A 56441-nucleotide genomic window follows, 5' to 3' on the forward strand; every position below is an offset into this window, starting at 1 on the left:
GTCCGGGCCGGCCGGCGGGTGGCCCCCCCGCGTTTCGGGGGACCCCCCCGGGCCCCTGTCCGGCGGGATCCGCCCCGGCGGGGCCCCCGGGGGGGGGACCGGCCGTTCGCGTCGGTGGTGGGTCAGTCCAGGTCGCCGGCGTCCGGACGGCGGAACGGTCCGGACGCCGGCTCCGCCCGCCGGTTCCGCGGCGAGGGGTCGGCCGGGCGCCGCGGCTCGGGCAGGTCACCGGGGACGACGCGCGGTGCGGGCACGTCACCCGCGGTGTCGGACAGCCAGACGACGTCCTCGCGGGCGGCGGCCCAGCCGACCGCGGGGGTGGCCGGGTCCTCGACGGCGGGCTGCTCGCTGGTCGCCGTGCTCCAGGTGCGCGCGGCGGCGTCCATGGCGGCGGCCAGCTGCTCGAGGCCGGGGAGGTCGGCCAGCTCGGCGAGCCGGGCCCGCAGGTCGTCGTCGGCGCCGCGGGCGACGGGCCCGAGGTCGACCGAGCGGCGGTCCTCCTCGCCGCGGTCGGCCGAGCGGCGCTCACCGTGCCGTCCCTCGGTCGCCGGCTCCTCGAGCGGCTGCGCCGGGGGCAGGTCCGGGACCGCGCGCAGCCCACCGGTGCCGGCCGCGCCGTGGCGCGGGGCCCGGAAGCCGCCGGTGGCCGGGGCCGGGAAGCCGCCGGTGGCCGGGGCCGGGAAGCCGCCGGTGGCCGGTGCGCCGAACTCGCCGGTGGGCGGCGCGGTGAACTCGTCGGTGGCCGGCGCGGTGAACCCGCCGGTGGCCGGGGCGGCGAACCGGTCGGTCGACGGCGCCGAGTGGTCGACCTGGGGCGCCGCGAACCGGTCGGTGCTGGGACCGACCGCCTCGGCGGCGGCGTGGTCGGCGGTCTGGTCGTCGGCCGGCCAGCCGGTGTCGACGGTCCGGCTGACGCCCTCGGCCCGCGGGGGCACCGGCGGCAGGTCCAGCGCGGAGAGGTCGTGCGGGGCCGGCGGCTCCTCCAGGTCCCGCGCCGGCAGGGGCGCGGGACGGCCGAAGGCGTAGCCCTGCGCCATGGCGCAGCCGTGCTCGAGCAGCCAGCGGGCCTGCTCGCCGTCCTCGATGCCCTCGGCGATGACCTGCAGGCCCATGCCCTGCCCGAGCTGGAGCAGCCCCTGCACGAGCGCGGCGGTGGCCGGCTCGGTGACGACGTCGGCGACGAACGACCGGTCGATCTTCACCGTGTGGATGGGCAGCCGGTGCAGCGCGCTGATCGCGGAGTAGCCGGTGCCGAAGTCGTCGAGCGCGAGCGTGACGCCGGCCTCGGTGACCTCGTCGATGGCCTGCAGCGTCGCGTCGGCGGCGAACAGCGCCGTCGACTCGGTGATCTCCAGCTCCAGCCGGTCGGGAGCCAGCCCCGACTGGGTCAACGCGTCCTCGACCAGCTCGCTGAAGCCGGGCTCGGCCAGGTGCCGGGCGGAGATGTTCACGTGCACCCGCAGGTGCTCGTCCCAGCCCGCGGCGTCCCAGCAGGCCTGGTGCAGCACCCAGGCACCCAGCCGGGAGGTGAGCCGGTTGTCCTCGGCCGCGGCCAGGAAGGCGGCCGGCGGGAGCAGCCCGCGGGTGGGGTGCTGCCAGCGGATGAGGGCCTCGTAGCCGAGCAGCCGCTCGTCGGAGAGCGCGACGATCGGTTGGTAGAACAGCCGGAGCTCGCCGGCCTCGAGGGCGTGCCGCAGGTCGTTCTCCAGCTGCAGCTGGTCGACGTAGCCCTCGCCGAGCGCGTCGTCGTGGACCTCGATCCGGCCGCGGCCACCGCTGGCCTTGGCCCGGGCGAGCGCGCTGTGTGCCTGCCGGAGCAGGGCCTCGGGCGCGATGTCGCTGCCCAGGGTGATGCCGACGCTGGCGGACAGGGTGATCTCCCGGTCCTCGACGACGAACGGCTCGTCGAGCACCGCGAGCAGGCGGTCGGCCAGGGTGCGCAGGGCGTCGAGGTCCTCGACGTCCTCGGCGAGCACGAGGAACTCGTCGGCGCCGAAGCGGACCGCGGTGTCCTCCGCCCGGGTGCACCAGCGCAGCCGGTCGGCCACCTGGCAGAGCAGCTGGTCGCCGCCCTCGTGGCCCAGGGAGTCGTTGACCGCGGTGAACCGGTCGAGGTCCAGGTGCAGCAGCCCGACGGGGGTGCCGCGCCGGCGGGAGACGACCAGCGCGTGGGCCAGCCGGTCGGCCAGCGCGCGGCGGTTGGGCAGCCCGGTGAGCGGGTCGACCAGGGCGCGCTGCACCAGGTCGTCCTCGGCGCGGCGGCGGTCGGTGACGTCGACCATCGCGACGACGACGAACTGCACGGTGCCGTCGGGGTGGTGCACGGTCTCCTGGGTCTGCTCGACCCAGACCGTCTCGCCGTCGGCGCGCAGCAGCGGCCGCTCGCCCTCGACCTGCAGCTGCGGGTCCAGCAGCGGGGCGCCGGGGGCGGGCTCGGCGGCCCGGTCGGCGAGCGGGACGTCGTCCGGGTGGGCGAGCACGTCGAGGTGCGCACCGACCAGCTGGTCGTAGCTCCACCCGGTGAGCGTGCACAGCGCCGGGTTGACCACGAGCAGGGTGCCGTCGGGGTCGACGACGGCCTTGGCGATCGGCGCGGCGAGGAAGAGGGCGCGGACGAGCTGGCCGCGGTCGGCCAGCAGCAGGTCCGCGGCGCGCAGCCGCGCCCGGGTGGCGCCGGTCGGCCCGGCGGGGCCGGGTCCGGGCGCGCCGGGCCCGGGCGTCTGGGGTGCGGAGGTCGTCACCTGGACAGCCTGACCCATGGACAGCCACGAGCCGGGGAACTCGGCGTGTGATGCCGTGGTCGTGCCGTCACACAGGGTCACTCCTGTCCGTCGGTCCTCAGCCGGGCACGGACACCCGCCGGGCGAACGGACCGCCGGCGGCGGGGTCGGCGCGGGTCTGCCAGTTCCCCGGCCGGATCCCGGGGGTCGTCGGTACGCCGTCGGCGGGTGGGGCAACTACGGTTTCCCCACCCACCTGCGCCAGCCCGCGCCCGGGGGACGCAGATCGGAGAGTGGATCGTGGCTCGGCGGGACCTGATCGTGGTCGGTGCGTCGGCGGGCGGGGTGGAGGCGCTGCGCGGGCTGCTGGGCAGCCTCCCCGCCGGGCTGCCGGCGGCCGTCCTCGTCGTGCTGCACATGCCTGCCTCGTCGCCGAGCGCGTTGCCGGCCATCCTGGACCGGGCGTCCGCTTTGCCCGTCCGGCAGGCCCAGGACGGCGACGCACTCGAGCCGGGGACCGTGCTGGTGGCCGTGCCCGACCGCCACCTCATGGTGGTCGACGGCCACGTCGCGCTGTCCCGCGGCCCGCGCGAGAACGGCCACCGGCCCGCGGTCGACGTGCTGTTCCGTTCGGCGGCCCGGGCCCGGGGTGCCCGCACGGTGGGCGTCGTGCTGTCCGGTGCGCTGGACGACGGCACGGCGGGGACGATCGCGGTCCGCAGCCGCGGCGGGCTCGTCGTCGTCCAGGACCCCGACGACGCCGTGTACCCCAGCATGCCGCGGCACGCGCTGGAGGTCGGCGGTGCCGAGCACGCCGTACCGGTCGCCGCGATGGGCGAGCTGCTCGCCCACCTGCTCGAGGAGCCGGTCGACCCCGCGGTCGGTCCACCGGCGACCGCGCTGATGGAGACGGAGACGGCGATGGCGGACTTCGACGCGACGGCGCTCAACGCCGACGACCGCCCCGGCACGCCGTCCGGCTTCGGCTGCCCGTCCTGCCACGGCGCGCTGTTCTCCCTGTCGGAGGGGGGCCTGGAGCGGTACCGGTGCCGGGTGGGGCACGCCTGGTCGCCGGAGTCGCTGCTGGCCGAGCAGGCGCAAGCACTGGAGAGCGCGCTCTGGACGGCGTTGCGCGGGCTGGAGGAGCGGGCGGCGCTGAGCCGCCGGATGGGGGAGCGCGCTGACCGGAACGGGCACGCGCTGACCGCGCGCACCTTCTTCGCCCGGCACGACGAGTCCCACCGGGCAGCGCTGGTGATCCGCCACCTGCTGCAGGACGGCGACGCCGAGCACGGCCCGGTGAGCAGCCCGGTCGGTGACCGGCTCGGGGACCCGGTTACCGACCGCGACGAGGAACGGGACGGTGAGCTCGGATGAGCAAGGACGACGGGCACCCCGTGGACCCCGGCAGCGCTCTCGACCCGGACCTCGACGGCACCGAGCTCGACGGGGCGGAGGCGGCCGGCCGGGACCCGGACTTCGAGGACCTGCTGGTCTTCCTCCGGGAACGGCGCGCGTTCGACTTCACCGGCTACAAGCGGCCCAGCCTGGTGCGCCGGGTACGGCGGCGGATGACCGACATCGGCATCACGTCGGTCGCCGCCTACCAGGACTTCCTCGAGGTGCACCCCGAGGAGTTCACCCCGCTGTTCAACACCATCCTCATCAACGTCACGAGCTTCTTCCGCGACCGCGCATCCTGGGACCACCTCCGGGAGCGGCTGCTCCCGGAGCTGCTGGCGACCAGCGGACCGGTCATCCGCATCTGGAGCGCCGGGTGCGCGTCCGGGCAGGAGGCGTACAGCCTGGCGATCCTGCTGGCCGACGCGCTGGGCACCGAGCAGTTCCGGGCACGGGTGAAGATCTACGCGACCGACGTCGACGAGGAGGCCCTCGCGCAGGCGCGGGCGGCAGTGTTCACCGAGCGCGAGATGACCGGGCTGACCGCCGAGCAGGTCGAGGCGTACTTCACCCCCGAGGGCTCCCGCTGGGCGTTCCGCAAGGACCTGCGCCGCACGGTCATCTTCGGCCGCAACGACCTGGTGCAGGACGCCCCGATCTCGCACGTCGACCTGCTGCTGTGCCGCAACACGCTGATGTACTTCACCGCCGAGACGCAGGACCGGATCCTCGGCCGGCTGCACTTCGCGCTGAACCCGGACGGGCTGCTCTTCCTGGGCAAGGCGGAGATGTTGCTGTCGCACGGGCAGCTGTTCACCCCCGTCGACCTGACCCGGAGGTTCTTCCGCAAGCGGTCGGCCGGGCGGCCGACCGACCGCCGGCAGGGGCCGGAGCTCGCGCGCGACCTTGCGGAGGGCTCCGGCGGCGACCTGGCCCGGCTCCGCCGCGAGGCCATGCTGTCGGCCCCGGCCGCGCAGCTCGCGCTGGACGCCGACGGCCGGCTGGCCATGGTCAACCACCAGGCGGCGCGCACGTTCGGGGTCGACCAGCGCGACGTCGGTCGGCCGTTCCAGGACCTGGAGCTCTCCTACCGCCCGGTCGAGCTGCGCGGCACGATCAGCGAGGCCCAGGCGGCCCGCCGGCCGCTGTGGGTCCGCGGGGTGGAGCGGCGCCGGCCGGCGCAGGAGTCCGCGGTGTTCGACGTCCAGGTCGTCCCGCTCTACCGCGAGGACGGCGCCCTGCTGGGCACCACGATCATCTTCGAGGACGTCACCCGGTACCAGTCGCTGCAGGGCGAGCTGGAGTTCGCCAACCGGCAGCTGGAGACCGCCTACGAGGAGCTCCAGTCGACCAACGAGGAGCTGGAGACCACCAACGAGGAGCTCCAGTCGACCGTCGAGGAGCTGGAGACCACCAACGAGGAGCTCCAGTCCACCAACGAGGAGCTGGAGACGATGAACGAGGAGCTCCAGTCGATCAACGACGAGCTCCACTCCACCAACGAGGAGCAGCGCGGCAGCAGCGAGCGGCTGTCGGCGCTCAACACCTTCATGACCAGCGTGCTCGGCAGCCTGCAGAACGGGGTCGTCGTCGTCGACCGCGAGCTGCGGGTGCAGGTGTGGAACTCCGCAGCCGAGGAGCTGTGGGGCCTGCGCAACGACGAGGTGCGCGGTCAGTACCTGCTGAACCTCGACATCGGGCTGCCGGTCTCCCAGCTGCACCCGCTGCTGCGCCGCCAGGTGTCCGGCGACGGGCCGCCGTTCGAGGCCCTCGACCTCGAGGCGGTCAACCGGCGGGGCCGGCCGGTGAACGTGCGCGTCACCGTCAGCGCCTTCAGCGGCCCCGACGCCGACGGCACTGAGGACGTCGGCGGCGCGGTGGTCGTGATGGACGCCGCCAGGAGCTGACCTGCGGGCGCCCCGGACCGGTCAGCCGCGCAGCGCGCCGAGCACCGAGTCCCGGTCTCCGGCGACGATCAGCTGGGCGAGGTCGCGCACCTTGACGTTGAGCCGGGAGCTGAGCGCGACCAGTCGGCGGAAGGCCTCCTCCGCGTCGACGTCCAGCTGCAGCATCACCATGCCCTTGGCCTGGTCGATCACCGCGCGGGAGTCCAGCGCCCGGTGCAGGTGCCCGGTGAGCTCGTGCAGCGACTCCCGCTCGGCGACCATCTGCAGCACCCCCGCGACGGCGGCGACCACCAGCTCGGCGATCCGCCGGTCCGACGGGCCGAAGGCATGCCGCCGGTCGGCGTACAGGCTGACCAGCGCGGTGCTGTTCCCGTCGGTCCGCGCAGGCAGCACCAGCGTGCTGCGCACCTCGCCCCGGTCGGCGAGCTTGGCCAGCACCGGCCAGCGCTCGTCGGCGCCGATGTCCGGGCTGAGCACGACCTGACCGGTGTCGTGGGCGTCGAACGCCGGGCCCTCCTCCGCCCGCAGCTGCAGCCCGTCGAACGCCTGCGCCTGGGCGGAGTCGCTGCCGACGCCGTCCGGGCTGCCCGGTGGACCGACCGTGACGCTGACCCAGGAGGCCGCGGGCACCGCGCCGCCGACCAGGGTGGCCATCCGACCGAGCAGCTGGTGCCGGTCCACCGTCGCCACCGGCAGCGCGGACAGCTGGGCCAGCGCCTCGGCCAGCTTTTCCGAGTGCGCAGGCAGCAGTCCGGGCTCGCCGCCGGTCGCCCGGCGCGGCACCAGGACCCACTGGACCCTGGCGGTGGCCGGGTCGTGGTCGACGGTCTCGGGGAAGCCGAACAGCTCCGCCTCGGCCGGCGCCCCACCGCGCGGCCGGAGGGTCACGGCGCCGCGGTGCTCCGGGCGTTCACCGCTGGCCAGAGCCCGAAGCTGGTGGCGGAAGTCGGCGGTGTCCGCGGGGGCGAGGTACACCGCCAGGGGCTTGCCGGTCAGCCGGTGCAGACCCACCCTGAGCGTGGCTGCGAGCGCCGGGTTGGCGTCGACGAGCTTGCCGTTGCCGTCGGTGAGGCACAGCCCCACGGGCAGCAGTGCGGACAGGCGGCTGCGCCAGCGGTGCTCCGCCTCGAACCGCGCCAGCAGCCGCTCCGCGTCCTGCTGCTGCGAGCGCAGGGTCTCCTCGACGACCTGCAGCTCCTCCCGGGTGACCTCGACGTCGGCCAGCTGGGCGATCAGCTCGTCGACGCGCAGATCGTCACGGGGGGCGGCCGGCGGCTCAGTCACGGTCGTCGACGGGTTCGGCCGCCGCCTCCGCGCGGTCCTCCTCCGCCTCCCGGCGGTCCTGCTCCGCGGCCTCGCGGTGCCGGTCCGCCCGCCGCTGGTGGTCGGCCGGGTCACCCAGGCCGCGCGCCGCGGCGTCGTCGTGCGCCTGGGCCGCCCGGTCGTGGGCCGCGGCGGCGCGCTCGTGCCCCGCGACGGCCCGCTCGTGCGCGTCGCGTGCCTTGGCCACCGCCTGGCGGGCGTGCTCCTGCGAGGCGGCGACGTCCACGGCGCGCGGGGCATCACCCGCCGCCAGGCGCTGGATCCGCTCCGACAGCTCCGCCGTCCGGTGCGCGACCTCGTCGGCGCGGTCGGCCGCCCGGTGACCGGCGTCCTGGTGGTCGGCGCCCATGTCCCCCCCTGCCCGGCCGCCTGCGGGGCCGCCGGGGTGGTCAGTCTCCCACGGTCACGCCCGGGGAGAAGGCCACGTACCCAGCGAAGTCCCGTCCCACCCGTTCGACCGCCGAGGGCTTGAGGTCGGGGTAGCTCCAGGCGCCGTCCCTCGTCGTGCCGGACGGGGTCACCACGTCCCAGTACTGGGCCGCGCCCTTCCACGGGCAGGTGTAGGGCGTGGGGCTCTCGGTGAGCGCGCCCGGCACGATCGCGGACGGCGGGAAGTACCAGTTGCCCTCGATCCGGACCAGCTCGGACTCCGGTGCCTCGGCGATGACGGTGCCGTCGACGGTCGCGCGCATGTCGTTCCCTCCGGTGGTCGGCCGCCGGGTGCGGCCGCTGTAGCGGGCAACACCGTCGGGTGCCCGGAGCATCCCGACGGGAACACCGGACGCCGGGGGAGCGCTGGAGGCGGCGTGGACAAGAAGATCGGCTTTCTGAACTTCGGGCACTGGCAGCCCATCCCGGGGTCGCTGGTGCGCACCGGCGCGGACGCGCTGCTGCAGACGGTCGAGCTGGCGGAGGCCGCCGAGGAGCTGGGCGTCGACGGCGCCTACGTGCGGGTGCACCACTTCGCCCGCCAGCTGGCCTCGCCGTTCCCGCTGCTGTCGGCGATCGCGGCGCGCACCCGGCGGATCGAGATCGGCACCGGCGTCATCGACATGCGGTACGAGAACCCGCTGTACATGGCGGAGGAGGCGGCCGCCGCCGACCTGATCAGCGCCGGCCGGCTGCAGCTCGGCGTGAGCCGGGGGTCACCGGAGACGGCGCTGCGCGGCTCGGAGAGCTTCGGCTACGTGCCGGCCGAGGGCAGCGACGACGCCGAGCTGGCCCGGCAGAAGACCGACCTCTTCCTCGCCGCGATCGACGGCGCGGCCGTCGTCGACGCCGACCCGCGGATGGTCGGCGGCAACGCGCGGCTCGCCGTCCAGCCGCAGTCGCCAGGGCTGCGCGACCGCATCTGGTGGGGGTCGGGCACCCGGGCCACCGCCGAGTGGACCGCGCACCAGGGGATGAACCTGATGAGCTCCACCCTGCTCTCCGAGGACACCGGGGTGCCGTTCGACGAGCTTCAGGCCGAGCAGATCGCGCGGTTCCGCGCCGCCTGGGCGGACGCCGGCTGGCCGCGCGAGCCGCGGGTCTCGGTGAGCCGCTCGGTCATGCCGATCACCAGCGACGTCGACCGGCAGTACTTCGGCGACGAGCGCCGCAGCACCGACCAGGTCGGCGTCCTGGAGGGCGTGCGGGCCCGGTTCGGCAGGAGCTACGCCGGCGAGCCCGACGAGCTGGCCGAGGCCCTGGCCAAGGACGTCGCCGTGCGTGAGGCGGACACCCTGCTGCTGACCATCCCGAACATGCTGGGCGTGGAGTACAACGCCCGGCTGCTGCAGACGCTGACCGAGCACGTCCTGCCGGCGATCGGCTGGGTGCACCCTGACCGGCGCTGACCTGTGCCCGCGGGTCGGCCGCCCGGCTGGCGGCTGACCCGCGCGTCCTCCATGATCCCGGCGTGGATCTTGGTCGTCGGGCGAAGCCGGAGCGTTCGGACGGCGAGCGCTGGGCGGACGCCGAGGCGACGCTCGACCGCTACCCGCTCGCGGACGCCGACGACTGGCGCGTCAGCGCGCGGAAGGCCGACCGCTGGCTCGCCGTGGCGCTGCCGTTCGCGGCCGGAGCCGTCGCGGTGTGGGCGGCGGGCGTGCGCGCCGACGGCGATCCCACGACCGGCTGGAAGGCCGCGGCGGTCGTGCTGACCGTCGCGGGTTTCGTGGTCCAGTTCGCCGGCATCCGGGCCTCGTGGCTGTACAGCCGCCGGGAGAAGCCGCTCGCGGTGCTGGCCCGGCGCCAGCGGCGCGAGCTGCGCGACCAGGTCCGGGGTCGGGTACCGCTCCGGTCGGAGCACCTCCGGCTCGTCCGCTGGCAGGCCGAGCAGCAGGCGCTGGCGACGGCGACGCTGGTGCAGAGCCTCGGCTGCCTCGTCTGGCTGCTCGCCCAGGGCGCCATCGACGACGACGTCTGGCTGCGGGTGCTGCGCGGCGCATGCGTCCTGGTGATGCTGGGGGCCGGCGGGTGCACCCTGCTGGTGACGCGCCGGGCCCGGCGGTTCCTCTCGGGCCTCCCGCAGCCCGCCACCGCGTGACTCAGTCGGCCGGGCCGGTGGCCAGGGTGACGGTGGCGGAGTGCGCGGCGCCGGTGGTGTCGGTCCAGGAGACGGTCACCCGGTCGCCGGGGTCGTGGGCGGCGAGCGCCGTCGACAGGTCCTCGGCGTTCGTGATCACCGTTCCACCGACCGCGGTGACCACGTCGCCGGCGGTCAGGCCCGCACCGTCGGCCGGGCCACCGGGGACCACTCCCGCGATGGTGGCGCCGTCCCGCACGGAGACCCCGAGGAACGCCGGCTGGCCCTGGTGCACCGTGCCGTCGTCGACGCCGTCCTCGATCTGCCCGGCGACGTCGAGGGCCGTCGCGATCGGGATCGCGTAGGACTGCACCGGGCCGCCGCTGGACGCCGCGGTGTCCATGCCGACGACCTCGCCCTCGGCGTCGAACAGCGGGCCGCCGGAGTCGCCGGCCTGCACGTCCGCGTTCGTCTCGATCAGCCCGGTGAGCTGCTCGGCGTCCGAGCCGCCCTCGCCGGTGGCGGTGATCGACCGGTCGAGCGCGGTGACCGTGCCGTCGGCCGCGCTGGTGGAGTCCGGGTCGCCGCCGGCGTTGCCGACCGCGGTGACCGCATCGCCGACCGCCACCCCGTCGTCGTCGACGTCGACCGTGTCCAGCCCGGAGGCGCCGGTGAGCTGGAGGACGGCGACGTCGGCGGTGGGCGCGGTGCCGACGACGGCCGCCTCGTAGCTGCGGCCGGTGCTCAGCACGGTCACGGTGATGCTGGTGGCGCCCTCGACGACGTGGTTGTTGGTCAGGACCTCGCCGTCGGAGGTGAGCACCATGCCGGTACCGGCCGACTGCGCGTCCTGGTACCCGAGGGTGGCGGTAATGTCGACGACGCCGACCACCTGGTCGGCGGTGGCGGTGCCGGCCGGGGTGCTGCTGGTCGTACCGCTGCCGCCCTGACCGGGCCAGCCGGAGCCGAGGCCCCCGCGGCCGAGCACCACCGGCTCGGAGTACGCGGCCGGCTGCTGGGCGAGGGTGCCGGCCGACGTCCCGCCGGTGTGCACGCCGACGACGACGCCGGTGGCCAGCCCCAGCGCGCCCAGGGCGCCCGCGGCGAGGCCCAGCTTCGTGCGGCGGTGCGGGACGGCGGTGGCGGGCGGGGTCTCGTTCTCGGTCACGTCCCCAGGAGACGCCGCCCTGCCCAGGGCTCCCTGTGCGCCGGTGGTGAGTTCCCTGCACGCGCTGGGAGGAGCATGGGAGCAGCGCCGGTCACCAGGTCAGCGGCGGTGTCGGCGGGACGCCGGCGAGCACCTCCTCGGCGCGCATCCGGATCGCGGTGTCCCGGGCGGAGTTGGTCAGCACGTAGAAGCGCCCCGTGCGGACGGCGTCGACGACGAGCCCGGCCACCTCCGCCGGCTCGCGGGGCGGCGCGGACCGGGCGTGCAGGTCGCCGCGGGCGGCCTGCGTGGCGGCGCCGGTGTCCTCGGCCGCGCCGGCCCACGCGGGGCGGTTGCGGGAGGAGGAGTCGAAGTTGCTGCGCACCGCGCTGGGGCACAGCACCGAGACCCCCACCGGGGCGCCCGCCTCGCGGAGCTGGAAGTGCAGCGACTCCGACAGCGCGACGACCGCGTGCTTGGACGCCCCGTAGGCGCCCAGCGAGCCGGCGAACAGCCCGAACACCGAGCTGACGTTCACCACGTGACCGGCGCCCTGCTCCAGCAGCACCGGCACGAACGAGCGGACGCCGTGCACCACGCCCCACAGGTTCACCCCGAACACCCACTGCAGGTCGCCCAGCGGCACCTCCCACAGCGGCTCCTGCGAGCCGCCGACCCCGGCGTTGTTGACCACCAGGTGCACCGCGCCGAACGCCTGCAGCGCGGCATCGCGGAGCGCCTCGACGGAGGCGGCGTCGGCCACGTCGGTGACCACCGGCAGCACCTCCGCGCCCTGCTCGCGCAGCCCGGCGGCCGCGGCGGCGAGCGCCGGCTCCTCGACGTCGGCCAGCACCACCCGCATGCCCTCGGCGGCGCACCGCTGCGCCAGCCCCAGCCCGATGCCGCTGGCCGCGCCGGTGACGACCGCCACCCGGCCGGGCGCGACGACTCCCTCGCTCATCTCCTGGTCCCCTTCCCGTCCAGCAGCCGCCGGTCGACGTCGGCCACGCTCGTGCACCCGGTGAGCGCCATCGCCCGGTCCAGCTCGGCGCGCAGCAGCTCCAGCACCTTCTCCACGCCGGCCTGCCCGCCGGCGGCCAGCCCGTACAGGTACGGGCGGCCGATGAGCACCGCGGTCGCGCCCAGCGCGAGGGCCTTGAGGACGTCGGTTCCGCGGCGCACGCCGCCGTCCAGCAGCACCGGCACCCTTCCCCCGGCGGCCGCGACCACCTCCGGCAGCGCCTCGACCGTCGCGCGGACTCCGTCCAGCTGGCGCCCGCCGTGGTTGGACACCACCAGGCCGTCGATGCCCTCGGCGAGCAGCCGGTCGCACTGCTCACCGTCGAGCACGCCCTTGACCAGCAGCGGACCGGGCCAGAGCGCGCGCACCCGGGCGAGGTCGGCCCAGGTGACCGGGCTGGGAGACGCGCGGATCTGCTCCACGGTGGCCCGCACCGGCAGCCGCCGGCCGGCGCCGGGCAGGCCGCCGCGGGCCTGGTCCAGCGCCCACCGCGGGTGGGTGGCGGTGCCGACCGCCAGCCGGGCGCCGACGCGCAGCGGCAGGCTGAACCCGTTGCGCCGGTCGCGCTCGCGGCCGCCGAACACCGGGGTGTCGACGGTGAGCACCAGCGCGCGGTAGCCGGCGTCGGCGACCCGCTGCACCATCGGCGCCGTCCGCGAGCGGTCCTCGGGCAGGTAGAGCTGGTACCAGGCCCGGCCGCCGGCGGCGGCCGCGACGTCCTCGAGCGCGTAGCTGGTGACGGTGCTCTGCACGTGCACGGTGCCGACCGCTGCGGCGGCCGCGGCGACGGCGAGCTCCGCGTGCCGGTGCGCGACCCGGCCGCCGCCGGTCGGCGCCAGCAGCACCGGCAGGGACACCGGCTGGCCGAGCACCTCGGTGGCGGTGCTGCGGGTGGTCACGTCGACCAGCGGTCGCGGCCGCAGCAGCAGCTCCTGAAAGGCCGCCTCGTTGCGCCGCAACGTCAGCTCGTCGTCCGCGCCGCCGTCGATGGTGTCGAACACGGCGGCGGGCAGCCGGCGGCGGGCGACGGCCCGCACCTCGGCGAGGTTCACCGCCCGGCTCAGTCGCACCGCGCCATGCAACCGCGCAGGTCCGGTGGCTGTCCCGGGTCGCCGGGCGGGCTGCGGCTACGTCAGATGTCACGGGACGCCGGCGGGGGTGCGGCCGCATGCTGCGGGGATGGCCCTCGCGGAGCTGGTGCGCTCGCTGCCCGACGGCGTCGTGGTCACCGAGCCGGAACTGACCGGGAAGTACCGGCACGACTGGACCCGACGGCCGGACGCGGGCACCCCGCTGGCGGTGGTCCGCGCGGAGACGGCGGCGCACGTGCAGACGGCGCTGCGCTGGGCGTCGGCGCACCGGGTGCCGGTGGTGCCGCGCGGCGCGGGCACCTCGCTGGCCGGCGGCGCGACGGCGGTCGAGGGCGGCCTGGTGGTGACCACCGAGCGGATGACCGCGGTCGAGGTCGACCCGGTGACCCGGGTCGCGGTGGCCGAGCCGGGCGCGCTCAACAGCGCGGTCAAGGACGCCGCCGCCGCGGCCGGGCTCTGGTACCCGCCCGACCCCGGCTCGTTCCGCATCTCCTCGATCGGCGGCAACGTCGCGACCAACGCCGGTGGCATCTGCTGCGTCAAGTACGGCGTGACCGCCGACTACGTGCTGGGGCTGGACGTGGTGCTGCCCGACGGCCGGCTGGTCACCCTCGGCGGCCGCACGCTCAAGGACGTCGCCGGCCTGCCGCTGCTGGCGCTGTTCGTCGGCAGCGAGGGGACGCTCGGCATCGTCACCCGCGCGGTGCTGCGGCTGGTGGCGCCGCAGCCGCCCGCCGCGACCGTGGTGGCCACCTTCGACAGCCCCGCGGACGCCGGCCGGGCGGTGGTGGCGATCGCCGCGCGGGTGCGCCCGTCGATGGTCGAGCTGATGGACGCCGGGGCGGTCGGCGCGGTCGAGGACGTGGCCCCGATGGGCCTGGACCGGACCGCCGGGGCGCTGCTGATCGTGCAGTCCGACGCTCCCGGTGCCGCGCGCACCGAGGAGATGGCGGTGGTCGCGGAGTGCTGCGAGGCGGCCGGCGCCCGCGACGTGTTCGCCACCGACGACCCGGCCGAGGGCGAGCTGTTCCTGGAGGCGCGGCGGGCGTGCGGACCGGCGATCGACGCCCGCGGCGCACTGCTCGCCGAGGACGTCTGCGTGCCGGTCGACCGGCTGCCGGAGGTGCTCGCGCAGGTGCAGGCGGTGGCGGCCGAGTTCGACGTGGAGATCCCGACCTTCGCGCACGCCGGCGACGGCAACGTGCACCCGGCGATCGTCTACCCGCCCGGCGACGAGGCCGCCCGGGTGCGGGCCCACCAGGCGTTCGACGCGCTGCTCCGGGTGGCGCTCGCCGCCGGCGGCACGATCACCGGTGAGCACGGGGTCGGCCGGGCCAAGCGGCACGTGCTGCCCGAGCAGCTCGGCCCGGACGTGATGGACCTCGGCCGCCGGGTGCGGCAGGCGGTCGACCCGCTGGGGATCATGAACCCCGGCGTGCTGTGGTGACCCTCATCCGGCGGTGGCCCGCTCCAGCCGGCTCGCCGCAGCGCGGAGCACGCCGGGCACGAGCCGGCGGTGTACGGCGGACGCCGGGCGCCAGACGGCGCGACCGGGCGGCCGGTCGAACCGCAGGCAGGTCGTCCAGGTCACCTGGCCGCGGGCGGTCTGCACCAGCATGTCGGCGCTGAGGGCCCACGACGCGGTCTCCAGCCGGATCCAGTCGTCGCCGTGCCCGCCGATGCGCCACCCGGCGACCGTGGCCGGCGATCGACCGCGGGCGAGGCGGAAGCCGAGCACACCGCGCCAGATCAGCTGCTCGGCGGGGCTCGGCACGTCGCCGAACATCGCCCGGGCCCACTGCTCGGGCGTCGCGGCGGCGGCGGTGGCCAGGGTGAACCGGTCGGCGTAGTCGATCCGGTCCAGGGAGCTCAGCGCGCGGACCGGGCCGGGGACCTCCCGGGTCACCCGGTCGGTGGGGAGCAAGGCGAGGGCCATGGGACGTGCCTCCTGGTGTGTACGGTGCCGTACGTGAGCACCGTAGCCGATGTGTACGGCGCCGTACATGAACTGGGGAGCCCGATGTGGGTGTGACCCGGACCCCGCGCGAGCGGTGGGTCGAGGAGGGCCTGCGGGCGCTGGCCGCGGGAGGTCCGGACGCCGTCCGGATCGAGGTGCTGGCCGCGGCGCTCGGCGTGACCAAGGGCGGCTTCTACGGTGCCTTCGCCAACCGCGACGCCCTGCTCGAGGCGGTGCTCGACACCTGGGAGCGGGAGAGCACCGACGAGGTGCTCGCCCAGGTGGAGCGCGCGGGCGGGGATGCCCGCAGCCGGATCTGGCGGGCCGGGACGCTGACCTTCTCCAGCGACCGGCTGCTCCCGATCGACCTCGCGGTGCGCGACTGGGCCCGGCGCGACGAGGCGGTGGCCGCGCGCCTGCGGCGGGTGGACGGCCGGCGGATGGCGTTGCTCCGCGAGCTGATCGGGTCCCTCTGCAGCGACCCCGACGAGGTCGAGGCGCGCAGCCTGCTCGCGTTCTGCCTGGCGATCGGAGAGCACTTCCTCGCTGTCGACGCGGGTGACCGGCCCCGGGCGCAGGTGCTCGCCCGCGCCGGCGACCTGCTGTTCGGCGGACCCGCCGGCCCCGGTTCGTAGACGGCGACGCAGCGCGCCCCGTGAGGCGTCCGGGCGTGGGACCGTGGCCCCACCCAGACGATGGAGGACGGCATGAGCGTCGGACGACTGGCGGCACGGCTCCTGATCGGCGGCCTGTTCATCGGGCACGGGACCCAGAAGCTCTTCGGGTGGTTCGGCGGTCCCGGTCGCGCCGGGACCGAGGGGATGATGGAGTCCCTGCAGATGCGACCGGCGAAGGTGCACGCCGTCCTCGCCGGGACGACGGAGACCGCCGGCGGGGCGCTGCTCGCGGCCGGGCTCGCGACGCCGCTGGCCTCGGCCGCGCTCACCGGCGTGATGACGACGGCGATCCAGAAGGTGCACCGGCCGAACGGGCCGTGGGTGGCCAACGGCGGCTGGGAGTACAACGCCGTCCTCATCGGTGCGGTGACCGCGCTGACCGAGACCGGGCCCGGGGACCTGTCGCTGGACCGGGCGCTCGGCATCGAGCGGAGCGGTCCGGCCTGGGCGCTGGGCGCGCTGGCCACCGGCATCGGCACCGCGCTGCTGACCATCGAGCTGGGCCGCCGCGGTGCGCCGGCCACCCCGGCGGTGGCCGACCCGGGCGCGGCCGAGGCGGTCGACGCGGCCCACGGCGACACCGCCGGCGACCCGACGACGTCCGGCGCCTGACCTCGCTCGGAGCGCGCCCGGCAGGGATCGAACCTGCGACCAAGTGCTTAGAAGGCACCTGCTCTATCCGCTGAGCTACGGGCGCTCGGTCCGGCGCCGGGAGCCCGTAGCCGCACCGCGCGTGGGCCGTCCGGCCCGGCGCAGGCACATCGTGCCATCCGCCACAGCCCCAGGACAGCGATCTCCGGTGGCGGGTGGGTCGGCCGGGTGACGGCGCCGCCGATGACGGGGCCGATCGGCCCGGGTCCCAGGCCACGTGCCAGTGGGTGCGCACCCCCGTGCCCGGCGTGCGGAGGCGGCCGGCGACGCGCGCAGCGGTGGTGGAGCACGTGGACGGCGGAGGCGCTCCCCGCCGTCCACATCCGGGTGGTCGGTCCACAGATCGCCCGGTGGTCCGCGGCGCGGGGCTCCGGACGGCGACGGTGTGGTCAGCCGGCACCGCGCCGGTCGCGCCGCCCCCGGCGCCTGCCTCACCTCGAGGAGCACCGTGAACGAGACCACCGTCACCGTCATCGGCAACGTCGCCGACGCGCCCCGGCTGAACCGGGTCGGCGACACCGTCGTGACCAACTTCCGGATGGCGTCCACCGCCCGGCGGTTCGACCCGCAGGCCAACCAGTTCGTCGACGGCTCGACCTACTGGGTGGACGTCGCATGCTGGGGCGAGCTCGGCGGCAACGTCTCCCGCAGCATCAGCAAGGGTGACCCGGTCATCGTGCGCGGTGTGCTGGCCACCGAGCAGTGGGAGTCGGAGAACGGCCGCCGGTACACCGACCGCATCAAGGCGATCGCGGTCGGGCTGAACCTGGCCCGCGGTCACGCGACGTTCGTCAAGCAGACCCGCGCGGCGTCACCGGGGGCCGCACCGGGAGCCGTCGACGGCCCGGTCGACCCGTTCGCCGACCGCCCGACGGACTACGACGGGGGTGCCGTGACGTTGGAAGATGTGCACGCCGATGCACGCACCGATGCGGGCGACCTGGAGTCGTCGCTGACGTGAGCCTCCCGGGCTGGGAGGATCGGCGCCGAGAACGCAGGGGGCGGGGCCGGACGACGGTGCTCACCGGCCGTCCCGCCCCGTCCCCGCTCGCTGACGGAAGGCTCGACACCCCAAGTGGCCCAGTACATCTACTCGATGGTCCGTGCGCGCAAGGCGCACGGCGACAAGGTGATCCTCGACGACGTCACCCTGGCGTTCCTGCCCGGCGCCAAGATCGGCGTCGTCGGCCCGAACGGCGCCGGCAAGTCGACGGTCCTGAAGATCATGGCCGGGCTGGAGACCGCCTCCAACGGCGACACCGTGCTCGCCCCCGGCGCGACCGTCGGCATCCTGCAGCAGGAGCCGCCGCTGAACGAGGACCTCGACGTGCGCGGCAACGTCGAGGAGGCGGTCAAGGAGCTCCGCGCGGCGCTGACCCGCTTCGAGGAGGTCAGCGCGGCGATGGGTGAGCCCGACGCCGACTTCGACGCCCTCCTCGCCGAGCAGGGCGAGCTCATGGAGGTCATCGAGAACAACGACGGCTGGGAGCTCGACAACCGCATCGAGCAGGCCATGGACGCGCTGCGCTGCCCGCCCGGCGACGCCGACGTGAAGGTGCTCTCCGGTGGTGAGCGCCGCCGCGTCGCGCTGTGCAAGCTGCTGCTCGAGGCGCCCGACCTGCTGCTGCTCGACGAGCCCACCAACCACCTGGACGCCGAGAGCGTCGCGTGGCTGGAGCAGCACCTCGAGAAGTACGCCGGCACCGTCATCGCCGTCACCCACGACCGGTACTTCCTGGACAACGTGGCGCAGTGGATCCTCGAGCTCGACCGCGGCCGGGCCTACCCCTACGAGGGCAACTACTCCACCTACCTGGAGACCAAGGCCGCCCGCCTCAAGGTCGAGGGCGCCAAGGACGCCAAGCGCGCCAAGCGCCTGGCCGACGAGCTGGAGTGGGTGCGCTCCGGCGCCAAGGCCCGCCAGGCCAAGAGCAAGGCCCGTCTCGCCCGGTACGAGGAGATGGCCGCCGAGGCCGACAAGTTCCGGAAGCTGGACTTCGAGGAGATCCAGATCCCGCCGGGCCCGCGGCTGGGCAGCGTGGTCATCGAGACCAACAAGCTCACCAAGGGCTTCGGTGACCGGCTGCTGATCGACGAGCTGTCGTTCACGCTGCCGCGCAACGGCATCGTCGGCGTCGTCGGCCCCAACGGAGTCGGCAAGACCACGCTGTTCAAGATGCTGGTCGACCAGGACGAGCCGGACGACGGCGAGATCAAGGTCGGCGAGACCGTCAAGATCAGCTACGTCGAGCAGAGCCGCAGCGGCATCGACCCGAACAAGTCGCTGTGGGAGGTCGTCTCCGACGGCCTCGACCACATCCAGGTCGGCAACGTCGAGATGCCCTCGCGGGCCTACGTCTCGGCGTTCGGGTTCAAGGGCCCGGACCAGCAGAAGAAGGCCGGCGTCCTGTCCGGCGGTGAGCGCAACCGGCTGAACCTGGCGCTCACCCTGAAGCAGGGCGGCAACCTCCTGCTGCTCGACGAGCCCACCAACGACCTGGACACCGAGACGCTCACCAGCCTGGAGAGCGCGCTGCTGGAGTTCCCCGGCTGCGCCGTGGTGGTCAGCCACGACCGGTGGTTCCTCGACCGCGTCGCGACCCACATCCTCGCGTACGAGGGCGACTCGAAGTGGTTCTGGTTCGAGGGCAACTTCGCCGACTACGAGAAGAACAAGGTCGAGCGGCTCGGCCTGGAGGCGGCCCGTCCGCACCGCGCCACGTACCGCAAGCTCACCCGCGACTGAGCAAAGACCCCTCCGCCCCCCACCGCTCGCACGCTCGCGGCGGGACCCTGCGAAGGGGCCGACCGACGGCCGGTCGGAGCTGCTGCTCCGGCCGGCCGGCGGCGTCTCAGGCCCGGAAGCCGCGCACGAACCGCTGCTGCACCGGCGTCTCCACCGCGCGCGGCCGGTACCGGGCCCGCACCCACGCGACCGCGTCGTCCGGCGGCACGCCGTCCATGACGGCGAGACAGGCCAGCGCCGTCCCGGTGCGCCCGATCCCGCCCCGGCACGCGACCTCCACCCGCTGCGCCCCGGCGCGGTCCCACGCCTCCCGCAGCGCCGACCGGAAGCCCGCCACGTCGCGCGGCACCCAGAAGTCGGCGGTGAACACCCAGCGGCGCTCCCACGGCACCCGCGGCGGACGCCGGCCCAGCAGGTAGACGCCGAACTCCGGCAGCTGCCCCGGCGGGACCCGGCCGCGCAGGCCCCGACCGCGCACCGTCCGCCCCGACGGGAGGGTCACCAGCCCCGGCGTCCCCGGCTCCCAGGTCTCGCCCACACCCCGACCGTAGGGGCGGCCCGGGCCGTGCGGCAGGGTGACGGTCGTGAGGCACACCGTCGCCGTCCCGATGCGCTGGTCCGACATGGACGCCTACCAGCACGTCAACAACGTCGCCTTCCTCGGTTACTTCGAGATGGCCCGCGTCGACCTGTTCTTCGACCACCCGACGCACGACGAGAAGACCGGGCTCCGCCGCGGCATCGTCGTCGCCTCGCACGAGATCGCCTACAAGCGGTCGGTGGTCTACGACGCCGAGCCGCTGCGGGTGGAGGTGTGGGTGTCCGACGTGCGCGCCGCGTCGTTCCGCTGCCACTACGAGCTGTTCGACCACGGCACGCTCGCCGTCACCGGCAGCACGCTGCTCGTGCCCGTCGACTTCGCGCTCAACCGCCCGCGCCGGCTCACCCCCGAGGAGAAGGACTTCCTCGCCCAGCACCACGACGACTGACGCCCCGCTCTCTCGCGATCAACCGGCCCGGTTCCTCGCGAGAATCCGGTCCGCTTTCGGCGCCGAAAGAGGGATGGCGGGGGGGGCGGCAAAGCGCGGGGGGGGGGCGAGGGGCGGGGCCGCCACGGGGGGCGCCCCGCCAAACCCCGCCACCCCCGCCGCTGACCCCCGGCTCCACCGGCTGCCGGTGGGGGCCCATATGTGGGCGCGGGTGCGCCCCCACCCCCCGGCGGGGGTGGTCAGCTGGGGAGGGCGACGATCCGGGGCACCGGCCGGTCGGCGCCCACCGGGGCACCGCGGCGGGCGGCCTCGGCGTCGTCCACCGGCCGGACGGCGGCGCCCTCGGCGACCTCACCACCGGTGAACACCGCCGCGTTGATCCCGCCCCGCGGCGCCAGCGGCTTGACCAGGGGGAACCCGGTGAGCCGCTCGAGGTGGGTACACGGCGGGCAGCGCTTGGTGCCGAACAGCAGCACCTCGCCGACCAGGAAGAACCGGCCGACGAGCGCGGGCAGGTCGATGCCGGTGGTGACGACGTTGCGCCGGGTCTGCCCGGGCGAGAGGTCCACGCCGGCCAGCCGCGCCACCTCGGCGACGGCATCGGCGTCGATGAGCGTCACCTGCTTCTCCTGCACCGGGTACGCAGCCCACGTGCCACCGCCGAGGGCGTACCGGTCGCCCTCCAGCCCGACACCGGGCAGCGCCCGCACCGCCGGGCGCCGCACCATCGGCGCCGCCGCCCGCGGCGCCGTCCAGATCTCCCGCACCCGACCGGTCACGCCCGCATCCTCCGGCTCCGCGCCGGCGGCTCGTCGTCGGCCCCCCGCGCGTCCAGCGCCTCCGCCGTCGTGTGCGCCAGCTGCAGTACCTGCACCAGGAGCGCCGCGGCCAGGTCGGTCAGCCCGCGCACCCCGCGCGCGCTGCCGCCCCGGGCCGCCTGCGCCTCGCGCACCCGGTCGGCCCGCTCGGCGACCAGCGGGATGAACCGCAGCGTCATCGCGACCAGCAGCCCGATCCGCGCCGGTCGCACGCCGAGCACCCGCAGCGGCGCGCACAGCCACTCGACCACGGTCACCAGCTCGGTCACCCGGGACGTCGCGGTCACCACCGCCGCGGCCAGCACCAGCGCCAGCAGCCGCAGCACCACCAGCACCGCGCCGGCCAGGTCGCCCACCACCCAGGTGACCACGAACAGCGCCAGCAGCCACCAGCGCACGGTGCGCACCTGCCGGGCCAGCAGCGCTGCGGGCAGCCGGGCGCCGACGAGCCCGAGCAGCACCACCGCGACCAGGGCGGCCCCGGCGACGGGCACCCGCGGCACCGCGAACAGCAGCACGCTGAGCGCCACCAGGGCCAGCAGCTTCGCGCCGGCGGGGGAGCGGTGCACCCGGCTGGCGCCCGGCACGTACAGCGCGAGCGTGCTCACCCCGCAGTCCCCGCGGAGCCGTGGAGCGCCGGCGGAGCGGCTTCGTGGGGTGGACTCACCGGTCGGCCATCAGCGCGCGGTAGGCGGCGATCGCGGGGGCGGGGGAGTCGTCGGCGACCACCCGGCCGCCGTCCACGACCAGCACCCGGTCGAACCCGTCGAGCAGGTCCAGCTGGTGGGTGACGACGACGACCGACTGGTCCAGCTCCTCGATCACCCGGGCCACCCGGCGGGCGTTGACCAGGTCCAGCAGCGTCGTCGGCTCGTCGAACACGATCCGGGCCGGCCGCATCACCAGCACCCCGGCGATCGCCAGCAGCTGCTTCTGCCCGCCGGACAGCAGGTGCGCCGGGTGGTCGGCGTGCCCGGCCAGCCCGTACCGCGCGAGCACCTCCGCGACCCGCTCGGCGCGCTCCGCCGCCGGCACGCCCAGGTTCTCCAGGCCGTAGGCGACGTCCTCGGCGACGGTGGGGTGCACGATCTGCGCGTCGGGGTCCTGGAACACGAACCCGACCCGCCGGCGGACGGCGCGCAGCTGGCTGCGGGTGTCCAGCCCGTCGACGAGCACCCGGCCCGCCGTCGGCACCACCAGGCCGTTGAGCAGCCGGGCGAAGGTGCTCTTGCCCGACCCGTTCGCGCCGACCACCCCGATCCGGCGCTCGGTGAGGTGCAGGTCCAGCCCGGCCAGCACGGTCCGCTCGCCGTAGGCGTGGCCCACCCCGGTCAGCTCGATGCCGCGCGCCGGGTCGGCGACGGCGGCCGGCTCCCGGGCGGCGCGCCGCGCCCTCACGAGGAGACCGGGGCCCGCCGCGGCCGCTCGATCACCGGGTAGGCGCGGCGCACCTGCACCGCGCACAGCGACGCGACGACGACCTTCACCGCGTCGCCGGGCAGGAAGGCGAACGAGCCGGTGAACGACTGCGCGAGCGTCACGTCGCCGGCGTACACGGCGACGAACGGGACACCGACGGCGTAGACGACGAGCACCCCGCCGAGCAGGTTGGCCAGCACCGCCCAGCCCAGGGTGAACCGCCGCCAGGCCAGCTCGGTGACCAGCCCGGTGACGAACGCGCCCAGCGGCCACGCGTATAGGTAGCCGGCCGACGGGCCGGCGAAGACGCTCAGGCCCCCGCTGCCGCTGGCCAGCAGCGGCAGCCCCACGGCGACGAGCACCAGGAACAGCAGCTGGGAGAGGAAGCCGCGCTTCGCGCCCAGCACCGACCCGGCGAGCATCACGCCCAGCGTCTGCGCGGTCACCGGCACCGGGCCGACGTTGATCGCGGGCACCAGGCCGAGCACCGCGGTGATCGCGGCGAACAGGGCGACGTAGCTCAGGTCCCGGGTCCTCACGTGCCGCGAAGCTACCGGAGCGCGATCGGCCGGTACCCGGCGGACGGCCGTCGACGACCGGTGGCGGAGGGTGTCGGCGCGCTCACCAGGGGATATGCGGGTCGGTTTGCCGGGCCCTGCGGGGACGTGTTGTCTGGAGGTCCTGAGCCCTACGGCGAAGGCGGAACGAGGCATGGCAAGCGGGTGGTGGGCGTCGCTGTGGCGGGGGCGGCCCGAGCCGCAGGACCCCGCTCCGGGGGCGGTGCGCGCACTCCCCCCGGAGCGCGTTGAGGACTCCCCGCCCGCGCTGCCCGAGCCGCCGCCCGCCGTCGGCCAGGACACCCCGGAGCCCGGGCCCCCGAGCCCGGCCGGGGCCCAGCCCGAACCGGTGCGCAGCACCCCGCTGCGCCCCTTCCCGGAAACGACAGGAGCACTCACCGTGGCACAGCTCGACAACGTCATCGCCGACCTGCTCGCGATCGAGGGCGCCAACGGCGCCGCCATCGTCGACATCGACAGCGGGATGGCCCTGGCCGTCGGCGGCACCCCGGGCTTCGACCTGAACGTCGCCGCTGCGGGCAACTCCAACGTGATCCGCGCCAAGCTGCGCACGATCAGCGACCTGGAGCTCAAGGACGAGATCGAGGACATCCTGATCACGCTCGAGAGCCAGTACCACCTGATCAACGTGCTCAAGGGCCAAGGCAACGCCGGCCTGTTCATCTACCTCGTGCTCAACCGCACGACCGCCAACCTCGCGCTGGCCCGGCACAAGCTCCGGTCGGTCGCCGGCAACGTGTCCGTCTGACCGACGACCCCGCGGCGGTGCCCGCACCGGACGACGTCCGGCGCGGGCACCGCCTCAGGCGGCGTTCGCCGCCTCGAGGATCCGTTCCCGGACGCCGCCGGCGTCCAGCGTGCCGGTGTCGATCCAGTCGGTGACCCGGCCGCCGGCCACCACGCCCACCCGGTCGCAGCACTCGGCGAGCTCGTCGGGGTCGACCGACACGACGACCACCGACGTGCCCCGCGCGGTCGCGTCGTCCAGCATCCGGCGCACCTGCTGCCGGGCGCGGACGTCGAGGCCCCGGGTGGGCTCGTGCAGGACGACGACGTCGCGCGCCGAGGACTCCAACCAGCGGGCCAGCGCCAGCTTGTGCTGGTCGCCCCCGGACAGCGCGCCGACCGCGGTGCGGATGCTCAGCGTCTTGACGTCCATCTGGTGCACCGTGCGGATCACCCCGCGCAGCGTGGCGATCTCCTTGCGCAGGTCGGTCAGCGCGCCCCACCGCTCCTGGCTGAGCGTCCGGACGATCGTCTCCCCGGGGTCCACGCCGTAGGCGTCCTCGTCCGGGCGGTACGCCGGCAGCCGCAGACCGTCGTCGGTGTCGCCGGCCAGCAGCCGGGGCTCGCCGTGCAGCAGCAGCTCGTCGCTGACCGCCGGCAGGTCGCCCGCCAGCGCGGCGGCGATCTCCTGGACGCCGGACGAGCGGTGCCCGGTCAGCCCGACCACCTCGCCGCGGTGCACCAGCAGGTCGACGCCCGCGACGGAGCCGGGCACCCGCAGGTTGCTCACCTGCAGCGCGACCTCCTCGGCCGGCGCGGGCCGCGGGGCGGGGACGACGGCGTCGGCGTCCGCGGCGACCGTGTCGCCCTCGGGGGCCGCCGGGCGCGGGGCCGCGCGGGGCGCGGGCGCGGGCACCGGCTCGCCGACGGTCTCGACCGCCAGCCGGACCGGGTCGAGCGCGGCCGCAGGGCGGTCCAGGGCGATCCGGCCGTCGCGCAGCACCAGCACCCGGTCCACGACCTCGAGCATCTCGGGCAGCCGGTGGCTGATGTAGAGCAGGCCGCGCCCCTCGCGGCTGAGCCGGCCGGCCACCGAGTGCAGCCCGGCGACCTCCCCGGGCAGCAGCGCCGCGGAGACCTCGTCGAGCACCACCAGGTCGGTGTCCTCGGCCAGCACCCGGGCGATCTCGACCAGCCCGTGCACGAAGTGCGGCAGCTCGCCCACCCGGGTGTCCGGGTCGACGTCGGGGGCGATCTCCGCCAGCAGGGCGCGGGCCGGGTCGCGCAGCTCCGCGTGCGGGGCGCCGGCCTGCGGCGTGCCGCGGAACACCGCCTGCGCGACGGTCAGCTCGGGGGAGATGCGGACCAGCTGCTCGACCACGCCGACCCCGAGGTGGCGGGCGTCCGCGGCCGACAGCGGCGCGTACGGGTGGCCCTTGAGCGTCATCGTGCCGCCGTCCGCCGCGGTGATGCCGGCGAGGACGTCCCCGAGCGTCGACTTCCCCGCGCCGTTGGTGCCGGCGAGCCCGACGATCTCGCCGGCCCCGACGGTGAAGGTCACGCCCCGGAGGACGCGACGGGCGCCGAACGACTTCGTCAGGCCGTCGACCTGCAGCACCGTCATGGCGCGGTTGACCTCCTCGGAGAAGTGCTCCGACCCGGGTCGGCGGACGAGCACCTCAGCGCTGGACACGACGCTGGGTCACCGGTCGGATGCTACCCGCGGTCGGCATGGTCACCCCCCGGCCGGGCGTGCCGCTCACGGGACCAGCCACACCGCGGCGTCGACGGGCAGCGTGCCGCCGTCCACCGGGCTGCTGGCCAGCAGCACCTGGCCCTCGGGCACCGGGACCGGCTCCGCGGACAGGTTGACCAGGCAGACCAGCCCGCCGGGCCGGCGGAACGCCAGGCAGCCCTCCGGCGCCGGGACCCACTCCAGCTCCTCGCCCCGGAACGCGGGGGAGGACGAGCGCAGGCCCAGCGCGGCCCGGTACAGCGACAGCATCGAGCCGGGGTCGGCGTCCTGGGCGGCCGCGGTGAGCGGACCCCAGCCGGCCGGCATCGGCAACCAGGTGTGCGCTGCCGTGGAGAAGCCGTACGGAGGCTCGTCACCGGACCAGGGCAGCGGCACCCGGCACCCGTCGCGGCCGCGCTCGGTGTGCCCGGACCGCTCCCAGATCGGGTCCTGCAGCGCCTCGTCGGGCAGGTCGACGTCGGGCATGCCGAGCTCGTCGCCGTTGTAGACGTAGGCGACGCCGGGGAGCGCCAGCTGCAGCAGCGCGGCGGCCCGCGCGCGGCGGGTGCCCTGCTCGCCGCCGCCGTAGCGGGTGACGTGCCGCGGCCGGTCGTGGTTGGACAGCACCCAGCAGGCAGGCGCCGGGGTGGGGGCCACGGTGGCCAGCGAGTGCTCGACCGCCGAGCGCAGCTCCGCGGCGTCCCAGTCGGCCGTCAGCAGCTTGAAGTTGAAGGCCAGGTGCAGCTCGTCGGGGCGGATGTAGGAGGCCAGCCGCTCGTCGTCGAACACCCACACCTCGCCGACCGCCATCCGGTCGGGGTACTCGTCCAGCACCGCGCGCACCCGGCGGTGCAGCGCGTGCACGTGGTCCTGGTCGAAGCGCAGGTCACCGGGGCCGTCGTCGGCGAACAGGCCGGTGTCCTCCGCGGGGACCATGTCCGGCAGGCCCGGCGGCTTGGCCATCCCGTGGGCGACGTCGATGCGGAAGCCGTCGACGCCCCGGTCCAGCCAGAAGCGCAACGTCTCCTCGAGGTCGGCGACCACCTCGGGGTGGGTGTAGTCGAGGTCGGGCTGCTCGGGGGCGAACAGGTGCAGGTACCACTGGCCGTCGGGCACCCGGCTCCAGGCCGGGCCGCCGAACACCGAGGGCCAGTTGTTCGGCGGCTCGTCGCCGTGCGGGCCCAGCCCGTCGCGGAAGAAGTACCGGGCGCGGGCCGGCGAACCGGGCGGGGCGGCCAGCGCCTCCTGGAACCACTCGTGCTCGTGCGAGCTGTGGTTGGGCACCAGGTCGACGGTCACCCGGATGCCCAGCTCGTGCGCGTCGGCGAGCAGCGCGTCGAAGCCGGCCAGGTCGCCGAACGCCGGCTCGACGTCCCGGGGGTCGGCGACGTCGTAGCCGTGGTCGGCCATCGGCGACGGGTAGAACGGCGTGATCCACAGCGCGTCGATCCCCAGCGCCCGCAGGTACGGCAGCCGGTCGCGGATGCCGGCGAGATCGCCGACACCGTCGCCGCTGCCGTCGGCGAAGCTGCGGATGTAGACCTGGTAGAAGACGGCGTCGCGCCACCAGTCGGGCGCGGGGACGGGCAGGTTCTCGCTCAGCGGGTGCTCCTCGGGCGGTGGAACCGGAGAACTCCATGACTGCCCCGGACCGGCCCGGCTCATGCAGGACTCAGGGGGCGAGCATGCCGCCGGAGTCGGCCGGCCACCGGTTCTGCATGCTGCGGGCGGCCATCTCCAGGTACCCCCACAGCGTGGCGTCCTGCTCAGGGGTCAGCTCGAGGGAGTCGACGGCCTCGCGCATGTGCCGCAGCCACGCGTCGCGGGCCGCCTCGTCGATGGCGAACGGGGCGTGCCGCATCCGCAGCCGCGGGTGACCGCGGTTCTCCGAGTAGGTGCGCGGGCCGCCCCAGTACTGCTCGAGGAACATCCGCAGCCGGGTCTCCGCCCCCTCCCAGTCGTCGGCGGGGTACATCGGCCGCAGCACCGGGTCCTCGCGCACGCCGGCGTAGAACCGCGCGACGAGGGTCCGGAAGGTGGCCTCGCCACCCACCTCGGCGTAGAAGGTGTCCGCCGCCGTCTCGCTCATGCCCCTGATCGTCCCTCAGCCTCGGCCGGTGCGGGCACGGGCCCGGGGTCGGCTGCGTCACGGCCGGCCGGCGTCAGGCCGCTGCGGGCCAGCACCACCAGCGGCCGGGCGGCGACCAGCAGGCCCAGCGCGCCGGCGCCGGCCACCACCGTGCTGGGCGACCAGACCTGCGCGGCGACCCCGGCGAGCAGCGCGCCCAGGCCCTGCACGCCCCACAGGCCGGCGATCGCCACGCCGATCGCCCGGCCGCGCAGCTCCGCCGGCACCGACTGCACGTAGGCCACGTTGAGCGGGATCGTGCACGCCGCACCCAGCCCACCGGCGAACAGCACCGCCACGGTCAGCGGCAGGCCCGCGGCGCCGTCGCCGAGCAGCCGCGCGACGACGCCCGCGGCCAGCACCCCGCCCAGCGACAGCAGCACCAGCGGCGTGACCAGCCGGTCGCGCAGCCGCGGGGGGACGAACCGGGCGAGCACCAGCCCGCCGAGCGTCGTCCCGGCGGGGTAGGCGGCCAGCAGCACACCGGTGCCGGTCGGCCCGCCGCCGAGCTCGTCGACCCAGGCCGCGGAGATGCCCTCGGGAGCGGTGCTGAACATCGCCGCCGTCCACACCAGGCCGGTGATCGCCAGCAGCCGGGACGAGCCGGCGACGAACCGCAGCCCGCTGACGGTGTCCTGCCACAGCGAGGGACGCACCTCGCGCACGGCCGGCGCGGGGCGCCGGCGCAGGCCGCGGGCCAGCCAGAGCGCGGAGACCACGAAGGTGGCGGCGTCCAGCAGCAGCGCGCCGGACGGCGACAGCCACACCAGCAGCGCCCCGCCGAGCAGGAACCCGACCAGCTGGGAGAGCTGCTGGGTGATGCCGGTGAGCGAGGTGGCCACCGCGTAGCGCTCGCCGTCGAGCACGTCGGCCATCAGCGCCGAGCGGGCCGACTCGAACGGTGGTGCGGCCACCGACACCAGCAGCAGCAGCGCCAGCAGCACCCACAGCGGCAGCCCGGGCACGGCCATGAGGGCGACCAGCACGGCCCGGACGAGGTCGCTGCCGATGAGCACCCGGTGCCGGGGCAGCCGGTCGGCCAGCGCGGAGAGCACCGGCCCGCCGACCAGCCAGGGCAGGTAGCTGATCGTGAACGTGATCGCCGACAGCAGCGCCGAGTCGGTGCGCTGGTAGACCGAGACGGTCAGCGCGACGCGGGCGAGCTCGTCGCCGACGGTGGACAGCAGGTACGACCCGAACAGCGGCCGGAACTCGCGGACGGCGAAGACCTGGCCGAAGGTCGCGGGTCGCTGCGCGGCGGGGCGGCTCAGCGGGCACCTGCGCCGAGGTCGGCGCCCAGCAGCGGCTGGGGCGTGCGGATGTCCTCGGCGACCAGCCGCTCCTGCAGCCGCTGCCGCAGCTCGCGGGCCACCCGCCACTGGTCGGCGTTGGTGGCGCGCACCTGCACGCGCAGCACCACCCCGGCCGCGGTGATCTGCTCGACGCCCAGCGACTCCGGCTCACCGAGCAGCGTGGGCGCCCACGCGGGGTCGGCGGCCATCGCGTCGGCGGTCTCCTGCAGCACGGTGCGGGCCCGCTCGAGGTCGGTGTCGGAGGCGACCGGCAGGTCGACGACCACCTGGGCGAAGCCCTGGCTCTTGTTGCCGACCCGCAGCACCTCGCCGTTGCGGACGTACCAGACGACGCCGTGCGCGTCCCGCAGCCGGGTGATGCGCAGCCCCACGGCCTCGACCGTCCCGCTGGCCGGCCCGAGGTCGACGACGTCCCCGACGCCGTACTGGTCCTCGAGGATGATCCCGATCCCGGCGATGAAGTCCTTGACCAGGTTCTGCGCGCCGAAGCCGAGGGCCACGCCGATCACCCCGGCGCTGGCGAGGATCGGCGCCAGGTTGATGCCCAGCTCCCCGAGGACCAGGACCACGGCGATCCCGGTCACGGCGAACGACGCGATGCTGCGCAGCACCGACCCGATCGCCTCGGCCCGCTGGGTGCGCCGGGCGGTGATCTGCTCGGCGGCCACCGGGTCCGCGCGCCGCTGCCGCCGGCGCCAGGGGCGCAGCACCGTCGGGACGGCGCCGGTGGCGGTGCGGTCGGTGAGCTTGCGGATTCCCCGGTGCAGCAGCAGCCGGACGGTGACCGCCAGCGCCACGATCAGCAGCACCCGCGCCGGGGTGCGGATGAGCGCGTCGGCGTTCGTCGACAGCCACTCGACGCCGGTGACGTCCCACACCCGGGCGCACAGCGACCCGGCGTCCTGCTGGACGCAGCTCGGCTCGGTGGACGACGCGGCCAGCTGCGTCAGGGCCCCGCTCATCGGGTGGCGCCTCCTGTCGTCGGCCCGGCGGTCGCCGGCAGCGTCAGTGGAGCGTGCCGCAGCCGTTCCGGTTCGTGTCGGTTTCGGGGCAGTGACGTGGCTCTCAGTGCTTGGACTGTAGCCCTGTGTACCGGGCCAGGAAGGCCAGCTGGTCCGCGGCGAGCCCCACGGTCCGGCTGACCGCCCGGGCGCCGTGGCCGACCGACAGCTCCCGGCGCAGCACGACCGGCGCCTCGGCGCTGGTGGCGTGCTGCAGCGCGGCGGCGAGCTTGCGGGCGTGCAGCGGGTCGACCCGGGTGTCGGACTCGAAGGTCGTGAACAGCACCGCGGGGTACGCGGTGCCCTCGACCACCCGGTGGTAGGGCGAGTAGCCCAGCAGCCAGCCCAGCTCGACCGGGTCGGCGGCGGTGCCGTACTCGTCGTTCCAGGTCCGGCCCAGCCCGAACAGCTCGTAGCGGACCATGTCCAGCAGCGGCGCGCTGCACACGACCGCGGCCACCAGGTCGGGGTGCTGGGTGGTCATCGCACCGACCAGCAGCCCGCCGTTGGAGCCGCCCATCACCGCCAGCTGCGCGGGCGTCGTCCAGCCCTCGGCGACCAGGTGCCCGGCCGCGGCGGCGAAGTCGTCGAACACGTTCTGCTTGCGCTCGCGCATGCCGGCCCGGTGCCACTCCTCGCCGTGCTCCGACCCGCCGCGCAGGTTGGCCACCACCCACACCCCGCCGGCGGCGACCCAGGCCAGCGCCTGCGCCGAGTAGGCCGGGGTGAGGGAGACGTTGAAGCCGCCGTAGCCGTAGAGCACGGTCGGGCGCGGGGTGCCGGGGGTGCCGCCGGCGGACAGGACGAACAGGTGCACCGGGGTGCCGTCGGCGGAGGTCGCGTGCGTCTCGACCACCCGCACGTCGGGCACCTCCCCGGCGACCGGGGCCTGCTCGTAGGACTCCAGGCCGGCCGGGTCGGCGGCGTCCCAGCGCAGCACCGAGGGCGGCGTGGCGTAGTCGGTGTACCCGACCCACGCGGTGGTTCCGCCCTCGGGCGGGGCGCTCACGCCCGAGACCGACCCGGGCCGCAGCGCGGTCACGTCGGCGAGCCGCCCGGAGCCGTCCGCGGCCCAGACCGACAACCGGTCGGTGGCGTCGACGGCGTGCACGGCCAGCACCCGCAGGTCGCCCTCGGGACCGTCGACGAGCGCCACGTCGGACAGCACGCCGTCGGGGGACTCGGCGATCACCCCCCGCCACGCCGCCGGCGCCCAGGTGGCCGGGTCGGCGGGGTCGGCGACGGCCAGCCGGCTGCGCGGCGCGTCGCGGTCGGTGTGCAGCCACAGCCGGCCGTCCCGGGCCACCCAAGCGGTCAGCTGGGCGTCGACGCCCACCTGCAGCGGCCGCAGCTCGCCGTCCCCGGCCAGGTCGGCCAGCCACACGTCGTCGCGCGGCGCGGTGCCCACGGCGGCGGAGACGACCAGCCAGCGGCCGTCGGCGCTGGTGCGGGCACCGAAGTAGGTGGCCGGGTCGCTGCCCTCGCCGTGCACCAGCACGTCGGTGGCCGGGTCCGCGCCGACCCGATGGCGCCACACCCGGCGGTGGAACTGCTCCTCGCCGGCCGGCACCAGGTCCGGCGCGAGCCGGCGCACGTAGAACAGCTCCTCACCGCCGGGCAGCCAGGCGACGGGGGAGTAGCGGCAGCGGTCGACCGGCCCGTCCAGCACCTCGCCGGTGGCGACGTCCAGCACGTACAGCCGCGACTCCTCGTCGCCCCCGGTGGACAGCTGGTAGGCCAGCCGGTCGCCCTCCCAGGACGGTGACCAGGCGTCGAGCGTGGTGGTGCCCGCGGGGTCGAGCGCCGTCGGGTCGACGAGCACCCGCACGGTGCCGTCGGGCTCGGTGACGCGCAGGACCGCGTGCTCCTGCCCCGGGTCGCGGCGGGTGGAGAACGCCCGGCCGGCCCGCCACACCGGGATGCCGACGGCGCCGGCGTGCACCAGCTGCTCCATCCGGGCGGCGAACGCCGCGCGCTCCGGCAGCCCGGCCAGCAGGTCGGCGGCCAGCGCGTCCTGGGCCTGCGCCCATGCCACGGTGCGGGGGTCGTCGGCGTCCTCGAGCCAGCGGTAGGGATCGGCGACCGGGGAACCGTGCAGGTCCTCCACCAGGTCCAGACGGGGGGCGTCGGGGTAGCGCACCCGGCGACGGTAGCGGGGGCCGCCGACGTTCCTGGTTGCCGAGGTCGGGGTGGATGTGGGCAGGATGGACCCGTCCTCGGTCTCCCGAAGCCGTCGGGAGCGCCCGGGGGACACGGAGGTGTCCCGTGCAGCTCACCGCTCCGGGGTCGACCGCGCCGGGCCAGCCGGGCCCGCGCACCGACCCGTCCGCCGGTCCGCGCGCGCCCGTCCCGGCGTCCGTCACGACCGCCGCCACCCTGCTGCTCAACGCCACCTACGAGCCCTTGTGCGTGGTCTCCAGCCGTCGCGCGATCGTGCTCGTGCTGGCCGACAAGGCCGAGCTGGTCGACGTCACCGACGCGCTCGTGCACGCCGAGCGGCTCAGCCTCGCCGTCCCGATCGTGGTGCGCCTGACCCGCTACGTGCGGGTGCCGTACCCGGTGTCGGTGCCGCTGTCGCGCCGGGCGGTGTTCACCCGCGACGCGCAGACCTGCGTGTACTGCGGGGCGTCGGCGACCAGCATCGACCACGTGGTGCCGCGCAGCCGCGGCGGCACCCACACCTGGGACAACGTGGTGGCGGCCTGCCGGCGGTGCAACCACACCAAGGCGGACCGCTCGCTGGCCGAGATGGGCTGGACGCTCCCGCACCCGCCGCGCGCCCCCAGCGGCGCCGCCTGGCGGCTGCTCGGGCACCGGACCGTCGACCCGCGCTGGCGCAGCTGGCTGGGGATGCCCGACGCGCTGACGGCCTGAGCCCTCAGCGGCGCCAGAACAGGTGGTGCACCACCGCGCTGGGGCTGGGGACGACGTCGTGGTGGAACCGGTCGTCCAGCTCGTCCGGCGACTGCCACAGCCGGGTGCCGGCGCCCAGCTGCACCGGAGCGACCGCCACGTGCAGCGTGTCGACCAGGTCGGCGTCGAGGAACTCCCGGACGACGGTGGCCCCGCCGCCGAGCCGGACGTCGCGGCCCTGCGCGGCTGCCCGCGCCTGCGCCAGCACGTCCGCGGGCTGGCCGCCGACGAAGTGGAACGTGGTGTCCGACAGCGTGAACGACGGCCGCGGGTGGTGGGTCAGCACGAACACCGGGGTGTGGAACGGCGGCTCGTTCCCCCACCAGCCCTGCCAGTCGGTGTCGGTCCACGGACCCCGCTGCGGGCCGAACTTGTTGCGGCCCATGATCTCCGCGCCGATGCCGTGGGCGAAGTCGCGGGTGAGGTAGTCGTCGAGGCCGCGGCTGCCACCCCCGCCCGAGCGGTTCGGGAAGCTCGCCGTCGCGAGCGCCCAGGCCATCAGCTCACGGGGGTCGGCGTGCCCGAACGGGCGCTCCAGGCTCTGGCCCTCCCCGGCGCCGAAGCCGTCGCTCGAGACGGTGAAGTTCTGGACTCGCAGCAGCTGGGTCACGCGGTTCCTCCTGGTCGGTCGGTCACCGGGTCAGACCGCCCGGGGCCGCGGAACTCATCGCCGTTCAGGTCACCCGGCTGCGCTCGGTCGGGTAGGCCTCGTGCGACCGCTCGGTGAGCACGGTGCGCAGCCGGTCCATCGCGTCCCAGACGTCGACGAACCGGGTGTACAGCGGCGCGGGCCCCAGCCGCAGCCGGTCCGGCGTCCGGTAGTCGGGGACGACGCCGCGGTCGATGAGCGCCTGGGTCAGCTGCCAGGCGGCCGGGTGCGCCAGGCTGACGTGCGAGCCGCGCCGGGCAGGGTCCCGCGGCGAGGCGACCGTGACGCCGTGCGCGGCGAGCCACTCGTCGGCCAGGGCCACGACCAGCTCGGTCAGCGCCCGGCCCTTGGTGGCCAGCCGCTCGATGCCCGCCTCCGCGGTCAGCCGCGCGCCGACCTCGACCGCCGCCATCGCGAGCACCGGCGGGGTGCCCACGGCGAACCGGTCGACGCCGTCCGCCGGGTCGTACGCCGGGCCCATCGCGAACTGGTCGCGCTGGCCGAACCAGCCCCAGATCGGCTGGCGCAGCTGCTCCTGCAGCTCCTGCCGGACGTAGAGGAACGCCGGCGCCCCGGGGCCGCCGTTGAGGTACTTGTACGTGCAGCCGACGGCGAGGTCGGCGCCGGTCGCGGTGAGGTCGGCGGGCACCGCGCCGGCGCCGTGGCTGAGGTCCCAGACCACGAGCGCGCCGGCCTCGCGGGCCAGCCGGGTCACCGCCGCGACGTCGACCAGCGCGCCGGACCGGTAGGCGACCTGCGACAGGACGACGGCCGCCACCCGCTCGTCGAGCGCCGCGGCGAGCACGTCGAGGTCGAGCCCCTCGTCGACGTGCGCCTCCACCTCGCGCACCGTCATGCCGCGCGCCTGCGCGACCCCGGCGACGACGAAGCGGTCGGTGGGGAAGTCGTCGGCGCAGCAGACCAGCACGTCGCGGCCGGGCCGGGCGTCCGCGGCGGCGACCACCAGCTTGTACAGGTCGACGCTGGTGGAGTCGGCCACCAGCACCTCGCCCGGCCGCGCACCGAGGGCACCCGCCGCGAGCACGTCGCCGATCCGCCGGGACTGCTCGATCCACGAGCTCCACGAGCCCACCAGCCCGCGCCCCCACTCCTGCTCGACCACCCGGGCCACCGCGGCCGGGGTCTCGACCGGCAGCCGGCCCAGCGAGTTGCCGTCGAGGTACAGCAACCGGTCGGGGCCGTCGTCGGCGGTGCCGGTGAAGCGGGCCCGGAACCCGGCGAGCGGGTCGGCGTCGTCGGCGGCGACGGCAGCGGCGCGGGAGGTGTCCACGCAGGCATCCTGCCTGGTGGTCCGGACGCTTCCGGGGCGGCGGGTCCACCGCTAGCGTCCGGCGTCGTGACCGGCACCCAGCTGCACGAACTGACCGCGCTCGAGCAGGCGGCCGCCGTCCGCGCGGGCGAGGTCAGCGCCACCGAGCTCGTCGAGCACGCGCTGGCCCGCGTCGCGGCGCTCGACGCCGGCCTCGGCGCCTTCCTGACCGTGACACCCGAGCCGGCGCTGGCCGCGGCCGCGCGGGCGGACCGGGCGGTCGCCGAGGGGACCGACCTGCCGCCGCTGCACGGCGTGCCGACCGCGGTCAAGGACCTCAACAACACCGCCGGGGTGCGGACGACGTTCGGCTCGGCGGTGCTCACCGACCTGGTGCCCGACGTCGACGACGCGGTGGTCGCCAAGCTGGCTGCGGCCGGCACGATCAGCATCGGCAAGACGAACACCCCGGAGTTCGGCTTCCCCTGCTACACCGACAACGACCTGGTCGGCCCCGCCCGCTGCCCCTGGGACCCGAGCCGGCTGGCCGGGGGCTCCAGCGGGGGAGCGGCGGTCGCCGTCGCCGCCGGGATGGTGCCGTTCGCGCAGGGCTCGGACGGCGGCGGCTCGATCCGCATCCCCGCCGGCATCAACGGGCTGTTCGGCATCAAGCCCAGCCGCGGCCGGGTGAGCAACGGTCCCTACGCCTCCGAGGTCACCGCGCTGGGCGTGCAGGGGCCGCTGGCGCGCACGGTGCGCGACGCCGCCGCGATGCTCGACGCGATGGCCGGCCCGGTGGTCGGCGACCCGTTCTGGGCGCCGCCGCTGCCGGCCGGCGAGACCTTCCTGGCCGCCGCCGACCGCCCGGTCGGCCGGCTGCGGATCGGCCGCTACCTGGACTCCGGCATGCCCGGCGCGGACGTCGACCCGGAGGTGCGCGCCGCGTTCGCCGACGCCACCGACCTGCTCGCCGGGCTCGGGCACGAGATCGAGGACCTGCCCACCCCGCCCCTCACCGAGGGCGTCTTCGAGGCGTTCGAGGTGGTGTGGGCGCTGTCGGCGACCACGCTGCCGGTCCCCGAGGCGGCCGTGCCCCGGCTGCGGCCGCTCACCCGGTTCCTCCGTGAGCGGGGCCTGGCGCTGTCGGCCCGCGACGCGATGCAGGCGATGTTCACGCTGCGGCTGTTCGCCCGCCGCTTCCTCGCGGCCACCAGCGGATACGACGTGCTGCTCGCCCCGATCTGCACCCTCCCCCCGCGGCCGGTGGGCTGGTTCGGCGAGGGCCCGGACGGCGACGGCGCCACGGACTTCGAGCGGCAGAAGCGCTACGCCGCGTTCCCCGCCGTCTACAACGTCACCGGGCAGCCGGCCGTGAGCGTGCCGCTGTGGTGGACCGCCGACGGGCTGCCGATCGGCACGATGCTGGTGGGCCGCCCGGCCGACGAGGTCACCCTCGTCGCGCTCGCCGCGCAGCTGGAGGACGCGCGACCCTGGGCGCACCGGCGTCCGCCCGTCTGGTGACCCCGGCTCGTCGGGCCGGTGATCGTCCGCCCCGGTAGATTGCGGCCATGCCGACCGAGGCCCTCCCGTGGTACGAGACCGTGCTGATCTACGCCGGGATCCCGCTGCTGCTGTTCCTGCTGCTGGCCGCCTGGACGCTGCTGCCGCACCGCAACCGTGACAAGACGGTGTACCGGCCCGGCCAGCCGTGGCAGCACGAGGCGATCTGGTACGAGCCGCACCCCGACGCCGCCGGCGTGCACGGTGCCGGCTCCCCGGCCGTCGCCGGCGGCCACGGTGAGCTCGAGGAGCACCCGGGCGCCGTCGCGGCAGCGCTGGCCCTGGGGGAGCGGCCGCACGAGGCCGAGCCCGCCGGCCCGCGCCGCACCGCCGCGGGCGGGGCGCGGGGCACCTGGTGACGACGTCGCTGGTGACGACGCGCGACCGCCGACCCACGACCGGAGGACCCCGAGCATGAGCACCGCGTACAGCCAGGAGCAGACCCGGGCGCACGACGAGCCCAGCGCCACCCAGGACACCGCGGGCAGCGTCGTCGACGAGCAGAACCCCGGCCCGTTCAGCTACGCGGACCTCGCCCGGCTGGACGAGGCGCTGACCATGTCGTCCAAGGAGACGGGGCTGTGGTTCACCCTCTACCTCGGCGACCTGGGCAGCGACACCCGCGCCACCGCGGAGGGCCTGCACGCCCGCTCCGGTGCCGACACCACCCACGCCGTCCTGGTGGCGCTCTCGCCCGGGCAGCGGGTGCTGGAGATCGTCACCGGCTCCGCCGCCGCCCGCCGGCTGCCCGACCGGGCCTGCGCGCTGGCGGTCCTGTCGATGACCACCCGGCTCGCCCACGGCGACCTCGCCGGCGCGATCGTGCACGGGCTGCGCCAGCTGTCCGACAGCGCCGGCCACCCCGCCCGCCACTGACGAAGGGCCAGCGGCCCAGGACCCGTCGGGTCCTGGGCCGCTGGCGTTCACGGCATCAGGCGCCGGCCGCGGCGTCCCGCTCGCGGGCGCGCAGCGCCCGGGCCACCCCGTCGCGGCCCTCGCTCACCAGCCGCCGCAGCGGCGCCGGCTGGTCGCCCCGGGCCAGCCACGCGTCTGCGGCCTCGACCGTGCCGGTGCCGATGGCCTTCGGGAACAGGTACTCGACGGCGTTCTTCGCGATCTCGCCGGGCCGCCGCTCCCAGATCGCGTCGATGTCGGCGAAGTACCGCTCGACGTAGGGGGCGGTCAGCTCGGCCTGGGCCGGGTGCCAGAACCCGGCCACCATCGCCTCGTGCACGGCGTTCGGGATCGACTCGTCGGTGAACGCCCGCTCCCAGGTCTCCGCCTTGGACGCAGCGGTCGGCCGCAGCGCCCGGGCGGTGGCCGCCCGGCGCTCGCCGGTGGCGGTGGCGTCGCGCTCGGCCTCCGCGTCGATCTCCGCGTCGCCGGCCGCTCCGACGGCGACCAGCCCGTGCAGGAACGCCCAGCGGGCGTCGGCGTCCACGGCGAGCCCCTCGACCTGCAGCGAGCCGTCGAGCAGCCCGCGCAGCGCCGCGACGTGCTCGTCGCTGCGGGCGGCCGCGGCCAGCGTGCGGGACCACTGCAGCTGCGCATCGCTGCCGGGCTCGGCGGTCTGCAGCGCCGCGAGCGCCTTGTCGGCCAGCAGCGCCCAGCCGGTGGGCGCCCACGCCGGGTCGGCGAAGGACGCCAGCGCGGTCTGCACCCGCAGCAGCAGCGACTGCACGACGCTGATCTCGGTCTCCGCGTCGATGCCGGCCAGCACCAGCTGCACCCACTCGCGGGCCGCCAGCTCACCGTCGCGGGTCATGTCCCAGGCCGCCGACCAGCACAGCGCCCGGGGGAGCGAGTCGGGCAGCTCGCCGATCCGCTCCCGCAGGGTGGCCAGCGACCGCTCGTCCAGCCGCAGCTTGGCGTACGTGAGGTCGTCGTCGTTGACCAGCACGAGGTCCGCGGCCGGGTGGCCGACCAGCTCGGCGACCTCGGTGCGGGCGCCGTCGACGTCCAGCTCGACCCGGTGGGTGCGGGTGAGCCCGTCGGGCCCGGCGGTGTAGAGGCCGACGGCCAGCCGGTGCCGGCGCAGCACCGGGTGCTCGGCCACCGCGGTCTGCTCGATGGCGAAGGTCGCGTACCGGCCCTCGGCGTCGAGCTCGTAGACCGGGCGCAGGGTGTTCACCTGGCTGGTCTGCAGCCACTGCTCGGCCCAGGCCGACAGGTCGCGGCCGGTCGACTCCGACAGCGGGCCGAGCAGGTCGGCCAGCGTGGTGTTGCCGTACTCGTGCTTGCGGAAGTAGCGGCGGATCCCGGCGAGGAACTCGTCGCGGCCGACGTAGGCCACCAGCTGCTTGAGCACCGAGGCGCCCTTGGCGTAGGTGATCCCGTCGAAGTTCACCTCGACGGCGGCCACGTCGACCATGTCCGCGGCGATCGGGTGGGTCGAGGGCAGCTGGTCCTGCGCGTACGCCCACGCCTTCTCGGTGTTCGCGAACGTCGTCCAGGCGGTCGTGTACTGCGTCGCCTCGGCCTGGCACAGGGTGGAGATGTAGGTGGCGAAGGACTCGTTGAGCCACAGGTCGTCCCACCAGCGCATGGTCACCAGGTCGCCGAACCACATGTGCGCCAGCTCGTGGAGGATCGTCTCCGCGCGGCGCTCGTACCGGGCCCGGCTGGTCTTGGACCGGAAGACGTAGTCCTCCAGGATGGTGACCGCGCCGGCGTTCTCCATGGCGCCGGCGTTGAACTCCGGCACGAACAGCTGGTCGTACTTGTCGAACGGGTACGGGTAGTCGAACACCCGGTGGTAGAAGTCGAAGCCGGCCTTGGTGACGCCGAAGATCTCGTCGGGGTCGAGGTGCTGCGCCAGCGACGCCCGGCAGAAGATCCCCAGCGGGATGCCGTCGTGCAGGTCGGTGACCCGGGCGTAGGGGCCGGCGACCAGCGCCACCAGGTAGGTGGAGATCCGCTTGGTCGGGGCGAAGTGCACCAGCTGCGAGCCGCTCTCGCCCGCCTCCAGGGTGCGCTCGCCGCTGTTGCTGATGACCTGCCAGTCGAACGGCGCGGTGACGTGCAGCGTGAACGCGGCCTTCAGGTCGGGCTGGTCGAAGCAGGCGAACATCCGCTTGGCCTCGGCCGGCTCGAAGTGCGAGTACAGGTAGACCTGCTCGTCCTCCGGGTCCTGGAACCAGTGCAGGCCCTCGCCGGTGCGGGAGTAGCGGCAGTCGGCGTCGACGACGAGCTCGTTCTCGGCGGCCAGGTCGGGCAGCCGCAGGCCGCCCTCCTCCGTGTACCCGGAGACGTCGAGCTCGGTGCCGTTGAGCGTCGCGGACCGCACCTGCTCGGCGACCAGGTCGATGGAGGTCTCGGCGCCGGGGGTGGCGGCGGTGAACCGCACGGTGGTGACCGAGCGGAACGTCTCCTTCCCCGCGCGGCCGGAGCCGTCGGTGACGTCGAGGGACAGGTCGTAGCTGGAGACGCTCAGCAGCGCCGCGCGCGCGGCGGCATCGTCACGGGTCAGGTTCGGAACGGCCACCGCAGGAGCTTCCCACGCCGGTACGACAGCGCTCCGGTGGTGTGCCACCGGCCGGCGGTGGGAACACCTGGTCGCAGCGACGGCTTGTCGGGAGCGTCGAAGCCGGGGTGCGACCCCGGACCCCCTGGACGAGGAGCAGCAAGAGCATGACCGAGGCAGTGCAGAGCGCGCCGGTGAAGGCGCGCGTCGACTTCTGGTTCGACCCGCTGTGCCCGTGGGCCTGGCTCACCAGCCGGTGGGTGCTCGAGGCGGCCAAGGTCCGCGACATCGACCTGCACTGGCACGTGATGAGCCTGTCGGTCCTCAACCGCGGCCGGGACCTGCCCGAGGAGTACCGGGAGATGATGGCCCAGGCGATCGGCCCGGTGCGGGTGGCGATCGCCGCGCAGCAGCAGCACGGCGACGGCGTCCTCGGCGACCTGTACACCGCGATGGGCACCCTGCGGCACCACGAGGGCGTCGAGCTGCCCGACCTGGTCGCCCCGGCGCTGGAGCGCGTCGGGCTGCCCGCCGAGCTGGCCGAGGCGGCGTCGTCCACCGAGTACGACGAGGCGCTGGAGAAGAGCCACCACGCGGGCATGGACCCGGTCGGTGACGACGTCGGCACGCCGGTCATGCACATCGACGGGGTGGCCTTCTTCGGCCCGGTGATCAGCAAGGTGCCCACCGGTGAGGACGCCGGCAAGGCCTTCGACGGCGCCGTCCTGCTGGCCAACCTGCCGGACTTCTGGGAGCTCAAGCGCACCCGCACCGCCGGCCCGGACATGAGCTCGGTGCCCGCCGACGCCCTGGAGCTCCGCGGCACCCGCTGACGCGTGGCGGGAGGCGGGGCCACCCCGCCTCCCGCACCATGTCCCGGTGACCAAGACCCCGCACCGGCAGCGCATCTTCATCACCGGCGCGAGCGCCGGGCTCGGTCGGGGGCTGGCCCGCCGCTTCGCCGCCCAGGGGCGCGACCTCGCGCTCGTCGCCCGCCGGCGCGACCGGCTGGAGGAGCTGCGCGAGGACCTGCTCACCGCGCACCCCGGCATCCGGGTGGTCGTCGACTCCCTCGACGTCGACGACCCGGACGCGGTCGCGGAGACGGTGCCCCGGCTGGCCGCCGAGCTGGGCGGCGTCGACCGGTTCATCGCCAACGCCGGCATCGGCAAGGGCACCCCGGTCGGCAGCGGCCGGCCCGGCCCCAACCGCCGGGTGCTGGTCACCAACGTGCTGGGCACCCACGCCTGCTGCGAGGCCGCCGTCGAGCTGTTCCGCGCCCAGGGGCACGGGCACCTCGTCGTGCTCTCCTCGGTCGCCGGCGTGCGCGGGATGAGCGGCACCCGCACGGCGTACGCGACCAGCAAGGCCGCCGACGCGGTGCTCGCCGAGGGCATCCGCGCGGACCTGCAGGGCAGCCGCGCCACCCGCCGGATCCGGGTGACCACCATCCACCCCGGTTACATCGAGACCGACATCAACACCGGACGCCGCGGCTCGTTCACCATCGACCTGGCGACCGGGCTGACCGCGCTCGAGGCGGCCATCGAGCGGGAGCCGGTGCGCGCCTACGTGCCGGAGTGGCCGTGGCGCCCGGTCGCGGCGCTGCTGCGCGTCCTCCCGCTGCCGCTGGTCGCGCGGCTCACGTGAGGAAGGACCCCCTCGCCCCCCGCTGTTCGCACGCTCGCAGCGGGCCCCTGCGAGCGCGCCGTCAGGTGCTGGGCGGATCGAGGACCTGGCCCCGATCGCGGAGCCGGACGGCGACGAGGGCGACGTCGTCCTCGGGGCGGCCGTCCACCAGCCGCTCGACCACGGCGTCGCACAGCTCGGCCAGCGGCAGGGAGGCGAACTCGCGCAGCGCCCCCTCCAGCCGGGCGAGCCCGGTGTCCAGGTCGGTGTCCCGGCGCTCGATGAGCCCGTCGGTGTAGAAGAAGACAGTGGCGTCGCGGTCCAGCCGGGTCACCGTCTCGGTGCGCGGCGCGGCCGGGTCGACGCCCAGCAGCAGGTCCGAGCGCCAGCCGGCCAGGGCGCGCACGGTGCCGTCGGGGTCGATCGCCAGCGGCGGCGGGTGGCCGGCGTTGGACCAGCGCATCCGGGTGACGCCGCGGGCCCGCTCGTCGTCGTCCTGCTCGAAGCGGGCCACGGCCGCGGTCGCGAGGGTGCCGACGGCCAGCACGTCCATCGCCCGGTCCAGCCCGCCGAGCACCTCGGCCGGCCCGGCGTCGCTGTACACGGCGATGCCGCGCAGCAGGCTGCGCAGCTGGCCCATCGCGGCAGCGGCCGCGGTGTCGTGCCCGGCGACGTCGCCGATCACCACCATCGTGGTGCGGGCGGGCTGGATGAACGCGTCGTACCAGTCGCCACCGACCCGGGCCGCCTGGGCCGCCGGGAGGTAGCGGACCACGATCTCCGAGTGGTCCGGCTCCGGCGGGTCGGTGAGCAGGCTGCGCTGCAGGCCCTCGGCGAGCTGCCGCTGCGAGGTGAACAGCTGCGCGTTGTCCAGCGCGCTGCCCGCCCGGACGGCGATGTCGGCGGCGACCCGCAGCTCCTGCTCGGTCCACAGCGGCCGGTCGACGTCGCGGAACAGGCTGAGCAGACCGACGGTGCGCCCGCCGGCCAGCAGCGGCACCGCGGCGACCGACCCGGGGCGCAGCGCGGCGAGCTGCCGGCGCGCGTCCGGGGTGCGCACCAGCCGGTCCACCAGCGACCCGACGTGCTCGGCCCGGCCGTCGCCCAGGGTGACCACCCGGCCGGTGGTGGTGGCCCGCAGCGCCGGGGAGCCGGGGAGCAGCGACGGCACCCGGTTCCGCACGTACTGCTCCACGGACTCCTGCTGCGCCGGCTGGCCGTGCACCACGGCGAGGTCCTGCAGCGCGCCGCTGTCGGGCTCGTAGGAGCTGACCACCACCCAGTCGGCGAGCCGGGGGACCATCAGCCGGGCGAGCCGGCGGACACCCTCCCCGACGTCGAGGGTGGTGCTGAGCGCGGCGGCGGTCTCGGTGAGCAGGTCGAGCAGCTCGCGCGCCCGGGCGTCGTCGGAACCGTCGGGGGCCAGGTCGCGCCGCTCGGCGGTGATGTCGTGGAACTCGACGTCCAGGCCGGCCGGCACGCGCCGCACGGCCATCCGGTACCAGCGGTCGTGCGGCGGGTAGTACTGCTCGACGTCGACGGGCTCGCCGGTGGCCAGGGCGTGGCGGTAGGCCCGCTCCACGTCGGTGCCCAGCGTCAGCGGGTGCACCTCCCACTGGCTGCGCCCGAGCACGTCCTCGCCGCGCAGGCCGAGCATCTCCTCGGCGGCCCGGTTGAGGTACACCCACCGGAAGTCGTCGTCCATGCAGAGGAGCGGGTGGGCGGCGGACCACGCCCAGCGCGCGGCGCGCTGGGCGTCCTCCAACGGGTGCGGGGCACGGACCCGGTCGGGCACGGACGTCCTCTCGGGCGGGCGGCGGGGGAGCGAGCCTGCCGCTGGCCGGACAGAGACGCCCCTCCAGTGGATCACGCACGACCGGTCCCTGACCAGCGATCCAGGACACGCGTTCACCAGCAGGTGCGCATCGGCCGCCCGCGTGCGTCGACGACCCCGTCGCCCACGCACCGCGCACCCCCGGCAGCCACCCGGGACGCCGACCACGCGACCGCGCAGGCATCGACCGCGTCGACGACCGGCAGCCCCGCGGCGGCGGTGGCGAGGGCGTCGATCCTGAGCACCGCCACCCGGGCAGCCGCCCAGGCCGTTTGGGAGACTGCCCCCATGCGCGTCTTCCTCGGCACCGACCACGCCGGTCTGGATCTGAAGGCCCACCTGCTCCAGGTGCTCGCCGACGCGGGCCACGAGCCCGTCGACTGCGGCGCCTACGAGTACGACGCCCAGGACGACTACCCGCCGTTCTGCTTCGCCGTGGGCGAGCGGGTCGTCTCCGAGCCGGGCACTCTCGGCGTCGTCATCGGCGGCTCCGGCAACGGCGAGCAGATCGCCGCGAACAAGGTCCCGGGCGTGCGCGCCGCGCTGGTGTGGAACACCGAGACCGCCGAGCTCGCCCGCCAGCACAACGACGCCAACGTCGTCTCCGTGGGTGGCCGGCAGCACAGCATCGAGGAGGCCACCGAGCTGGTGCTGGCCTTCCTCCGGACGCCGTTCAGCGGCGAGGAGCGGCACGTGCGCCGGATCGGGATGCTCACCGACTACGAACGCGACCGGCACCGCCCGGCCGGCGGGCTGCCCACCCACACCCCGTGACGGTCGCCGGCGCCGGGACCGGGACGGGTCCCGGCGCCGGCGACCGGGCTCAGAAGTGGTCGGGGCACCAGGGTGCGGTCGGCCAGGTGAAGGCCGTGGCCGCCGCGGTGACGGCTCCGGGGCTGATCTCGGTGACCCGGCCGGCGGCCTGCAGCGCGGCCAGCGACACCCCGCCGAGGTAGGCAGCCGACAGCGCCTCGATGTCGATGACCAGGTCGGGGTCGCGGTCGGTGCGGTCGCTGTAAGCACCGGCGGGGTGGCCCCAGACGTGCCAGCGGCCGTCGTTCCAGTCGCAGAACCGGTCGCGCACCTCGAACACCAGGTCGATCCGCGCCGGGTACCGGCGGGCGGACAGCGCGGCGCCGACGTCGACCAGCCGCACCCACAGCGCGTCGACCGGGGACGCGTGCCAGGCGCGGGGGTCGGCGAGCAGGTGCTGCAGCGGCTCGTCGGCGGAGGCGTCGGGCGCCTCGATCGTGCGCACCAGGTCGTGGCCGAGCAGGAACCGCCACAGCGCGGCGTACGCCGCCGGGCTCGCCGCCCGCGCCTCGCGCACGGTCAGCGTCCCCTCCGGGTCGCCGGACGCGCTCCACGACGCCCGCACCCGGTACAGCGCGTAGCCGCTGACCGTGCCGTCGGCCTCGACGTGCAGCGCGTGCTGCAGCGGGGGGCTGCCGGCGCGGTCCTCCGGGCGGTCCATCAGCCAGCGGTCCCACCAGCCCTCGCCCCGGGCCATGCTGCCGGGCACCTCACGGCGCAGCCGGTCGTGCAGCGGCGCGGCGGCGGCCCGGAACTCCGCGGGCTCGGCCAGCCGCACGGTGCCGGTGCCGCAGTCGACGTCCGGGCGCAGCCGGAGCCGGGCGGTCTCCCCGGACCAGCCGCCGCGCCGGGTGGCCGGCGCGTAGCCGAACCGCCCGTAGATCGCGCCCTCGGCGGCCCACAGCGCGGCCACCGGCTCGCGGCCGGCGGCGCGCACCTCGTCCAGCTGGCGCCGCATGATCGAGGTGAGCACGCCGCGGCGGCGGTGGGTGGGGGAGACGGTCACCCAGGTGACGCCCGCCGTCGGCACGGTGGCGCCGCCGGGGACGGTCATGTCCAGGCTGTAGATGCCGGACGTCGCCGCGACCCGCTCGCCGTCGAGCAGGGCCAGCGACCGGTCGAGCTCGGCGACGGGCGCCGGGGTGTCCATGAACGGACCGTCGTGCGCCTCACCGAAGGTGGTGCGCATCGCGCGGACGAACCGCGGCCACTCGTCGGCGGTGATCGGACGCAGCTGGTGCTCGAGGTCGGCCACGGGCCCCTGTCTACCGGCCGGCACCGACGGGCCGCCAACGGGTTGTGCCGGCCTCCGCCGCCGACGGCCGACCGGCCCCGGGCCGTGCGGGCCGGGGCCGGTCGGCGGGGCGGTCAGTGCCGGGGCTCGGGCAGCCACCGGAGCCAGCGGGGCAGCCACCAGGTGCGCTCGCCGAGCACGCCCATCGCGGCCGGCAGCAGCACGCCGCGCACCAGCGTGGCGTCGATCAGGACGGCGACCGCCAGGCCCACGCCCAGCTGCTTGAACTCCAGCATCGACAGCGTCGCGAAGATGCTGAACACCGCCACCATCACCACCGCCGCGCTGGTGACCACCCCGGCCGACCGGGAGACGCCCGAGGCGACCGCCTGCCGCAGCGGCAGCCCGGCCTGGGCCCGCTCGCGCACCCGGGACACGACGAACACGTGGTAGTCCATCGACAGCCCGAACAGCACGACGAAGAGGAACAGCGGCAGCCAGGAGATGACCGTGCCGGTCGAGGTGAAGCCCAGCAGGCCCTCGGCCCAGGTCCACTGGAACACCAGCACCAGCACGCCGTAGGCGGCGCCGACCGACAGCAGGGTGAGCCCCGCGGCGAGCAGGGCGACCGCCAGCGAGCGGAACGCCACGGTCAGCACGACGACGGTGAGCGCCAGCACGAAGCCGATCACCACGGGCAGCCGTGCGGACATCGTGGCGCTGAAGTCCGCGTCGCCGGCGGTGCTGCCGGTGACCGCCGCGGTCACGCCGGGCAGCCCGCCCACGGTGGCCGGCACCAGGTCGGTGCGCAGGTGCGCCAGCGACCGGGCGGCGGCGTCGCTGCCCGCCTGCTCGGGGCTGGCCAGCGACACCCGGGCCACCGTGCCGGCGGGGTTGAGCTCCACCTCGGTCGGCTGCTGCCCCGGCACCCGGGAGACCAGGTCGGCCGCGGCCGCCCGCACCGCCGGGGCGTCCAGCCGGCCGCCGTCCTCGCGCCACAGCACCACCTCGTCGGTGCTGCCCTCCTGCGGGAACGCCGCGGCGGTCTGCTCGTAGGCGCGGACGACGTCGGTGCGCGGCAGCGACCCGATGCCCGGGTTGGCCGTGTGCATGCCCAGCGCCGGGACGGCGAGCCCCAGCAGCACGGCCGCGCCCAGCGCCAGGGACAGCCCCGGGCGGGCGAGCACCCGGTGGGCGACCGCCGTCCAGATGCGGCTGTCGTCCGAGCGCCCGACCAGCCGGCCCAGCAGCGGCAGCCGGGGCCGCTCGATGCCGCGGCCGAGCAGCGCCAGGGTCGCCGGCAGCACCGTCAGCGAGCCGAGCACCGAGACGGCGACGACGAGGATGGTGCCGGTCGCGAACGAGGTGAACACCGGGCTGCCGGCCAGGTACATGCCGGCCATCGCGACCGCGACGGCGAAGCCCGAGGTGAGCACCGCCCGCCCCGAGGTGGCCGCGGCCAGCTCGACCGCGCGCCGGGTGCCGGCACCGTGCCGGCGCTCCTCGCGGGCCCGGCGGACGTAGAACAGCGCGTAGTCGACGCCGACCGCCATGCCGATCAGCAGCACGACGCTGGAGGTGCTCTCGTCGACCGGCGCGAACTGCGAGGTCAGCGCCACCAGGCCGAGGGCCCCGCCGACGGCGGTGAGCCCGAGCAGCACCGGCACGCCGGCGGCCAGCAGCGCGCCGAAGGCGACCAGCAGCACCAGCAGGGTCACCGGCAGGCTGAGGAACTCGGCGCGCTGGAAGTCCCGGTCCAGCTGCGAGCCGACCTCCCGGTCGATCGAGCTCTCGCCCGACTCGACCACCCGCAGGCCGGGGTGCCGGTCCTGCACGTCCGCGACGGCGGCGAGCACCGGGCCGACGGCGGCCTCGGCCGCGTCGTCGGCGGCGGTGCCGGTGCGGTCCCCGACGTCGAGGGTGACCGGCACCAGCAGCGCCGTCCCGTCCGCCGAGGCCACCGGGTCGCCCACGGCGGCCACGCCGGTCAGGCCCCCGACGGCGGTCGCGACGTCCGCGGCCGCCTGCTGCCCGGCGGGCCCGACCGGGGCGCCGTCCCGGGTCTGCACCAGCACCTGCTCCACCCGCGGGTCCGGGAAGCCGGCGTCCGCCAGGACGGCGTCGGCGCGGCCGGACTCCCCGCTGCCCTCCTGCCCGTCGGAGAGGGTGCGGGTGCCGGTCAGCCCGCCGACCAGGACGGCGGCGACGACGGCGGCCAGCCACAGCGAGACGACCGTCCAGCGGTGCTCCGCGCACCAGCGGGCGATGGCGACCACGGCGCCGGGGCGTGGGCGGGGCGGGGCTTCGGGCAGCGGGTCGAGCACGGGAGCGGTCACGGGACGGCCTCTCAGGGAACTCCGGTGCGCCGCGGATCGGGCGCCGGATCGAGGCTCTCGGCTGCGCGCGGCCCGGTCATTGCCGCTGCCCGGCCGCCCCGGGGTCGGGCTGGCCCGACCCCGGGCCCGTCCAGAGGCTCGTCCCGAGCGTGCGAGGGATGAGGAGGACGGGGTCCGTCGTCAGCCGCGGAGGTAGGCCAGGGTGGCCAGCACCCGGCGGTGCTGGTCCTCGTCAGGGGCGAGCCCGAGCTTGGCGAAGATGTGCTGGGTGTGCTTCTCCACGGCGCCGGGGGTGACCACCAGCTGCCGGGCGATCGCGGTGTTCGAGTGGCCCTCGGCGATCAGCCCGAGCACCTCCCGCTCCCGCGGCGACAGCGACCGCACCGGGTCGTCCCGCCGGCGCCGGGCGAACAGCTGCGCCACCACCTGCGGGTCGAGCACGGTGCCGCCGCCGACCACGTCGTCCAGGGCGGAGAGGAACTGCTCGACCTGGGCGACCCGGTCCTTGAGCAGGTAGCCGACCCCGCCCGCGCCGTCGGCGAGCAGCTCGTCGGCGTAGGCGACCTCGACGTACTGGGAGAGCACCAGCACCGCGGTGTCCGGGACGGCGCGGCGGGCCTCGACGGCCGCGCGCAGGCCCTCGTCGGTGTGCGTGGGCGGCATCCGGACGTCGACGACGGCGACGTCCGGGCGGTGCTCGACCACCGCCCGGACAAGCGACGGGCCGTCGGCGACCGCGGCCACCACTTCGGCGCCGGCCTCGCCGAGCAGCCGGATCAGCCCCTCGCGGAGCAGCACGGAGTCCTCGGCGAGGACGACGCGGCGGGGGGTCACCGGCACGGCAGCTCCCCGACCAGCCGGGTGGGTCCGCCGCGCGGGCTGTCGACGGCCAGCACGCCGTCGACGGCGAACAGCCGGTCGGCCAGCCCCGCCAGGCCGTGCCCCGGGGCGAGCACCGCGCCGCCCTGGCCGTCGTCCTCCACCTCGACCCGCAGCCGGTCGCCGGCGCGGGCCACCTCGACCCGGACGACGGCCGCGTCGCTGTGCTTGGCGACGTTGGCCAGCGCCTCGCTGACCAGGAAGTAGGCGCTGTTCTCCACGGCCGAGGGCAGCCGCTCGCCGGTGGGCAGGTCGACGGCGAGCTCGACCGGCACGGGGGAGCGGGCGGCGACGGCGGCGAGCGCGGCGGCCAGGCCCCGGTCGGCGAGGACCGGCGGGGCGATGCCGCGCGACAGGGCGCGCAGCTCCTCCAGCGTCTCCCGGGTCTGGGTCGCGGCCTCCACGAGCGTCGCGCGGGCGGCGGCCGGGTCGCTGTCGACCAGCCGCTGGGCGCGGTGCAGGTCCATGCTCAGCCGCACCAGCCGCTGCTGCGGACCGTCGTGGATGTCGCGCTCCAGCCGGCGCAGCGCCACGGCCTCGGCGGCCACGGCGGCGTCCCGGCCCTCGCTCAGCCGCCCCAGCTCCAGCTGGGTCGCGGCGCGGGAGGTCAGCAGCGCCCGGCCCAGCTGGGCCTCCAGCAGGGCCATCCCGCGGACGACGAACGGCAGGGTGAGGGCGAGGACCAGCCCGGCGGCCAGGTAGAACACGACCCGGACCCCGTACCCGTCGGACAGGCCCAGCAGCTCGGGGAGGTCCTGGTCGTCCGGGCCGTCGGGCAGCGACCAGCCCCAGGCCGACCACAGGAGCCCGCCCAGCGTGCCCGCCCACCAGGTGACGACGACCGACCAGGCGACCACCGACACGACCAGGTGCAGGAGTGCGTGCAGGGCGTCGAGCCAGCTCTGCGGGTCGCGCAGCGGCACCAGGAGCCGGCGGACGACGGAGGCGCCGGGCTCCGCCCGCCGGTAGACCGGCCGCGGGACCGGGCGGTCGAGCACCGACGGCAGCCGCCGGCGCTCCAGCGCCGCGAAGCCACGGGCCAGGAGCAGGGTGCCGACCAGCGTCGGGACGCCGATCCAGATGACCGCCAGCGAGACGCCGAGCGCCAGCCCGACGACGACGAGCACGAAGGAGACCAGCGCGATCGGGAAGCCGGCCAGCACGTACGCGGTGTCCAGACCGAGGTGGCGGAGCCGGCCGCGGCGGCGCACGGCCGGCAGCGGCCCGGCGGGGACGAGGGTGTCGGTCATGCTCCCGAGCCTGCGGTCGGCGACCCCCGCCGCCCCAGCCCGCTGCCTGGCGGATCCGGTGTCGGGCTGGCCCGACCTCTGCACGTCCATGTCACCGCGGATCGTCCCGGCACGCCCGGGGCGGTGTCCAGCACCGCTCACCCGGAGGGCGCGCCCTTCCGGACTGTCGGTGACCTGCGGCACGATCGCCGCACCCCGATCGAGGAGGACGGTCCGATGACCGACGTGCTGGAGACCACCGGCCCCGCTGCCGCGGTCGACCTCGAGCCCCGGCTCGCCGAGCACCGCCGCGAGCTCACCGGCTACTGCTACCGGATGCTCGGGTCGTCGTTCGACGCCGAGGACGCGGTGCAGGACACGATGGTGCGGGCCTGGCGGTCGCTGGACAAGCTGCAGGGCCCGGGCGCGCTGCGCTCCTGGCTGTACCGGATCGCCACCAACGTGTGCCTCGACCAGCTCGACGGCCGGAAGCGGCGGGCGCTGCCGGTCGACCTGTCGGCCGAGCCGTACGCGCCGGTCGAGACGTCGCTGGCCGGTGTGCTGCCGGAGGGCGCGTGGGTGGAGCCCGCGCTGGACCGGCAGGTGCTGCCCGTCGGCGGCGACCCGGCCGACCTGGCCGTGCAGCGGGAGTCGGTGCGGCTGGCGTTCGTCGCCGCGCTCCAGTTCCTGCCGCCGCGCCAGCGGGCCGTGCTGATCCTGCGCGACGTGCTGCGCTGGAAGGCCGACGAGGTCGCCGGGCTGCTCGAGACGTCGGTCGCCGCGGTGAACAGCGCCCTCCAGCGCGCCCGGGCCACCCTCGCCGCGCACCACGCCGACCCGGAGCCGGAGGCGCCGGCGCTGGCCGCCGAGCACGCCGAGCTGCTCGAGCGCTACCTCGACGCGTTCCGCCGGTACGACGTGGCGGAGCTGGTGCAGCTGCTCCACGAGGACGCGGTGATGGACATGCCGCCCTACGCCATGTGGCTGCGCAGCGCCGCCGACATCGGCGCCTGGTTCCTCGGGCCCGGCGCCGACTGCCGGGGGTCGCACGTGGTGCCGCTGGAGGTCAACGGGAACCCGGCGTTCGCGCAGTGGCGGGCCAGCGGCCCGGGCGGGGAGTTCGAGCCGTGGGCGGTGCACGCGCTGGAGATGCGCGAGGGCCGGATCGTGCGGATGACGGCGTTCCTCGGGCCGCGGCTGTTCGACCTGTTCGGCCTGCCGCGGCACCCCACCCCGGAGCGATGAGTTCCAGGGGCGCCGGCGGTCGGAGCTGCATGACCCAGACGACGACGTCCCCGCTCACCACCAGCGCAGCGTTCACCGGCTTCTCGGTCGACGACCTGGACGCGGCCCGCACCTTCTACGAGGAGGTGCTGGGCCTGCGGACCTCGCCGGCGCCGATGGCCGGCATCGTGTGGCTGCACCTGGCCGGCGGCCGGGACGTGCTGGTCTACGCCAAGGGCGCCCAGCACACCGCGGCCACGTACACGGTGCTCAACTTCCCGGTGCCCGACGTCGACGCCGCGGTCGACGCGCTGGCCGCGCGCGGCGTGCAGTTCCTGCACTACGACCAGCCGCCCACCGACGAGAAGGGCGTGATGCGCGCCGGCGGCCCGCTCATCGCCTGGTTCACCGACCCGGCCGGCAACGTCTTCAGCGTCATCGAGGAGTGAGCCGCGGGGACGGCTTCCCCCCGCGTCCGCGCTGGGCCAGGGTGGCCCGGTGACGGAGACGGCCCGCCCCGGCACCCCGCTGCCGGCCAAGCTCGGCATCCGGCCCGGTGGCCTCGTCCTGCTCGACAGCGGACCGGGCGGGCCCGACCTGGGTCCGCTGCCCGCCGGGGCGACGCTGCACCGGCGCCGCGGTCGTGGCCCCTACGACGTGGTCGTGCTCGTCGCCCCGGACGCCGCCCGGCTGCGCGCCCGCTGGCCGCTGCTGCCCCCTGTGCTCGGGACCGCCGGTCGGCTCTGGGTGTGCTGGCCGAAGCGGAGCTCGGGCGTGGCCACCGACCTCACCGACGAGCGGGTGCGGGAGTTCGGCCTCGACGCCGGGCTGGTCGACGTCAAGGTCTGCGCGGTGGACGCGACCTGGTCGGGGCTCGCGTTCGTCCGCCGGCGGCGGGACCGCTGAGCGGCCCGGTGGAGCGGGTGACCGGGATCGAACCGGCATGGCCAGCTTGGAAGGCTGGGGCTCTGCCATTGAGCTACACCCGCGTGGTGCGCCCCGAAGCGTAGCCGGTTCCCGGCTCAGCCCGCCGCCAGCAGCCGGGCGCGCGCAGCCGCGGTCCCGCCGGTGGAGCCGGTCCCGCGACCGACCGCCTAGACTCGCTGCGCCACGGGGTGTGGCGCAGCTTGGTAGCGCACCCGCTTTGGGAGCGGGGGGCCGTGGGTTCAAATCCCGCCACCCCGACCGTCCAGTCCCGCGACCGTCGCGGGTGCCACGTGGGCTCACATCCCGCCACGCCGATCGTCCCGCCCCGTCTCTAGACTCGGGAGGAGCTGCGGCGTCGACGAGGCGCCGGGTCCACGAGTCTGTCCTGACCAAGAGGAGCGCTGCGCTGTGAAGAGCACCATCGAGAACCTGGGCCCGACCCGGGTCCGGCTCGCGATCGAGGTGCCGTGGAGCGACCTCGACCACGCCTTCGGGGTGGTCTACAAGGACCTGCAGAACCAGGTGCGCGTCCCCGGCTTCCGCCCGGGCAAGGTGCCGAACCGGGTCCTCGACCAGCGGATCGGCCGTCCGATCGTGCTCGACCAGGCCGTCCAGCACGCGATCCCGGAGATCTACTCCGAGGTCGCCCGGGAGAAGCAGCTGCGCGTCATCAGCCAGCCCGAGGTGGAGATCACCCGCCTCGAGGACGGCGAGCTGCTGGCCTTCACCGCCGAGGTCGACGTCGCGCCCGAGCTCACGCTGCCCCCGCTCGAGGACCTCACCGTGACCGTCGACGACGTCGAGGTCCCGGACGAGGAGATCGACCAGCAGGTGTCGGTCATGCGTGAGCGCTTCGCGACCCTCTCCGCGGTCGACCGCCCCGCCGCGGACGGCGACTACGTCTCCATCGACCTGCAGGCCACGCTCGACGGCGAGGTGCTGGAGGACGGCTCCACCACCGGCATGTCCTACGAGGTCGGCTCCGGTGGCCTGATGGAGGGCCTCGACGACGCCGTCCGCGGGCTGCCGGTCGACGAGTCCAAGACCTTCAGCACCCCGCTGCTGAACGGTGAGCACGCCGGCCGCGACGCCGAGGTCACCGTGACCGTCCGCTCGGTCAAGGCCAAGGAGCTGCCCGAGCTGGACGACGAGTTCGCCTCGATCGCCAGCGAGTTCGACACCCTCGACGAGCTGCGGGCCGACGTCCGCACCCGGCTCGGCCGCGTCAAGGTGCTGCAGCAGGGCGCCGAGGCCCGCGACAAGCTGGTCGACCATCTGCTCGAGGCCACCGAGATCCCGGTGCCGGAGAACGTGGTCGAGCGCGAGGTCGAGTGGCGCGGCCAGTCGATGGAGCGCGAGCTGCTCCAGGCCGGCATGGGCTGGGACGACTACTTCCAGGCGGCCGGGATCGAGGGCCGCGAGGCCTACGACGCCGAGCTCAAGGAGAACGTCCAGAAGGCGATCAAGACCCAGTTCCTGCTGGACGCCGTCGCGGACGCCCGCGAGGTCACCGTCGACAACGAGGACCTGTCCGCGCAGATCATGGCGCAGGCCCAGCGCAACCGGGTGAGCCCGGAGCAGCTGGCCCAGCAGCTGCAGCAGCAGGGCAACATCGCCGACTTCGTCGCCGACGTGCGCCGCACCAAGGCGCTGGCCCAGCTGCTCGAGCAGACCACGATCAAGGACGCCTCGGGCAACACCGTCGACCTGGAGGCCGGCCGGCCGCAGACGGTCCAGGCGGCGGACGTCGACGACGACGAGCCGGCTGACGAGACGGTGACCGACCAGGCCTGATCCGGTCCTCCAGCGCCGCCCGCACCCTCCCCGGGTGCGGGCGGCGCTGTCGTTCCCGGGGTCCTCCCGGGTCCCGCTGCGCCCACGGCGAACACCGGCCCCGACGGGGAGGAAGCGGTCGGGGGTGCGCGTTAGGGTCGTCGTGACAGGCGGTCAGCGACAGCACCGGCCACCCCGGCCGGGGAGTCCCTGACCGTCCGACGACCACCGGCCCACCCGTTCCACGACATCGACTGCCCTGCAGTCCTACGGAGGTCACCACACCCGTGAGCAGCTTCGACACCTCGGCGAGCGCGCCTGTGCTGCGCGCGGCAGCCGGGGGCATGAACCTCAACGACTCGGTCTACGAGCGCCTGCTGCGCGAGCGGATCATCTTCCTCGGCAGCCAGGTCGACGACGTGATCGCCAACCAGCTGGCCGCGCAGATGCTGCTGCTGTCGGCCGAGGACCCCAAGCGCGACATCCACCTGTACATCAACTCGCCCGGCGGCTCGGTGACCGCGGGCATGGCGATCTACGACACGATGCAGTTCATCGACTGCGACGTCGCCACCTACGGCATGGGCCTGGCCGCCTCGATGGGCCAGTTCCTGCTCACCGCCGGCGCCAAGGGCAAGCGCTACGCCCTGCCGCACGCGCGGATCATGATGCACCAGCCGTCCGCCGGTGTCGGTGGCACCGCGTCGGACATCCAGATCCAGGCCGACCTCTTCCGCCGCACCAAGCGCGAGCTCAACGAGCTGCAGGCGTTCCACACCGGGCAGCCGATCGAGCGCATCAACGAGGACTCCGACCGCGACCGCTGGTTCACCGCCGCCGAGGCGCTGGAGTACGGGTTCGTCGACCACGTCGTCACCCGCGCGGACACCATGACCGAGGTCGACAACCCGGTCACCGACGGACCGGAGAAGTGACCATGAGCAACGTCCAGATGCCTTCGAGCCGCTACATCCTGCCCTCCTTCGTGGAGCGCACGAGCTACGGCATGAAGGAGAGCAACCCCTACAACAAGCTCTTCGAGGAGCGCATCATCTTCCTCGGGGTGCAGGTCGACGACGCGTCGGCCAACGACGTGATGGCGCAGCTCATCACGCTGGAGTCCGCCGACCCGGACCGCGACATCACGATGTACATCAACTCGCCCGGCGGCTCGTTCACCGCGCTGACGGCGATCTACGACACGATGATGTTCGTCCGCCCCGACATCCAGACCGTCTGCATGGGCCAGGCCGCCTCCGCGGCCGCCGTGCTGCTGGCGGCCGGGACGCCGGGCAAGCGGCTGGCGCTGCCCTACTCCCGGGTGCTGATCCACCAGCCCTCCGGCGAGGCCGGCGGCCAGGTCACCGACCTGGAGATCCACGCCGCCGAGATCCAGCGGGTCCGCGAGCAGATGGAGCACATCCTGGCGCGGCACACCGGGCAGACCGAGGAGCAGATCCGCAAGGACATCGACCGGGACAAGATCCTCACGGCCGAGCAGGCCAAGGAGTACGGGATCGTCGACCAGGTCATCGCGAGCCGCAAGCTCAACGCGCTGCCTGCCTGATCCACGGCAGATCGGTGCGGGCCGGGGCCGCGCGTGTCGCGCTCCCGGCCCGTACCGTGCGGGTCACCCCCGTGGCCGACCGGGGCCGTGGGGGATGACCGGGGCGGGTGTGACGGGCCGGTCGAACCGGGTGCGTCACTGACCCGGAACGTCGGTCCCGCCGGGTAGGTTCGGTGAACGCCCGATTCCCCGGTCTGCGGCCACACCGGTCGGCACCGCAGGGACGACGGGACGCCCCGAGGGCGTCGGCAGGGCATCAAGTCGGCAGGGCATCAGTACGCACACAGGGGCAGCGGCACCGCCGTCCCGACTCGAGGTGGAGGTCAGCCAGGTGGCACGTATCGGTGAGAGCGGCGACCTGCTCAAGTGCTCCTTCTGCGGGAAGAGCCAGAAGCAGGTCAAGAAGCTCATCGCTGGCCCCGGGGTCTACATCTGCGACGAGTGCATCGACCTCTGCAACGAGATCATCGAGGAGGAGCTCTCCGAGTCCTCCGACCTCAAGTTCGACGAGCTGCCCAAGCCGCGCGAGATCCACGACTTCCTCGAGCAGTACGTGATCGGCCAGGACCAGGCCAAGCGCACGCTCGCCGTCGCCGTCTACAACCACTACAAGCGGGTCCAGGCCGGTGGCGACCGCAGCCGCGACGAGGGCGTGGAGCTGCAGAAGTCCAACATCCTGCTGATGGGCCCCACCGGCTGCGGCAAGACGCACCTGGCGCAGACGCTGGCCCGGATGCTCAACGTGCCGTTCGCCATCGCCGACGCCACCGCGCTCACCGAGGCCGGCTACGTCGGTGAGGACGTCGAGAACATCCTGCTCAAGCTGATCCAGGCCGCCGACTACGACGTGAAGCGCGCCGAGACCGGCATCATCTACATCGACGAGGTCGACAAGATCGCCCGCAAGAGCGAGAACCCCTCGATCACCCGCGACGTCTCCGGTGAGGGCGTGCAGCAGGCGCTGCTGAAGATCCTCGAGGGCACCACCGCCTCCGTGCCCCCGCAGGGCGGCCGCAAGCACCCGCACCAGGAGTTCATCCAGATCGACACGACGAACGTGCTGTTCATCGTGGGCGGCGCGTTCGCCGGCCTGGACAAGGTGATCGAGCAGCGGATCGGCAAGCAGGGCATCGGCTTCGGCGCGGAGCTGCGCGGCAAGCAGGAGCTCGACCAGTCCAACGCGTTCGGCGCGGTCATGCCCGAGGACCTGCTGAAGTTCGGCATGATCCCCGAGTTCATCGGCCGGCTGCCGGTCATCACCTCGGTGCAGGCGCTCGACCGCGA

The 56441-nt window shown here is 75.2% G+C and carries 53 protein-coding genes and 3 tRNA genes (1 of these 56 running past the window's edge); 26 read left to right on the plus strand and 30 right to left on the minus strand.

Annotated elements, in window-relative coordinates; all coding sequences use genetic code 11:
* Positions 1 to 122: 122 nt before the first annotated feature.
* The gene (locus tag AB0J00_RS10410) at positions 123 to 2741 is read right to left on the minus strand and encodes an EAL domain-containing protein (RefSeq protein ID WP_357743784.1); all 2619 of its coding nucleotides are present in this window, start codon (positions 2739 to 2741) and stop codon (positions 123 to 125) included.
* Positions 2742 to 3020: 279 nt separating this feature from the next.
* On the opposite strand from AB0J00_RS10410, the gene AB0J00_RS10415 reads away from it, so the two are divergent.
* Positions 3021 to 4097 (plus strand): chemotaxis protein CheB, encoded by a 1077-nt coding sequence (locus tag AB0J00_RS10415; protein ID WP_357743786.1) that lies wholly within the window; start codon positions 3021 to 3023, stop codon positions 4095 to 4097.
* A complete protein-coding gene (locus AB0J00_RS10420; RefSeq protein ID WP_357743788.1) occupies positions 4094 to 6028 on the plus strand; it encodes a CheR family methyltransferase in 1935 nt (644 codons plus the stop codon). Before AB0J00_RS10415 ends, AB0J00_RS10420 begins: the two co-directional genes overlap by 4 nt.
* Before the next feature lie 21 nt (positions 6029 to 6049).
* Here the strand turns inward: AB0J00_RS10420 and AB0J00_RS10425 are convergent, their stop codons facing one another.
* The 3 genes from AB0J00_RS10425 to AB0J00_RS10435 are packed head-to-tail and all read right to left on the minus strand — an operon-like array spanning position 6050 to position 8043.
* Positions 6050 to 7312 (minus strand): ANTAR domain-containing protein, encoded by a 1263-nt coding sequence (locus AB0J00_RS10425; RefSeq protein WP_357743790.1) that lies wholly within the window; start codon positions 7310 to 7312, stop codon positions 6050 to 6052.
* The gene (locus AB0J00_RS10430; protein ID WP_357743792.1) at positions 7305 to 7700 is read right to left on the minus strand and encodes a hypothetical protein; all 396 of its coding nucleotides are present in this window, start codon (positions 7698 to 7700) and stop codon (positions 7305 to 7307) included. The genes AB0J00_RS10425 and AB0J00_RS10430 overlap by 8 nt, the downstream gene beginning before the upstream one ends.
* A gap of 40 nt (positions 7701 to 7740) precedes the next feature.
* Entirely contained in the window at positions 7741 to 8043 is a 303-nt protein-coding gene (locus tag AB0J00_RS10435; protein ID WP_357743794.1) for a DUF427 domain-containing protein, read from the minus strand.
* A gap of 114 nt (positions 8044 to 8157) precedes the next feature.
* Between AB0J00_RS10435 and AB0J00_RS10440 the strand changes: the two genes are divergently transcribed.
* Together AB0J00_RS10440 and AB0J00_RS10445 are read left to right on the plus strand one after the other, a co-directional pair.
* Complete coding sequence (locus AB0J00_RS10440; protein ID WP_357743796.1) at positions 8158 to 9189, plus strand: LLM class flavin-dependent oxidoreductase; 1032 nt, start codon at positions 8158 to 8160, stop codon at positions 9187 to 9189.
* A 62-nt stretch (positions 9190 to 9251) separates the two neighbouring features.
* Positions 9252 to 9881 carry a hypothetical protein gene (locus AB0J00_RS10445; protein WP_357743797.1) on the plus strand — a complete coding sequence of 210 codons (630 nt, stop codon included), beginning with the start codon at positions 9252 to 9254 and terminating at the stop codon, positions 9879 to 9881.
* Between the two features lies 1 nt (position 9882).
* On the opposite strand, the gene AB0J00_RS10450 is transcribed toward AB0J00_RS10445, so the two are convergent.
* The 3 genes from AB0J00_RS10450 to AB0J00_RS10460 form a co-directional block, all read right to left on the minus strand.
* A complete protein-coding gene (locus tag AB0J00_RS10450; protein WP_357743799.1) occupies positions 9883 to 11028 on the minus strand; it encodes a trypsin-like peptidase domain-containing protein in 1146 nt (381 codons plus the stop codon).
* A gap of 91 nt (positions 11029 to 11119) precedes the next feature.
* On the minus strand, positions 11120 to 11968 hold the full coding sequence (locus AB0J00_RS10455) for an SDR family NAD(P)-dependent oxidoreductase (RefSeq protein ID WP_357743801.1): 849 nt from the start codon (positions 11966 to 11968) through the stop codon (positions 11120 to 11122).
* Positions 11965 to 13098: an alpha-hydroxy acid oxidase gene (locus tag AB0J00_RS10460; protein ID WP_357743803.1), complete on the minus strand. Its 1134-nt coding sequence runs from the start codon at positions 13096 to 13098 to the stop codon at positions 11965 to 11967. Before AB0J00_RS10460 ends, AB0J00_RS10455 begins: the two co-directional genes overlap by 4 nt.
* Positions 13099 to 13207: 109 nt before the next feature.
* Between AB0J00_RS10460 and AB0J00_RS10465 the strand changes: the two genes are divergently transcribed.
* On the plus strand, positions 13208 to 14566 hold the full coding sequence (locus AB0J00_RS10465) for an FAD-linked oxidase C-terminal domain-containing protein (RefSeq protein WP_357743805.1): 1359 nt from the start codon (positions 13208 to 13210) through the stop codon (positions 14564 to 14566).
* A gap of 3 nt (positions 14567 to 14569) precedes the next feature.
* On the opposite strand, the gene AB0J00_RS10470 is transcribed toward AB0J00_RS10465, so the two are convergent.
* The gene (locus AB0J00_RS10470; protein WP_357743807.1) at positions 14570 to 15055 is read right to left on the minus strand and encodes a hypothetical protein; all 486 of its coding nucleotides are present in this window, start codon (positions 15053 to 15055) and stop codon (positions 14570 to 14572) included.
* A 92-nt stretch (positions 15056 to 15147) separates the two neighbouring features.
* Between AB0J00_RS10470 and AB0J00_RS10475 the strand changes: the two genes are divergently transcribed.
* Positions 15148 to 15711 (plus strand): TetR/AcrR family transcriptional regulator, encoded by a 564-nt coding sequence (locus tag AB0J00_RS10475; protein ID WP_357743809.1) that lies wholly within the window; start codon positions 15148 to 15150, stop codon positions 15709 to 15711.
* 72 nt (positions 15712 to 15783) lie between these two features.
* Positions 15784 to 16365 (plus strand): DoxX family protein, encoded by a 582-nt coding sequence (locus AB0J00_RS10480; protein WP_357743811.1) that lies wholly within the window; start codon positions 15784 to 15786, stop codon positions 16363 to 16365.
* Between the two features lie 12 nt (positions 16366 to 16377).
* Here AB0J00_RS10480 and AB0J00_RS10485 read toward each other — a convergent pair.
* Positions 16378 to 16450, minus strand: a tRNA-Arg gene (locus AB0J00_RS10485).
* 402 nt (positions 16451 to 16852) lie between these two features.
* On the opposite strand from AB0J00_RS10485, the gene AB0J00_RS10490 reads away from it, so the two are divergent.
* Together AB0J00_RS10490 and ettA are read left to right on the plus strand one after the other, a co-directional pair.
* The gene (locus tag AB0J00_RS10490) at positions 16853 to 17365 is read left to right on the plus strand and encodes a single-stranded DNA-binding protein (RefSeq protein WP_357743813.1); all 513 of its coding nucleotides are present in this window, start codon (positions 16853 to 16855) and stop codon (positions 17363 to 17365) included.
* 114 nt (positions 17366 to 17479) lie between these two features.
* Positions 17480 to 19150 carry an energy-dependent translational throttle protein EttA gene (gene ettA / locus AB0J00_RS10495; RefSeq protein WP_357743815.1) on the plus strand — a complete coding sequence of 557 codons (1671 nt, stop codon included), beginning with the start codon at positions 17480 to 17482 and terminating at the stop codon, positions 19148 to 19150.
* A 106-nt stretch (positions 19151 to 19256) separates the two neighbouring features.
* On the opposite strand, the gene AB0J00_RS10500 is transcribed toward ettA, so the two are convergent.
* Positions 19257 to 19688 (minus strand): phosphatase, encoded by a 432-nt coding sequence (locus AB0J00_RS10500; RefSeq protein WP_357743817.1) that lies wholly within the window; start codon positions 19686 to 19688, stop codon positions 19257 to 19259.
* 46 nt (positions 19689 to 19734) lie between these two features.
* Between AB0J00_RS10500 and AB0J00_RS10505 the strand changes: the two genes are divergently transcribed.
* Entirely contained in the window at positions 19735 to 20139 is a 405-nt protein-coding gene (locus AB0J00_RS10505) for a thioesterase family protein (RefSeq protein ID WP_357743819.1), read from the plus strand.
* Positions 20140 to 20378: 239 nt separating this feature from the next.
* Here AB0J00_RS10505 and AB0J00_RS10510 read toward each other — a convergent pair whose 3' ends face one another.
* The 4 genes from AB0J00_RS10510 to AB0J00_RS10525 are packed head-to-tail and all read right to left on the minus strand — an operon-like array spanning position 20379 to position 22915.
* Entirely contained in the window at positions 20379 to 20918 is a 540-nt protein-coding gene (locus tag AB0J00_RS10510; protein ID WP_357743820.1) for an MOSC domain-containing protein, read from the minus strand.
* A complete protein-coding gene (locus AB0J00_RS10515; protein WP_357743822.1) occupies positions 20915 to 21565 on the minus strand; it encodes an energy-coupling factor transporter transmembrane component T in 651 nt (216 codons plus the stop codon). The genes AB0J00_RS10510 and AB0J00_RS10515 overlap by 4 nt, the downstream gene beginning before the upstream one ends.
* 55 nt (positions 21566 to 21620) lie before the next feature.
* The gene (locus AB0J00_RS10520; protein ID WP_357743824.1) at positions 21621 to 22355 is read right to left on the minus strand and encodes an ABC transporter ATP-binding protein; all 735 of its coding nucleotides are present in this window, start codon (positions 22353 to 22355) and stop codon (positions 21621 to 21623) included.
* On the minus strand, positions 22352 to 22915 hold the full coding sequence (locus AB0J00_RS10525) for a biotin transporter BioY (RefSeq protein ID WP_357743826.1): 564 nt from the start codon (positions 22913 to 22915) through the stop codon (positions 22352 to 22354). Before AB0J00_RS10525 ends, AB0J00_RS10520 begins: the two co-directional genes overlap by 4 nt.
* Before the next feature lie 418 nt (positions 22916 to 23333).
* On the opposite strand from AB0J00_RS10525, the gene AB0J00_RS10530 reads away from it, so the two are divergent.
* Positions 23334 to 23702 (plus strand): hypothetical protein, encoded by a 369-nt coding sequence (locus AB0J00_RS10530; protein ID WP_357743827.1) that lies wholly within the window; start codon positions 23334 to 23336, stop codon positions 23700 to 23702.
* A 54-nt stretch (positions 23703 to 23756) separates the two neighbouring features.
* Here AB0J00_RS10530 and AB0J00_RS10535 read toward each other — a convergent pair whose 3' ends face one another.
* The 6 genes from AB0J00_RS10535 to AB0J00_RS10560 form a co-directional block, all read right to left on the minus strand.
* Positions 23757 to 25373, minus strand: coding sequence for an ATP-binding cassette domain-containing protein (locus tag AB0J00_RS10535; RefSeq protein WP_357743829.1), 1617 nt, complete (start codon positions 25371 to 25373; stop codon positions 23757 to 23759).
* 66 nt (positions 25374 to 25439) lie between these two features.
* Positions 25440 to 27080, minus strand: coding sequence for a glycoside hydrolase family 13 protein (locus tag AB0J00_RS10540; RefSeq protein WP_357743831.1), 1641 nt, complete (start codon positions 27078 to 27080; stop codon positions 25440 to 25442).
* Between the two features lie 7 nt (positions 27081 to 27087).
* Entirely contained in the window at positions 27088 to 27504 is a 417-nt protein-coding gene (locus AB0J00_RS10545; protein WP_357743832.1) for a globin, read from the minus strand.
* Positions 27501 to 28922: an MFS transporter gene (locus tag AB0J00_RS10550; RefSeq protein WP_357743833.1), complete on the minus strand. Its 1422-nt coding sequence runs from the start codon at positions 28920 to 28922 to the stop codon at positions 27501 to 27503. Before AB0J00_RS10550 ends, AB0J00_RS10545 begins: the two co-directional genes overlap by 4 nt.
* Positions 28811 to 29818, minus strand: a complete 1008-nt coding sequence (locus AB0J00_RS10555) for a mechanosensitive ion channel family protein (RefSeq protein ID WP_357743834.1) — start codon at positions 29816 to 29818, stop codon at positions 28811 to 28813. The genes AB0J00_RS10550 and AB0J00_RS10555 overlap by 112 nt, the downstream gene beginning before the upstream one ends.
* 103 nt (positions 29819 to 29921) lie before the next feature.
* Positions 29922 to 31997 carry a prolyl oligopeptidase family serine peptidase gene (locus AB0J00_RS10560; protein ID WP_357743835.1) on the minus strand — a complete coding sequence of 692 codons (2076 nt, stop codon included), beginning with the start codon at positions 31995 to 31997 and terminating at the stop codon, positions 29922 to 29924.
* A 236-nt stretch (positions 31998 to 32233) separates the two neighbouring features.
* On the opposite strand from AB0J00_RS10560, the gene AB0J00_RS10565 reads away from it, so the two are divergent.
* A complete protein-coding gene (locus tag AB0J00_RS10565) occupies positions 32234 to 32731 on the plus strand; it encodes an HNH endonuclease (protein WP_357744299.1) in 498 nt (165 codons plus the stop codon).
* Positions 32732 to 32735: 4 nt separating this feature from the next.
* On the opposite strand, the gene AB0J00_RS10570 is transcribed toward AB0J00_RS10565, so the two are convergent.
* Together AB0J00_RS10570 and kynU are read right to left on the minus strand one after the other, a co-directional pair.
* Positions 32736 to 33380, minus strand: a complete 645-nt coding sequence (locus AB0J00_RS10570) for a dihydrofolate reductase family protein (protein WP_357743837.1) — start codon at positions 33378 to 33380, stop codon at positions 32736 to 32738.
* Positions 33381 to 33444: 64 nt separating this feature from the next.
* Positions 33445 to 34710, minus strand: coding sequence for a kynureninase (gene kynU / locus AB0J00_RS10575; RefSeq protein ID WP_357743839.1), 1266 nt, complete (start codon positions 34708 to 34710; stop codon positions 33445 to 33447).
* 66 nt (positions 34711 to 34776) lie between these two features.
* Between kynU and AB0J00_RS10580 the strand changes: the two genes are divergently transcribed.
* The 3 genes from AB0J00_RS10580 to AB0J00_RS10590 are packed head-to-tail and all read left to right on the plus strand — an operon-like array spanning position 34777 to position 37125.
* The gene (locus tag AB0J00_RS10580) at positions 34777 to 36210 is read left to right on the plus strand and encodes an amidase (protein ID WP_357743841.1); all 1434 of its coding nucleotides are present in this window, start codon (positions 34777 to 34779) and stop codon (positions 36208 to 36210) included.
* Between the two features lie 47 nt (positions 36211 to 36257).
* Positions 36258 to 36608, plus strand: a complete 351-nt coding sequence (locus tag AB0J00_RS10585) for a hypothetical protein (protein WP_357743843.1) — start codon at positions 36258 to 36260, stop codon at positions 36606 to 36608.
* Between the two features lie 55 nt (positions 36609 to 36663).
* Complete coding sequence (locus AB0J00_RS10590) at positions 36664 to 37125, plus strand: DUF5130 family protein (RefSeq protein ID WP_357743845.1); 462 nt, start codon at positions 36664 to 36666, stop codon at positions 37123 to 37125.
* A 55-nt stretch (positions 37126 to 37180) separates the two neighbouring features.
* Here the strand turns inward: AB0J00_RS10590 and pepN are convergent, their stop codons facing one another.
* Positions 37181 to 39733, minus strand: a complete 2553-nt coding sequence (pepN, locus tag AB0J00_RS10595; RefSeq protein ID WP_357743847.1) for an aminopeptidase N — start codon at positions 39731 to 39733, stop codon at positions 37181 to 37183.
* Between the two features lie 146 nt (positions 39734 to 39879).
* On the opposite strand from pepN, the gene AB0J00_RS10600 reads away from it, so the two are divergent.
* A complete protein-coding gene (locus AB0J00_RS10600; RefSeq protein ID WP_357743848.1) occupies positions 39880 to 40545 on the plus strand; it encodes a DsbA family protein in 666 nt (221 codons plus the stop codon).
* Between the two features lie 46 nt (positions 40546 to 40591).
* A complete protein-coding gene (locus tag AB0J00_RS10605) occupies positions 40592 to 41362 on the plus strand; it encodes an SDR family oxidoreductase (protein ID WP_357743850.1) in 771 nt (256 codons plus the stop codon).
* A gap of 61 nt (positions 41363 to 41423) precedes the next feature.
* On the opposite strand, the gene AB0J00_RS10610 is transcribed toward AB0J00_RS10605, so the two are convergent.
* Both AB0J00_RS10610 and AB0J00_RS10615 read right to left on the minus strand, forming a co-directional pair.
* A complete protein-coding gene (locus AB0J00_RS10610) occupies positions 41424 to 43136 on the minus strand; it encodes a SpoIIE family protein phosphatase (protein ID WP_357743852.1) in 1713 nt (570 codons plus the stop codon).
* A gap of 113 nt (positions 43137 to 43249) precedes the next feature.
* Positions 43250 to 43426: a hypothetical protein gene (locus AB0J00_RS10615; RefSeq protein WP_357743854.1), complete on the minus strand. Its 177-nt coding sequence runs from the start codon at positions 43424 to 43426 to the stop codon at positions 43250 to 43252.
* 37 nt (positions 43427 to 43463) lie between these two features.
* Here AB0J00_RS10615 and AB0J00_RS10620 point away from each other — a divergent pair, with 37 nt between their 5' ends.
* Entirely contained in the window at positions 43464 to 43949 is a 486-nt protein-coding gene (locus tag AB0J00_RS10620; RefSeq protein ID WP_357743856.1) for a ribose-5-phosphate isomerase, read from the plus strand.
* A gap of 49 nt (positions 43950 to 43998) precedes the next feature.
* Here the strand turns inward: AB0J00_RS10620 and AB0J00_RS10625 are convergent, their stop codons facing one another.
* The 4 genes from AB0J00_RS10625 to AB0J00_RS10640 form a co-directional block, all read right to left on the minus strand.
* Entirely contained in the window at positions 43999 to 45243 is a 1245-nt protein-coding gene (locus AB0J00_RS10625; RefSeq protein ID WP_357743858.1) for a GNAT family N-acetyltransferase, read from the minus strand.
* A gap of 113 nt (positions 45244 to 45356) precedes the next feature.
* Positions 45357 to 47558, minus strand: coding sequence for an MMPL family transporter (locus tag AB0J00_RS10630; RefSeq protein WP_357743860.1), 2202 nt, complete (start codon positions 47556 to 47558; stop codon positions 45357 to 45359).
* Between the two features lie 180 nt (positions 47559 to 47738).
* Entirely contained in the window at positions 47739 to 48398 is a 660-nt protein-coding gene (locus AB0J00_RS10635; protein ID WP_357743862.1) for a response regulator transcription factor, read from the minus strand.
* On the minus strand, positions 48389 to 49687 hold the full coding sequence (locus tag AB0J00_RS10640) for a sensor domain-containing protein (protein ID WP_357743864.1): 1299 nt from the start codon (positions 49685 to 49687) through the stop codon (positions 48389 to 48391). The genes AB0J00_RS10635 and AB0J00_RS10640 overlap by 10 nt, the downstream gene beginning before the upstream one ends.
* A 216-nt stretch (positions 49688 to 49903) precedes the next feature.
* Here AB0J00_RS10640 and AB0J00_RS10645 point away from each other — a divergent pair, with 216 nt between their 5' ends.
* From AB0J00_RS10645 to AB0J00_RS10655, 3 genes are read left to right on the plus strand one after another with little or no spacing between them, the layout of a single operon-like run.
* Positions 49904 to 50911: a sigma-70 family RNA polymerase sigma factor gene (locus AB0J00_RS10645; RefSeq protein ID WP_357743866.1), complete on the plus strand. Its 1008-nt coding sequence runs from the start codon at positions 49904 to 49906 to the stop codon at positions 50909 to 50911.
* 29 nt (positions 50912 to 50940) lie between these two features.
* A complete protein-coding gene (locus tag AB0J00_RS10650; RefSeq protein WP_357743868.1) occupies positions 50941 to 51339 on the plus strand; it encodes a VOC family protein in 399 nt (132 codons plus the stop codon).
* Between the two features lie 49 nt (positions 51340 to 51388).
* Positions 51389 to 51796 (plus strand): hypothetical protein, encoded by a 408-nt coding sequence (locus AB0J00_RS10655; RefSeq protein ID WP_357743870.1) that lies wholly within the window; start codon positions 51389 to 51391, stop codon positions 51794 to 51796.
* Between the two features lie 9 nt (positions 51797 to 51805).
* Here AB0J00_RS10655 and AB0J00_RS10660 read toward each other — a convergent pair.
* Positions 51806 to 51879: transfer RNA gene (locus tag AB0J00_RS10660), tRNA-Gly, on the minus strand.
* A 122-nt stretch (positions 51880 to 52001) separates the two neighbouring features.
* On the opposite strand from AB0J00_RS10660, the gene AB0J00_RS10665 reads away from it, so the two are divergent.
* From AB0J00_RS10665 to clpX, 5 genes are all read left to right on the plus strand, one after another.
* Positions 52002 to 52075, plus strand: a tRNA-Pro gene (locus AB0J00_RS10665).
* Between the two features lie 150 nt (positions 52076 to 52225).
* The gene (tig, locus tag AB0J00_RS10670; protein ID WP_357743872.1) at positions 52226 to 53611 is read left to right on the plus strand and encodes a trigger factor; all 1386 of its coding nucleotides are present in this window, start codon (positions 52226 to 52228) and stop codon (positions 53609 to 53611) included.
* Between the two features lie 323 nt (positions 53612 to 53934).
* Positions 53935 to 54525, plus strand: coding sequence for an ATP-dependent Clp protease proteolytic subunit (locus tag AB0J00_RS10675; protein WP_357744301.1), 591 nt, complete (start codon positions 53935 to 53937; stop codon positions 54523 to 54525).
* A 2-nt stretch (positions 54526 to 54527) separates the two neighbouring features.
* Positions 54528 to 55157, plus strand: coding sequence for an ATP-dependent Clp protease proteolytic subunit (locus tag AB0J00_RS10680; protein ID WP_357743874.1), 630 nt, complete (start codon positions 54528 to 54530; stop codon positions 55155 to 55157).
* Between the two features lie 331 nt (positions 55158 to 55488).
* Positions 55489 to 56441 carry the 5' portion of an ATP-dependent Clp protease ATP-binding subunit ClpX gene (gene clpX, locus AB0J00_RS10685; RefSeq protein ID WP_357743876.1) on the plus strand. Its footprint extends 319 nt past the window's final position, so the window shows 953 of its 1272 coding nt (coding positions 1–953); it begins with the start codon at positions 55489 to 55491; the stop codon falls past the right edge of the window.

This window comes from Modestobacter sp. NPDC049651, from assembly GCF_040659695.1.
Classification (GTDB): Bacteria; Actinomycetota; Actinomycetes; order Mycobacteriales; family Geodermatophilaceae; genus Modestobacter.

Excerpts from the sequence above, each read along its gene's own strand:
- AB0J00_RS10430 (WP_357743792.1), bottom strand. The coding sequence starts at position 7,700 with ATGGGCGCCGACCACCAGGACGCCGGTCACCGGGCGGCCGACCGCGCC.
- AB0J00_RS10470 (WP_357743807.1), bottom strand. The coding sequence starts at position 15,055 with ATGGCCCTCGCCTTGCTCCCCACCGACCGGGTGACCCGGGAGGTCCCC.
- AB0J00_RS10585 (WP_357743843.1), top strand. The coding sequence starts at position 36,258 with ATGCCGACCGAGGCCCTCCCGTGGTACGAGACCGTGCTGATCTACGCC.
- AB0J00_RS10435 (WP_357743794.1), bottom strand. The coding sequence starts at position 8,043 with ATGCGCGCGACCGTCGACGGCACCGTCATCGCCGAGGCACCGGAGTCC.
- AB0J00_RS10540 (WP_357743831.1), bottom strand. The coding sequence starts at position 27,080 with ATGAGCCGGGCCGGTCCGGGGCAGTCATGGAGTTCTCCGGTTCCACCG.
- AB0J00_RS10545 (WP_357743832.1), bottom strand. The coding sequence starts at position 27,504 with ATGAGCGAGACGGCGGCGGACACCTTCTACGCCGAGGTGGGTGGCGAG.
- AB0J00_RS10650 (WP_357743868.1), top strand. The coding sequence starts at position 50,941 with ATGACCCAGACGACGACGTCCCCGCTCACCACCAGCGCAGCGTTCACC.
- AB0J00_RS10600 (WP_357743848.1), top strand. The coding sequence starts at position 39,880 with ATGACCGAGGCAGTGCAGAGCGCGCCGGTGAAGGCGCGCGTCGACTTC.
- AB0J00_RS10645 (WP_357743866.1), top strand. The coding sequence starts at position 49,904 with ATGACCGACGTGCTGGAGACCACCGGCCCCGCTGCCGCGGTCGACCTC.
- AB0J00_RS10675 (WP_357744301.1), top strand. The coding sequence starts at position 53,935 with ATGAACCTCAACGACTCGGTCTACGAGCGCCTGCTGCGCGAGCGGATC.
- AB0J00_RS10455 (WP_357743801.1), bottom strand. The coding sequence starts at position 11,968 with ATGAGCGAGGGAGTCGTCGCGCCCGGCCGGGTGGCGGTCGTCACCGGC.
- AB0J00_RS10465 (WP_357743805.1), top strand. The coding sequence starts at position 13,208 with ATGGCCCTCGCGGAGCTGGTGCGCTCGCTGCCCGACGGCGTCGTGGTC.
- AB0J00_RS10420 (WP_357743788.1), top strand. The coding sequence starts at position 4,094 with ATGAGCAAGGACGACGGGCACCCCGTGGACCCCGGCAGCGCTCTCGAC.
- AB0J00_RS10590 (WP_357743845.1), top strand. The coding sequence starts at position 36,664 with ATGAGCACCGCGTACAGCCAGGAGCAGACCCGGGCGCACGACGAGCCC.
- AB0J00_RS10680 (WP_357743874.1), top strand. The coding sequence starts at position 54,528 with ATGAGCAACGTCCAGATGCCTTCGAGCCGCTACATCCTGCCCTCCTTC.
- AB0J00_RS10480 (WP_357743811.1), top strand. The coding sequence starts at position 15,784 with ATGAGCGTCGGACGACTGGCGGCACGGCTCCTGATCGGCGGCCTGTTC.
- AB0J00_RS10640 (WP_357743864.1), bottom strand. The coding sequence starts at position 49,687 with ATGACCGACACCCTCGTCCCCGCCGGGCCGCTGCCGGCCGTGCGCCGC.
- AB0J00_RS10555 (WP_357743834.1), bottom strand. The coding sequence starts at position 29,818 with ATGAGCGGGGCCCTGACGCAGCTGGCCGCGTCGTCCACCGAGCCGAGC.
- AB0J00_RS10620 (WP_357743856.1), top strand. The coding sequence starts at position 43,464 with ATGCGCGTCTTCCTCGGCACCGACCACGCCGGTCTGGATCTGAAGGCC.